The sequence below is a fragment of the Acinetobacter sp. 1130196 genome (genome assembly GCF_000588095.1).
Lineage (GTDB): Bacteria > Pseudomonadota > Gammaproteobacteria > Pseudomonadales > Moraxellaceae > Acinetobacter > Acinetobacter nosocomialis.
In genome coordinates this window covers 57,672-115,342 of the sequence record NZ_JFWX01000003.1, presented here as the reverse complement: position 1 = coordinate 115,342, position 57,671 = coordinate 57,672, and the positions used below count along the sequence as shown (strand labels likewise).

The window sequence follows — 57,671 nt, the reverse complement described above, 5'->3', positions numbered from 1 at the left end:
TGGTATTGGTTCATCTTTTTCAAGTGTGCCTGTTTTAGCAGTTATTTATGTACCTTTATGTGTACAGTTTGGTTTCTCGCCATTAGCGACAATTGCACTGATTGGTACAGCGGCGGCTTTAGGCGATGCTGGATCTCCAGCTTCCGATTCTACCTTAGGACCAACAGCTGGTTTAGGGGTCGATGGACAACATGACCATATTTGGGATACCGTCATTCCAACATTTATCCACTTTAATATTCCATTGTTAGTTTTTGGTTGGATTGCAGCCATGGTTTTATAAGTTTTTTATAATATATTAAATTAAAACCTTCTTAATAATTATCTTAAGATAAGCATTAAGAAGGTTTTTTTATGCTCTAAATAAAATATGTATTTAAAATAAATTATATTAAAATACTCGGAATTTAAAGTATATTAAAAAGGTTGGTTATATAAAATAATTCTGATTAATTAAGTTGGAATAAAAACCAATTAAAATAGTTGGTTAATATATATTTTTATTTAAAACAGTTATTTAAAAATAAATATAAAAATAATTTTATAATGGGTGTTGCATCAATTTAAAATAAATGTTTATTATAAATATAAATAAGGTTGGAGATATTAACGTGTTCAAAAAAGCTTTGATTATTGCATTAATGGGGATGTCTTCATTTACTTTTGCTGGTAATTGGCAAGTAAAATTTGGGGGTAGTGTTATTGCTCCATCTGACGATACAACAACTGCTTTAGGTGTAGTAAAAGCTGATCATGAATATGCATTTACACCATCAGTTGAATACTTTTTTGGTGAATCACCTTTTTCGGCAGAATTATTATTAGCAGCGCCGGTTAATCATGATGTTTTATTAGATGGTAAAAATGTAGCACGTATTAAACAATTACCTCCGACAATTACCGCAAAATATCATTTTAAAAACTCAACTCGTTTCACACCGTATATTGGTATCGGGGCGACAGCATTTATTCCTTGGGATGAGCAAGGTGTTGCTGACAAAGTAAAAGAAGATTTTGGTGTAGCTGGACAAGTTGGTTTTAACTTCCAACCTGCTGATGCGAAAAATTGGGGTGTATTTGTAGATGTTCGCTATGCGGATATTAGCCCAGAAGTTACTTTAACAAATGGTGCTAAATTCGACTTGGATATTAATCCGTTTGTTTACACTTTAGGTTATAGCTATAAATTTTAAGCATAATAATAAATAGAAAAAATATAATAACAAACCTAGACTCAGGCACCTCACATAGATTTTATGTGAGGTTTTTTATTTTATTGCTCTCACTAAAAAAAGCATAAAACAGACAGTTTTATACATATTCTTTTGGTCTTTATTTTTAAACTATTTTTTATATATCTTTAAAGGAATAACCTCATGAATAGAAAATTTGCCATAGGTCTAGCACTTTTTAGTGGCATTACTCTTGCTCATAATGTACAGGCTGCTAGTTTTTCCTGTGATGCTGCAAAAACTAAGACTGAGCTGAGTATTTGCAAAAATCGTTCTTTAAATGATGCTGATGTCAAAATGGCAACAACATATCAAATTGTTTTACATGCATTGCCAATGGGTGGCCGTGATAATCAAAAAGATACACAGCAGCAGTGGTTAAAAAAAAGAAATGCTTGTGCAGCTAATGTAAGTTGTATTTCTAAAGCTTATCAGCAGAGACAACAACAATTGGACTCTATCTTGCAAGATAGGGTACTAAGTCATGGTCCGTTTTAATTAAAGAAAAATTTTTTAATATTCAGGATTGAAAAATTGTAGAAGTACTCCATTCATAAAGCATTCGAGAACAAACAAACTTCAAAATTTAAGGAGTGATTTATGAGTGAACAAGCATCACAAAATTATAGTTTCCAAGCAGAAGTAGCCCAGCTTTTACATTTAGTGACGCATTCTCTCTATTCGAACCCTGAAATTTTCTTACGTGAACTTATCTCTAATGCATCTGATGCATGTGATAAGTTGCGTTTTGAAGGAATTAATCATCCTGAATATTATGAAAATGATCCGGACTTACATGTACGCATCAGCTTAAACAAAGAAGATAAAACTTTAACGATTTCTGATAACGGTATTGGATTAAGCCAACAAGAAGCAATTGATAACTTGGGTACTATTGCAAAATCAGGCACTAAAGACTTCATGTCAAAATTAACGGGCGACCAGAAAGCGGATGCTCAGTTGATTGGTCAGTTTGGTGTTGGTTTCTACTCAGGTTTTATTGTTGCCGATAAAATTACAGTTGAATCACGCCGCGCAGGTCTCGATGCTTCTGAAGGGGTGCGTTGGATCAGCGGTGGCACAGGTGAGTTTGAAGTTCAGCAAATTGATAAAGCTTCACGCGGTACTGACATTATTCTTCACTTGCGTGATGACGCGCTTGATTATTTAGAATCTTATAAAGTTAAGCAAATCGTTAATAAATACTCTGACCACATTAGCTTGCCAATTGAAATGCAAAAAGAAGTTTGGCAGGAAGAGGAGGTTGCTGAAGGTGAAGAGCCTAAAGGCGGCCAAATGGTCAAGACTGATGAATGGGAAGCGATTAACTCTGCAAGTGCTTTATGGACACGTAACAAGAGTGAAGTGACTGAAGAGCAATATGTTGAGTTCTATAAAAACTTAACTCATGACTTCGAAGCACCACTGGCTTGGGCACACAACCGTGTTGAAGGTAGCACCGAATATACCCAATTACTTTATATTCCAAGTAAAGCGCCACATGACATTTTTACACGTGAAGCAAAAGCGGGAATTAAGCTGTATGTAAAACGTGTTTTCATTATGGATGATGCGGATAATTTAATTCCAAACTATTTACGCTTTGTTCAAGGTGTCGTGGATAGCGCCGATTTACCGCTTAATGTCAGCCGTGAGTTGTTGCAAGAAAGCCGTGATGTTAAAACAATTCGTGAAGGTAACGCACGCCGTGTACTCACTTTGCTTGATGGCTTGGCTAAATCAGAAGATGAAAAAGACCAAGAAAAATTCAAGACCTTCTACACTGAGTTTGGTTCAGTGCTTAAAGAAGGCTTGGGTGAAGACTTTGGTAACCGTGAACGTATTTTAAAATTATTACGTTATGCAACTTCAACAAATGATGAAGTGGTAACTTCTTTTGCAGACTATAAAGCGCGCATGAAAGAAGGCCAAAAAGCCATTTATTACGTTACTGCTGACAGCTTAGCTGCTGCTAAAAACTCTCCACAGCTAGAGTTGTTTAAGAAAAAAGGCATTGAAGTATTGTTAATGGCAGAGCGTGTTGATGAGTGGGCAATGAACTTTGTTCATGAGTTTGACGGTACGCCATTAAAGAATGTATCTAAAGGCGCTGTTGATTTAGGTGACTTGCAAGATGCAGAAGAGAAAAAGGCACTAGAGCAAGCGGCTGAACAGTTTAAACCTGTTGTTGAGAAATTAAGTGACTCGTTGAAGGCCAAAACTAAAGAAGTCCGTGTAACAACCCGTTTGGTAGATTCTCCTGCGTGTTTAGTAACTAGTGAAGGGGAGTTGTCTCCTCAACTTATTCGTATGCTCAAACAAGCAGGACAAGCTGTACCTGAAATCAAGCCAATTTTAGAAATTAACCCTGAGCATCCTTTAGTGAAAAAACTTGAAGGTTCAGAACAATTTGATGATTTGGCAAACGTGATTTTTGATCAGGCTGTGATTGCAGAAGGTGGTTTACCAGAAGACCCTGCAGCTTATGTGAAGCGTATTAATAGCTTATTGTTGAAATAATATTTGATGTAAAAAAAGCCTCTGAACTGTCAGAGGCTTTTTTGTGGATAAAGAAAGAGTTATCCACAACTTGATGATTTTTGGCTAAAAATTAGCTTCTAAATTCATTTGAACACTAAGCTGATGTTTCGGGTCATCATCAATATGATTAAAAAAATTAAGATCATTTTGCATAAAAATCCAATCTCGCCATACGGGCTGGCGCCATGAAATATAAGGTCCCCAACTATTTACCCGCATGTCATTTTTGGTATATACACCGCCACTATAAATGCCGTAAGTCAGACTATTATCTTTTACGAACTCAAATTGTTGAAAAGTCCAATTGCCCCAGTTGAATTCTTCATTTTCACTCTTATTCACATTAAATTTGTTAGCGAACAGGGTGTTGTCTTGCATCTTTTGCGTTAAGTTTAGCGTGGTTTCAGTATAGTTTCGGCTGGTTGAGCCATAGCGAAAGACTTGTTCGGTATCTATGCTAATGTTATGTCTTAAATTCCATTTTTTCTTGGCAAGAAATTGTACATAAACATCACTTTCTGAATTTGAGCCTAAATCAAGATTATTTTCGAAAGGCATCCATGTTGAAATCGTATCCCAGCTTGCAGTAATTGGGTTACTGATCGAAATATGGGGTGTTGAAGCTTTCTTCTTTTTCTTACCCAAGGTTTTATAAGGTTGTTTGTGCTGGGTTGCACGGTTCCACAGCGTATCATTTCCAAACACGGCCATCAGGTCCTGAATGAGTGCTGCATCTGAATCATTATTATTTTCTACTTCACATGGTGAATTTGAAAAAGTTAGAGAATGACTTTTGCTTTTTATGAATAGGCTCGATGGATGTAGGGAGCGTCTCGTGGAGCGTTGATGCTTTAAGGACGTAGAGAAAAGCTGTGTATGAGGGATTAAAACCAACATACCTAAACTATAAATACAAAGTAGAGCTTTAGATTTATATTCAAATGACAAAGAAGAGAATTGATTCATTGTTCTGAAAATCAGGAATCAAAAGTTAGCTCAGTATTGTAAGGGAAAAAGCTTAAATTTTTATTTAAAAGTATTTTATTATTCATCACCTTGGAGATAACCTCCAAGGTGATCTTGCTCAATTAGAAAAGTGCTTCTAAACGTAAGAATGTGCTGACAAAATGGTTACGGTCTTCACGGTGGTCATTAAAGTAGTTGACGTCACCTTGTACAAAGAACCACTCACGTAAGAGCGGCTGACGCCATGATACAAATGGTCCCCAACTGTTTAAGCGTAAATCGTTGTCGTTGTAATAGCCACCTGTGTAAATACCATAGTTAAAACGGTTATTTGCAAAGAAACTATGTTCACGGAAAACTCGGTTTTCCCATGTTAAATCATCATCTTGATCGTCAGCATAAGTTAGGCTGAACTGATTTGATAAGATGGGTTGATTTGGACGAGCATGGGTGAGTTCCAAATTAGTACGTAAATAATTTTCACTATGAATGCCATAGCGATAAATTTCTTCAGCATAAAACTTAAAGTCATTACGGAGTTGCCAATCTCTTGATGCTTTTAAGCGAACATACACGTCGTCTCCAGAACGGATACCTAAGTCGGCATCTGTTTCAAACGGCAGTTTTTTGGAAAAATTCGACCAACGTAATGCGATTGAGCTGTTGTCATCTCGTGTTCGTTTAGTATCAAGTTTCTTATTTGAATCTTGATTTGGGTTCTGGTTAATATTGGCTGGACTATTATTAAATTCGTTATCTAAAGAGTCATCACCAAATACTACGCTTAAGCGTTTTTCTAGCGTCGGGAGTTTAATTTTACCGCGTATTCTTGGCTTAATTTCAAAGTTATCATATTCGTTCCAATAGTTATCAATCATGACTCGAATGGTAGCCGAAGCAGGCTTTTGAGGGTCGACTTCACCAAACCAGTTATCAATTTTTTCCGAAGTGTGATCGGCCCAATTTCGAATTTTCTTTTGCTTACGGTCAAACCAGGTCTGGTCTTCGGTCTGCTCGGTAGGTGGAACAATTGGTTGGTTGGACTGCTCCGGAAAAATCGTTGGAGTGGCATCAATCCACCTTGGAATTTGATCTAAAAGATTTTCATCTTTATTTTCTTCGGTTTGTACTCCAGATGACGAACCATTGACTTGTTGAGTTGAAGAAGAATTTACTTCTGCATGAGCCATGCATATAGAACCAAATCCCAATGTTACAAGTGCAAAAAGCTGTCGATACGTAATAACGTGAAATGTTTTCATATCTATCTTTATGTTTTGTTGTTATTGCCACTTTTGTTGATTTTTCTAATAAAATCAAGAGGACGACACAAAAGTTAAGTAAATTTAACTTTTCTTACATATTTGAAATAACTTAAAAAGTTTAAGCTATTAGCGAGAATTTTTAAGCAAAAAAAATCCCCCAAACTAGGGGGATTTTAGATCAAGGAAACTTCAAATTCCGATCATTAAACACATAAAAAACAGAACATTACAGCGCGAATATTCTAAGTGGCAATCATAAACGCATTTTAAGCAATTGAATAGTTCTTTTTTTAGAACGCTCTATTGCTAAAACGATGATAAAACATACGATTTGTTCACACTTTGCAATTAAGACTGTTTATTTTGTGGAATATCACATGTTTCATCATTACAAACAGCAACATCATCTTGCTCGATTTCTTCAGCATTTGCCTTGAGCTGTGCTTGTTCTAAGACTTGTAAAAACACTTCACGAGGTTGTGCGCCTGCAAGCGCAATTCTTTGATCAAATACAAAGAATGGTACGCCTGTTACATTAAGTTGCTCATGCGCAATCTTTTCGTCATGACGAACAAAGTCAGCCAATTCATTTGTATCGAGTACATATTCAACTTCGGCATTATCTAGGCCAATACGAGAAGCGATTTCTTCTACGACTTCGCGTTCGCCAATAGCTAAACCTTCAGTCATATAAGCATGAAAAAAGGCTTCTTTTGCTTCGTTACCTAAGCCTTTACTTTGAGCTAGGTGAATAATACGGTGAGCATTAAAGCTATTGCCTGAGTTGGCTTTTTGCCATTGGAAGTCGATTCCTTCAGAGGCAGCCATGGCCGCAATGTTGCGCTCCATTTCTTCCATCTCTTCATAGGTACGACCATATTTTTTCGCTAAACGCTCAGTATTTGAAGTGTCATGTGTCGCTGGTGCATTCGGATCTAACTCGAAACTATGCCAATGAATATCAAGTTCAATGCCAGCTTCAGCCGCGACATGCTCAAGGCGTTTTTTGCCGATGTAACAAAAAGGACAAACTACATCAGACCAGACATCAACACGCATGGGAGAATCTCATAAATTTTAATTACCCATCATAATAGGGATGATGTACAAGGATTTAAAGCATTGAATAGCGAATAGAGTGTTGCGTATTGTGAAATAAATGACATATAAAGAAGTAAGAGCTCTATTTCATAACTATAAAGAGCAAAACTATAAGAATGGAAATAGGAGGTGTGTATGCGCCGAATTTTGATTGCGATTGCAGGTTTGGTGGTAATTGCAGGTATTGTCTTTTTTTCCTATCAACATATTAAACAGCAACAAGCTAAAGACAGTAGCCAAATGTTCGATGTGGTGATGAATGAAAAAATGAGTGAACTTTATGAACAGGCTCAAGATTGGTCTAAACCTGTACAACTCGATATTCATGATAAACGGCTCGCAGGGCACTATAAGCAAGTCTCAGAATTTCTTTTAAGTTATTGGGTTCAAAATGTAAATGCGCGTAATGAATACTTAAGAGAATTAAAGGCTGCAAAATGGGATACTTTTTTAAATGTTGACCGTTTGGATATTGATAAAAAACAAAAATATGCTGAAACAGAAAAGATGTTAGCTGACGTTCGAAAAGCTTCAGATAAATACCAATCTGAATATGAAAAAATTCATAAAATCTTTCTCGCTAAAATACAGGAATTATCTGTTGATGCAGATACCAGACAACTTCTTGAAATGAAATTGGGAACTCAGCAAAAAGCTGATCAAGACCATACGATTTTTATGATTGAGCTGCAAATTTTAGATGACGCAGAGCAAATGTTTAAACTTCTAAAAAACTATTCGTGGCAAAAGAAAGACCATATGATTCTTTTTCATGAAAATGCTCAAGTTAAAAAATTTAACGAGCTTTACCAACATGTCTTAAAGCTTAATGCAAAAATTGAAAGTATTAAGAAAAAGAACGTGGCTGCTTTAGAAAATGAGTTAGAAGAATAATTACAGCATGAGCATCAACTACTATGTATTGGTGCTCTCAGCTTTGCCTTTTATCAAGAAAGATTGTAATAAACTTTGAGAAGTTTGTAGTTTGTTTAACTGCTCCGATACATGCATCAGCTCTGTTTGTAGCTTTTCTTGAACAATAGGGCAAAGCGTAAATACCCTTTCATCTAAATCAAAACATGGTAATAACACCTGAATGTCTTTTAGTGTCATACCTGCCTCATTTAATATTTTAATTTTATTAATATTTTCAATATCTTTTTGCGTATAACTTCGATAGTTATTGCTTGCACGATGCGGTTGTATTAGCCCTAAACTTTCATAATAACGCAGCATACGCGGACTGACTTTTGTAAGCTCGGCGACTTTAGCGAGGTTCATAAAATAGGCTTGACCTTAACAGTGGTGTCATAGTTTAGCATGTTTTTATCTTTCAAAATGGTACTTGTTCAATGATCAGAAAACTCATTTTATTGGTGTTATTCGGATGGATGTCATTTGTTGCAAATGCCAAAACACTGGAACTTCAGGAGAAGAACATGCGTCAAATATTTGTACTTCATGGTTATTCAGCTTCTATAAATGATCACTGGTTTTTGGACCTAAAACATCAAATAGAAGATGAATATACGGCTGTAACTTTAATACCATTTCCAGATTCTGAGCATCCCAATGTAGATGCTTGGCAGAAAGTTCTAGATGAACAGATTCCACAGGTTAATGAAAATACCTATTTTGTGGCACATAGTTTGGGTGTGATTACTTTGCTGCACTTTTTGCAAAGACATCATTATCAACATATTGGAGGAATGATTTTAGTATCCGGATTCTCTGGACCAATTGCAGATTCTTCACCCCTCACAGCTTATATAACAAAGAGCAAAGTCGATACCAATTACTTTAAGGGCATAAAGAAAAAGCTGGTGTATTTATCTGATAATGATGATTTGGTTCCACCAAAACTGACAGTTCAATTGGCTAAGGATATTGATGCGCCGTACATTACAGTTCCTAATGGCGGACATTTTTTAGGTCGGGAAGGTTATACGTCATTTCCTCAATTGGTCGACTCTTTAAAAGAAATGTTAGAGAATAAATAAAATCTATAAGATAAATCTCACCCTATAAATGGTTATAACTCATTTATAGGGTGGTTTTTCTATTCAGTTTTTTATTAAGAAAGTCCCTTACTATTACATTAAAAATTTTAATTATATTTACCGTTTATCTGAGCCTTACTGAATCAAAAAGCAGTTTGTTGTAGCCTATTTATAGAGACCTTTATTTGAATCTTCATCTTTTGATTGAAATAGGATGACTGATTTTTTGGAGCTAGTTATGAACTTTCTAAAACAATCAGCTTTAATCGCTGCATTTGCTTTTATGGGTTTACCAACTGTTCAGGCAGAAGAAGTAACGACTTTACCCACTATTCGCGTTATGGCTGAATCTGAGCTACGTGATGAGGTGGGCTTTGTGCCGTTTCAAGAAGATAAGAAGGTACGCCAAGCACTACAACACCATGAATATAAAATACATCACGATATACAGAATGCTTTAGTCCCAGAAGGGATGACGACCATAGATTATCAGCCCGTTATGGCGCAGCCTGATCTCTCACAACTTTCTCCATTTTTACGAGAATATATTCTAGCGGTAGCGGGCGGGATTCAGTCTTCTGACCCAACCAATGGTCTTTTTGAAATGTTAAAGCCGTTGAACATTAAACGAAGTAATGTTGATGCTTATCGCGATGGTACGATGAAAGTAAATTTAAATGATATTTTGAAATTACAGCAACAAATCCAAGATGGTTTAAAAGGCCGGTAAAATAAAAATCCCCGCATTGAGCGGGGATTTTTTATCTTGGTGTTAATTAAACACGTTCGATAATCGTTGCGATACCTTGACCAAGGCCGATACACATGGTCGCAAGACCGATTTGAGTATCTTGTTGTTCCATTACGTTTAACAACGTAGTGGTGATACGAGCACCTGAACAGCCTAGTGGGTGACCAAGAGCGATTGCACCACCATTTAAGTTCACGATGTCTTGTTTGTCATAAAGACCTAAGCCCTTAAGAACAGACAAGCCTTGTGCAGCAAATGCTTCATTTAACTCAACAGTCTGAATATCAGCAATTGATAAGCCAGCACGCTTAAGCGCTTTTTGAGTCGCTGGAACTGGGCCGTAACCCATGATTGCTGCGTCACAGCCTGCTACTGCCATAGAGCGAATTACAGCACGTGGTTTTAAACCTAATGCTTGTGCACGTTCAGCAGACATAAGCAACATTGCAGAAGCACCGTCAGAAAGAGCAGAAGAAGTTGCTGCTGTTACTGAACCACCTTTAGGGTCAAATACAGGTTTTAATGCTTTGAATGCTTCAAGGTTTGCATCTGGACGAATTACTTCGTCGATGTCGCAAAGGATTTTGAAACCATTTGCATCGTGACCTTCAACACCAACGATTTCATTTTTGAAACGACCTTCTTGTGTTGCAGCCCAAGCACGGCGGTGAGATTCAACACCGAACGCATCTTGTTCTTCACGAGTAATGCCGTTCATACGACCTAACATTTCAGCAGTTAAGCCCATCATGTTAGATGCTTTAGCATAGTGTTTAGATGCTTCTGGGTTAAGGTCGATGCCGTGCATCATACCTACATGGCCCATGTGCTCTACACCACCAATAATGAAGATGTCACCTTGGTTAGTCGCAATTTGTGCTGCGGCAGTGTGGATTGCCTGCATAGACGAACCACAAAGACGGTTTACTGTTTGACCAGCAACAGTTTTAGGCAAGTCAGCCAATAAACCGATGTTACGGCCAATGTTCATACCTTGTTCTAGAGTCTGGTTTACACAGCCCCAGATCAGGTCTTCAACTTCGTTTACATCAAACTGGTTACGGGCAACGAGCGCACGTACAAGTTCAGCAGATAAACTGTCGGCACGTACATTACGGAACATACCGTTTTTAGATTTGCCCATGGCAGAACGAACGCCATCAACAATCACAACGTCACGTGGATTTAAAGTAGCCATTCACGTCGCTCCTTAACCGTAGAATTTTTTATTGTTAGCAGCCATGTCGCGCAACATTTGCGGCGCTTCATAAGCCTTACCTAAGTGTGCGTATTTATCGCAAAGTGCAACGTATTCAGCAACACCTGTTTGGTCGATGTAACGGCATGGACCACCACGGAATGGAGGGAAACCTACACCCATGATCATTGCCATATCTGCTTCAGATGCAGTTGCTACAATCTTGTCTTCCAAGCAACGAACTGTTTCGTTACAGAAAGCAAGCATCATACGGTCAATGATTTCTTGGTTATCAAATTCGCGTTTTTCGCCAGTTACGAACGGAGCAATCACTTCATACGCTGTTGGATCAACAGTTTTTGCTTTCTTGCCTTTCTTGTCGAGTTCGTATTTGTAGAAACCTACGTCATTCTTTTGACCAAGACGCTTCGCTTCATACATTGCTTGGATTGCGCCTTTGTAGTCTGGCTTCATACGGTCAGGGAAACCTTCAGCCATTACTTCTGCACCATGCACACCTGTATCAATACCTACAACATCGATCAGGTAAGCAGGGCCCATTGGCCAACCAAACTTAGACATTACATTGTCGATTTGTTGGAAGTCTGCGCCGTCTTTTACAAGAAGGTCAAATGCACCGAAGTAAGGGAACAATACACGGTTAACCAAGAACCCTGGGCAGTCATTTACAACGATTGGTGTTTTACCCATTTTTTGAGCAAGAACGACTGTCGTTGCAATTGCTTCTTCAGAAGTCTTTTCACCACGAATAACTTCTACAAGCGGCATCATGTGAACTGGGTTGAAGAAGTGCATACCAACGAAGTTTTCAGGACGTTGTAATGCTTTTGCCAAACGTGTAATTGAAATTGTAGAAGTATTAGAAGCAATGATCGTGTTTTCACGAACATTTTTCTCAGTTTCTGCAAGTACGATTTCTTTAACTTTTGGATTTTCAGTTACCGCTTCGATCACGATGTCGACTTCTTTAAACTCTTCGTAGCTTAAAGTAGGACGAATACGTGCAAGTGTTTCACCCATTTGAGCAGGTTTCATTTTCTTGCGTTCAACTTGCTTAGTTAACAAGTTGTTCGCTTCTGACATACCTAGTGCAAGTTGTGGGTTACCAATATCTTTCATGATAATTGGAGTGCCTTTGCTTGCTGCTTGGTAAGCAATACCACCACCCATAATACCTGCACCTAGAACAGCTGCTTGGTTTACAGGGTGAGCACCTTTTTCATGTTGTTTAGATGCCTTTTTCACAACTTGGTCATTGATGAATAGACCAATCAATGCGCCAGCTTGTGGAGTAATTGCTGCTTTAGCAAAACCTTCAGCTTCAGCTTTTAATGCTTCATCACGTGCAAGGCTTGCACCAGCTTGTAATGAATCAAGTAATAGTTTTGGAGCAGGGTATTGAGCAGGATTTGCTTTAGCAAGTACCGCACCTTTTGCTGTGTTGAACGCCATCATTTGTTCAAGCGGATTCAATTTTACAGCTTCAAGTTTCTCTTGGCGTTTTGCTTTCCAGTTTAAACGACCAGAAATTGCTTGTTTAACCAAGTCAGTTGCAGCATCAAGTAATTTGTCCGCAGCGACAACCGCATCTACAGCACCATCTTTAAGCGCAGCAGCTGGTTTTTTAGGAGCAGCCATTGCCATCCATTCAACCGCATTATCGATACCAATAAGACGGCTTAAACGAACACTACCACCGAAACCTGGGTAAATGCCGAGTTTAATTTCTGGTAAACCCACTTGTGCAGCTTCTGACATCACGCGATAGTCACAAACTAAACACATTTCAAAACCGCCGCCTAAAGCCATGCCATTAATAGCAGCAACTTTTGGAATGTCTAAATCTTCAAAACTATTGAAGATTTCGTGAACAGGCATAAGCCAGTCAACAATCGCTTTTTCGCCTTGTGCGAAGTTTTCACCAAACTCGGTAATATCTGCACCTACAATAAATGTAGATTTACCAGAAGTTACGACTAAGCCTTTAATATCGTTATTAGCTTTTACAGCCGCGATAGCAGCTTTGAAATCTTCAATTGTTGCACGGTTAAATTTATTGACCGACTCACCTTGTAAGTCAAAGCGGAATTCTGCAATTCCGTCCGCAAGCATTTGGACGGTAATGGCATTGCCAGCGTGGATCATGCCTGATCTCCTTAGTTTTGGAGGATTTCTAAGTTGATGTTATGAAGCGTGTGTACAGCTCCGGTACACATTTATGCTTCGCTAATCTTACGATAACTATATCTAAAAAGAAGCCAACAAGTTGTATCAAGCCGTGACGCAAGGGTCATCAATTGTCTGTAAATAATTTTTTTTAATTTATTTATATGAAAAATATGTTTTTTTATAGGTAATAATAGCTTGATAAGTAAGGGTTGAAGGGCCCATAAGAGAATGTAGTAAACAATGAAAGGAATGATAAAAGAACAATGAAATAATAGAATTCTTTATGGGGTAAACGCATGTATATGTATGGAAGAATGATAAAGACTGTTGAATAACTCAATTTTTTGAATTGGTAATAAAAATTAAAATCTTATGTGAATTATTAGACAGAAAGGGTTGTCTATTTTTTTATCTTTCGATAAACTTTATGTTATAAAAATGTTAGATAAAGTAATATTATGTTAAAAAATAAGTTTGTAATTTTAGCCATCCTACCAATGATGTTAAGTGCGTGTGGCGGTGGTGGTTCTAGTGATAATAATTCCGTAAATAACGATCAAAGTAGCGCATCACAAGATTCTACGGCGAACGGAAGTCGTTACTATTTTATGGATTACAATGCGAATGAAACAGATGAGTTAAATATTTCCTATTTTGAAATATTCAATAAAAAATCAACAGATGGGTCTTCTAATCAAGCTTTAGGTGAGTATTTGCTCACAGAGAAAAAACTCTATCTTCCAACTGATCAAGCCATTAATGTTATGAATATTAATTCGCTAACGGATTGGACACTGGATCTTATTGGTGATGTTAAAGAGGATTGGAAACTTCAGAGAGTTAATCTTTCTGGTCAGAATATGTTTGACGCTGTTTTACCGGGTTATCGAGCAGTAGGCTTTCCAGTAAATGATGCAAGTACAACTAATGGACGTATATTTCTTAATACTTATGGACAGAATAAATTTCCTGACGGAAGTAGTTGCTATCGTTTAATTTCAAAAAAATCTAATCAAGAGTCTTTTGCATTCAATGTCGGTCAAGATTATGAAATTAACCAGAGTTTTGACGAGTTCGATGCAGACAATGCTTCGTACCTTAATTATTTAAATCAAACTAATCCATTCGGCTTTACTTATAAAGCAGTTAAAGGAACATGGCAAACAGTTCAGTGGACGACAATTTATGATACTAGTCTAGGTTTTGCTGCGAGCGATAGTGTTGCGGTGCAATATCAAGGTAAGCCATACACAGCAAGTTATACAAGTAATATTGGTTGGACTGCTGATCAAGAAGTTAAGCATTGGGAAACATACCTAAAAAATGCCAATGATCCCCAACGCATCCGTTTTGCTCAGTTAAGAATTGCACAATTGAAATCAGGCTGTTATGTCTATAATGAAACCGCTGCAAGAGCACTTGTTTCTCTAAATGCGTTAAATTGGAAACCCTATCAAAACTAATTTAAAGCCTGATTTTAAGAAATCTCAAGAATAAATATTCTTGAGATTTCTTTTTGCTAAAAATAATAGTTAATCATATGAGTCTGAATTTTCTTCGAGAGTTTGTTATTATTTCTCCGATTTTAAATTTCTTCGAAGTATTTTAAAGATGCTTAAATGCGAGTAACTATATGATTAAGTGGATCGTATTAGCGATTTTTGTAATATCTGCATTGTATATCCAACATCGCGGCAAAGTGCGTCACTCGTTTTATCGTCAATTTTTTGACCATTCAACCTTGCTCGCACCGATTAACTTTTTAATGTACATCTTTTCAAAGGTACCGAATCAGCCTTATATCGACACTCAACACTTCAAAGATTTAAAAGTGTTAGATGAAAATTGGGAAATGATTCGAGACGAAGCGAAAGCTTTATATGACCAAGGTGGGATTAAAGCATCGAGTACCTACAATGACTTAGGTTTTAACTCATTCTTTAAAACAGGATGGAAACGTTTTTACCTCAAGTGGTATGAATCAAGTCATCCTTCAGCTGCTGAGCTTTGCCCAAAAACAACGGCTTTACTCAAAACATTACCGACCATTAAAGCGGCAATGTTTACCGAACTTGCTCCTGATAGCCGTTTGGTTAGACACCGTGACCCCTATGCAGGCTCACTTCGTTATCACTTGGGTTTAATTACACCAAATGATGATCGCTGTTTTATTGATGTAGATGGTGAAAGATACTCTTGGCGAGATGGCCAAAGTGTTGTATTTGATGAAACGTATATTCACTATGCTGAAAATAAGACTGATCAAAACCGTATTATTTTCTTCGCGGACGTTGAGCGTCCGATGAAAGTGAAATGGATGGAACGTTTCAACCATTGGTTTGGCCGTAATGTAATGACTGCGGCAAGTTCACCGAATGAAACAGGTGACCAAACAGGGGGCTTAAATAAAGCCTTTGGTTATGTTTACCAAATTCGTATTAAAGCTAAAGCTTTAAAAGCTAAAAACCGTAAGTTGTATTACTTCTTGAAGTGGTTCCTCATGCTTGGAATTTTCTTCCTGATTTTTGTACGACCATATGTATTTTAATTAAAGCGCCCGAAATAAAAATTCTGCGTGATTGAATTAAGCCACACTTTCGAGTGTGGTTTTTTTGTGGAAAGTTTCTGAGAGGCCTCTGTGCCACAACAGACTTTAATTTTTTGCGCTGATTTAAAGTAATCAACCATTGCGACACAGAGATAAAGAGCTAAGCCAATGCTTAGCCCAGACTACTTTTGTCACATCGCTGCATGGTGCTTAAAAAAGTAGGGACAAAGTCCTGTGGGAGAACAGGACTTTGCAAACTGACATGTTCTAGGCGTTGCATCATTTTCGGGGAATAAGCTTTTTCAAGTTGCTGGTAAATACAGTCACAACTGGTTTTGCTGTGCTCACCCGATAGGCAAATTTTTTCAAACTCCTGCTGAGTGTGTAAATTGCAACCCGAACTACCCAAGCTACCTAGAACTAAACTAAAAGTTAAAATAGATTTATAAGTTTTCATATTATTCTCATAATGATTTATATCTATGAGTAGAATAAAAATATAATGGGTTTAAATGGTTAAAATAAATTTTAGTTAATAATTAATCCTCCTAAAAACAGGAAAATAAAATGATTAAAATTTTTAAAATAAAAGTAATTTATAGATATAAAAATAAGGCATAAAACCAAATTTTAAATAAATAAAATAATTAAATTGGAGAGAAAACAAGTTTGAATAATGGCATGGCCAACTCCTTAAAAAATGGAGTCCTACCACCAGATTACCGCGAATTAATTAGGGTGGTAGAACGGAAAGGGGTTGACAGACTGGGATCCATAGAACCAGCACGCACGGGGCGTCCCCCAACCGTCCTACCGCAAAGAAGGGGGACGCAAGGGTCCAGCGAATTATAGCAGAACTATAATCCGTGGTGGATCAACGGTCTGTCAAAACCGACTGGCAATGTAGGCCAGCAACGAGATAATAATAGTTAAAATGAAAAGCGTCAATTATTAAAAGGGATTTTTATTTAAAATAAATGTGATTTATTTTTATTAAATTTTTTTATTTTAAATATTATTTTGGGAAATGTTTATAATATTTAAAATTTCTAATTAATCTGAAGTTTTATATAAGTGTTTGGTCGGTTGAAATGAATTTGATTGATTGGTTGTAGCTAAGTATTTTGCTTTTATAAGAGGATATCTTTGCCTCAATATTTATAGAAAGATTAAAGGGCCAGAAAAGGTATTTTTTTATAAAATAAAAACGATAAATTCATTTTGTGACTCATTTCACAGTGCTGGCAATTTGTTACAACTATTAAAAGCCAACGCATAATTTTGATTCTACAATTGCTCCGTTTTTTCGAAGACTGATTAGCGGAAGTAGGTTTCAAAATGGCTCATGCTCATCACGTAGCTCATGCACATGTTCACCATATTAAATTGAGAAAAGAAGAAAGTTCTCAGGGTGACTTAAAAACGAAAGTGATGTTAAACAAAGCTTCTGCTGAGACTAAAAAGCATGGCCGAACGACTTCTAAAAGACATAAAGTAGAAGATCAAAACATTGATCTACATAAGTTCTCAAGCAAACTTGAAAGCATGTCAGCAAAGCACAGCAAAGAGAAATGTGCCAAGAATATCCGTATTGCTCTACAAGCAGCAGGTGCAGATGTTTCCAAGCATCCAGTAGCTGCATCTGACTGGGGACATACCTTAGAAAAGAACGGCTATAAGAAAATCAAACCGGCATTTAACCGTCCTCAAGAAGGGGATATCTATATTATTGAACGCACCAGTGGACATACCTACGGACACATTGCTGGCTATACGGGTAATGGTTGGTTCTCAGATTTTCGTCAAAAAACCTATGCGGTATATAAAGAAAAAGACGTGAAATATAGTTACTATCGCCTCGATTCTTAAGGAAGCACGACACATATTGTCGGGCTAATTCATGATGTGTTTTCAAATTTAGGTTCTGCCACAGTAAAGCACTTGAAAAGTAAAGGTGAAAACATCACATTAGGTATTCAATATTAAGCCATGTATGCCAATAGTGAATCAAAACGCTCGTCCCCATATTGAAAAAATTTTAGCTAACCTGACCCAACTTCCAGGCGTTTATAAGATGCTAGGGAAAGAGGGAGAGTTGTTATATGTGGGTAAAGCTAAAAACCTAAAAAATCGGGTATCGAGTTATTTTGTCAAAACTATTGAGCATCCGAAAACTCAGGCTTTAGTTGCACGAATTTATGATATTGAAACGCTCGTTACGCGTTCAGAAACTGAAGCGCTGCTTTTAGAACAAAACTTAATTAAGCAACATCGTCCGCCTTATAACATTATGCTGCGTGACGATAAGTCATACGTTTATATCTTTGTATCGGCAGATAAACCTTATCCGCGAATTGCCAGTGGACGTGGCAAAGGTAAGCACCAAATCGGGAAGTTCTTTGGCCCGTATCCAAGTGCTTATAGTGCCCGAGATACCTTACTGGTTTTACAAAAGCTTTTTAATGTGCGCCAATGTGAAAATACTTACTTCTCACAGCGCAAGCGTCCATGTTTGCAATATCAAATCAAACGTTGCTCGGCCCCATGTGTAGGCTTAGTCTCACCAGAAGATTACAAAGAAGACGTCAATAACAGTATTCGCTTCTTACAAGGTGATACCAAAGAATTAAATCAAGAACTGATTGCGAAAATGGAGCAGGCAGCGGCAGATCTTGAATTTGAAAAAGCTGTTTTTTATCGAGACCGTTTGTCTTTGCTCCGTGAAGTACAAGCACAGCAAGCTGTTTTCAAAGTGAAAGGTGAGGCGGATATTTTAGCCATTGCCTATCAGGCTGGAGTGACATGTGTGCAGATTATGCATGTGCGTAATGGTCGTATGTTAGGCGGCAAAAGTTATTTCCCTGACATGTTGGGCGATGACCTTGGTCAAATGCTAAGTGACTTCATGGCAAACTTTTACTTTCAGGTTGCCGATGAAGTACCAAGCGAACTGATTGTGAATACTGCCTTACCTGACCGTAAAGAGTTGGAAGAAGCTTTAGCACAGCAGTTTGGAAAGAAAGTACAGATTAAGAGCAATGTGCGAGAAACACGTGCCGAATGGTTAGAACTTGCCGAAATGAATGTTCAACATGCGATTAAAGGGCAGTTGAGTAATCATTTAGAACTTAATGAGCGTTTCCACCAACTTGAGCAGGTGGTTGGCCGTCCGATCGATCGTATTGAGTGTTTTGATATTAGCCATACCATGGGTGAAGCGCCTATTGCATCGTGTGTGGTGTTTGACCAAGGCGGTGCACGTAAACGCGATTATCGACAATTTGCCATTCAAGATATTACCGCAGGCGATGATTACGCTGCGATGCGACAAGCTTTAACACGTCGTTATAAAAAGGCAATGTTGCCGGATTTACTTTTAATTGATGGTGGTAAAGGCCAGCTCCATATGGCTATGGAAGTTATGCAAGATCTTGGACTTGATGCTTTTATGATTGGTGTTTCAAAAGGTGAGGGACGTAAACCGGGCCTTGAAACGCTTCATTTTACTGATGGCACAAAAATCCAGTTACCTGAAGATAACAAGGCACTACATTTGATTCAACAGGTACGTGATGAAGCTCATCGCTTTGCCATTACCAAACACCGCGCTAAACGCGACAAACGCCGTAGTACTTCAGTTTTAGAGGCCATTCCGGGCTTAGGACCTAAACGCCGTCGAGATTTATTAACACATTTTGGTGGGATTCAAGGGGTGTTAAAAGCATCGGAAAAAGAATTGACGGTAGTGCCGGGCTTGGGTGAAGTGATGGCAAGAACGATTTATAAAATTTTGCATGAGTAGTCATGTCTTACTTATGTGAGTGACAAAAGCGCTCGTAAATTAATAGCTGAATGATCATTCACATGTTGGTCAAAATGATGAAAGATATTTCTTAATCACGCGCATGATTTAGGGATAGGAATGTCGTTATTACAACTATTTGAAGATGTAAAACAAAATGAATGGATTGATATACCCGCAGGATGGTTACAGGGCCGCACCGTTTTTGGGGGGCTTGTTGCAGGGTTATTAATGCAAAAGGCATGTTCCTATATTCAAGATTCAAATAAAAGGCTGTTAAGTTGTAGTGTTACTTTTGTAGGACCTGTACAACAAGGCGCTGCCCGATTGACTATTGAAGTTTTAAGAGAAGGAAAGTCAGTCACTACGCTTGAAGCGCGGTTATGGCAAGATGATGCAGTACAAACCATTTTGGTTGCAAGTTTTGGCGTGTCTCGTGTGTCGAGTATTGAGGTAAAACAAGAACCCATAGCACCTGCTTATGTACAACCAGAAAATTTAACCGTCATTCCTTTTGCGAAACATATGCCGGAATGCTTTCAGCATTTTGAAGTCTGTTGGGCTGAGGGTAATTATCCGGTAACGGCAAGTGGGCATCCTGACTTTGGTGGTTGGTCAAGGTTCTCACCAGAACAACATGAAAATCGTCAAATGACATTACCTGATTTGATTGTACTTATGGATATTTGGCCGCCGGGTGTATTGCCAATGTTTAAGCAAGTTGCGCCAGCAAGCTCTTTAACATGGCACATTACTTATGTTCATCCAGTTCAGCATCAGTTGTGCGACTGGTTTAAATATAAAGTCACGACTGAATATGCAGCTGAGGGTTATTCCACAGAATATGCATATCTTTGGGATCAAAATGATCATTTAATTGCAATCTTGCGGCAAACTGTTACGGTATTTACCTAAGTAATCTACTTTCTCGATTCACATATTTCGTATAAAGTGGCTGTTACAGATAGATACAATATTGAAGTATGTGTCGTTGTCTGTTAAAAGATGCGTGAAGACTAAATTGGCGGTGTTTATGACCACAGGGCGAATCCTGAATATCCCAAATATCCTAACTTTGGCGCGTATCGCGCTTATTCCTGTATTTTTGGTGATTGCATATTGGCCGCCTGCAATAGGTATTGGTGAGCACGTAGGAAGTATGACGCGTCATATTATCTTGACGGCTATTTTTGTGTTGGCTGCCGTAACTGACTGGTTTGATGGCTACCTAGCACGAACTTTGAACCAGACTTCAGCATTTGGCCGATTCTTAGACCCAGTTGCAGACAAACTTATGGTGGCAGCTGCACTTATTGTTTTAGTGCAGTGGAAACCGACAATTGCGATGGCTTTTGCTGCAATTGTTATTATTTCACGAGAAATTACTGTTTCTGCTTTACGTGAATGGATGGCAGAGCTCGGTGCACGAACCAGTGTAGCAGTGTCAACTGTAGGTAAATATAAGACCGCATTTCAAATGATTGCGATTAGTGTATTTCTACTGAATTGGCAGCCTTTAGAAATGCTGGCTTATGCTTTGTTATATACCGCTGTGATTCTCACTTTATGGTCAATGTTTATTTATTTAAAAGCAGCGTGGCCATATCTAAAACAACCCTAATGTCAGGTTGAATGATTAAGCCTTTCTATAACGAAAGGCTTTTTTTATTTTTGAAGAGTGCAAGAATCGGGTCGTCATAAGACTTTGGCTACTTTAAAGTAAGATTAAGTGCTAAGGAGGTGACAGATGCAAATGCTTTCTTCTCGGCAATTTGCTGTGATTGCCACAATTATTGAATATTTATATGAACATCTAGACCAGCAACCAAGCTTAGAAGATGTCGCTACATATATGGATTTAAGTCCAAGTTATATCCAGCGGCAGTTTCAGGAATGGGTAGGTATTAGCCCTAAAAAGTTTGTGCAATATATGAGCTTGCAGCAGGCAAAATATTATTTAATGCAGCAACGTAGCTTATTAGATACTGCTTTAAATACTGGACTATCGGGTACGGGTCGTTTACATGATTTGTTTATTCAGCTTGAGGGGATGACCCCAGGTGAATATAAGCAGCAAGGTGATGGGGTTGAACTGAATTATTCAGTTGAAACAAGCCCATTTGGTGATTTATTAGTAGTAAGTAGTGATAAAGGGATTTGTTCTGTTCGCTTTGTTGATAGTCGTGAAAATATTGAAGACATCATTAAACAATACTTTCCGAAAGCTCAACTAAGAAATCACTCTCCGATTTGGCATCAGCAAATTGCACAGTGGTTTAGACAAGATTTTTCAGAACACTTACAGCAGAAATTACCGCTTAATCTTGCAGGAACACCATTTCAGCTTCAAGTGTGGGAAGCATTACTTACTATTCCCGAAGGACAGCTACGTACTTACCAAGATATTGCTGAGCAAATTGGAAAACCTAAAGCAGTCAGAGCAGTCGCTACAGCAATTGGACAAAATCCGATTGCGTATTTAATTCCGTGTCATCGAGTCATTCGTGCAACAGGAATGGTCGGTGAGTACCATTGGCAAAAAGGGCGTAAACTGGCATTGTTAGCTTGGGAAATGGCTAAGCAGCAAGGGGAGATTGCATGACACTAGATTTATTTTCTCCGGAGCCTTGTTCAAACTTATTGCCTTATGAAGGTGAGGTTCAGGATTATGGATGTATTTTAAGTACGGAAGAAGCCGAACAATATTTTCATTATTTGTACCAACATTTGGCATGGCGACATGATGAAGCGAAGCTATATGGCAAGCACTTTATTACACCCCGCAAGGTTGCTTGGTATGGAGATGAGCATTATCGATATAAATATTCTGGTGTCTTTCGTGATTCTTTACCGTGGGACAGAGCACTTGCCAAGCTAAAGCAGCAAGTCGAGCAGATTCTTTCAGAAAAATTTAACTCTTGCTTGGCAAATCTTTATGAAGACGGAACGCAAGGTATGGCTTGGCATAGTGATTCGGATGTGTCTTTAGCTAGAACTACTACAATTGCTTCTTTAAGTTTTGGAGCAACGCGGAAATTCTCTTTTAGACATATTCAAACCAAGGAAAAAGTTGAGATGTGGTTACAACCGGGTCAACTTATTGTGATGCGTGGTGAGACTCAACAATATTGGCAACACCGTTTAAATCGTTCTACAAAGATTTTACAACCGCGTATTAATCTGACATTCCGTCAGTTCAAATTTTCATAAGTTTTATTCTAAAAAATGGGCAAGAAAAAAGCCCATGATGGCAGCATGAGCTTATTCCTCTGAGGGAGAGCCTTCTATTGATGAGCTGCTGATGAAAAGAATCATCAATAGGTGCTAAAATCATAATATGAGAATATTTAGATATTTTCAATGCTTCAAAGTGTAAGAAAACTTTAAATTATCAAAAATATTATTTTAGATCTCGCCTTTTTCGGAAAGTTCCATAAAGCGCTGTTCTATTAATGCAGCATTTTCTTGCAAAATTTCAATGAGTTTTTCAATATTTAAAAAATCAAAGCGATTTTTTGATGCGACTAGTGTTAAAGCTAATGGAACTTCTTTACTTGAAAAACGAACGGGTACAGCAAGCCCTGAAACATTAGGATCAATCTCACCTTGTGAGAAATAGAAGCCTTGTTTCTTTATTTTACGCATGCGTTGGATAAAGCTTGGTTCATCCAGAGCAAAACCTGACTGTGATAACTCATGTTGAAAACGTTGATAATAGTCATGCATGCGCTGTTTACTTAAATGTGACACCATTGTTTTTGGTGATGCTCCAACATAGATCGGACGTGGACAACCTCGGCCATATGAAAGTAGCTCTGTATCTTTAAAAATCTCATGATGAATATCAATGCAGTAGTCATCATTTAAATAGGTGAGTAAACAGCAAAGTTCAGTGCGTTCAACAATGTTACGCATAAACGGCGTACTGATTTGAACTAATGGATCGGTTGTTCTGGATACATAGTCAAGAACTGCTATTTTTGAGCCTAAAGTGTAATCGCCAGAAGTACCATTAATACGTTTTAATAAGTCGGCTGATACGAGTTCTTTCAGATAACGATAGCTGGTCGGTTTAGACAAGCCAAGTTCTTCGCAAATAATATCGACATTAATCACTGGTCGTGAAACTGAAAATAAATCCAGTACGGTTAAAATTTTGCCAAAACTTGAAATTGCCATGATGTCTTATTCGTATCCTTAATAAACGGGTCACACTTGAGTTCTTATAACAGAAAAATTGAAGCTTTGTCTCAATTCCAAGATAACTACCTGATTTAAATATTTTACGCTCAGAATCAGGAAAGTTCTCTTGATTCACACATCATATATGATTAACTAAAAACATATCAAATTATCAAATAAAGATATTTTAGTTGACTAAATCACTTTATTTTGAAAAAATTGTGCAGCAAAATATCTAATCGAGAAATTGGTTTACTCTGCCGACTTTTTCGATGTCTCTCCTTTCCTAAGCTTGGTCGTATAAATAGCGGCCAAACTGAAATCATCTCGGTACATCATGCAGAGATGTAGGAAAAATCATTGTATTGAAGGATGCTCTCATTAACTCATTTGTCTATAAGGCAAATGACAAAGTCGTGTTGTCTTTTTAAAAGGCAAATGGACACTGATGAGCATGCTCATCAGTTCAAATCTGTATTTGAGATGAGTTCATGTTATTAAAGCAAATACTGGCTTTCCGCCCGAGTAAGCTGGATCTAATTTTTGCAATAAAGACATTTATTGCCGGCATGTTGGCATTATTTGTTTCGTTTGAATTAGACCTGATTAATCCAATGTGGTCGATCGGTACCGTCCTGATTATCGCCAACCCTTATTCGGGTATGGTGTCGTCTAAGTGTGTCTATCGTGTTTTAGGCACGGTGGGTGGTGCCATTGTTGCGTTAACAATAACACCTCACCTGATTAATACGCCGTGGATATTTACGGTTGTGTTGTCACTATGGGTGGGCTTTGCGCTTTATGTATCCTTACTCGACCGGACACCTCGCAGTTATGCATTTATGTTGGCGGGTTATTCAACTGCAATGATTGCGTACAACGCGATTACTTATATTGATCAGTACAATATTTTTGATATTGCTTTGGCGCGTGTACTTGAGATTTCCATTGGTGTGATTTCAAGTGCAGTGGTTTCAGCGACTATTTTGCCTATGCATATTGGTTCAGCCATTAAGCAGCGTGTAACTAAGACACTCAAAGATACAGAAAACCTATTTGCTAATTTGTTAAATGCAGATCAGCAGCAAAACAATACACAGCTTTTGGCTGCGATTACTCGTGATACCACCGATATTCATGCTCTGGCAGTTCACTTGAGCTATGAAAAAGGTGAGTTACATGGCATGACCAAACCTTTGCAAGAAATGCTCCATCAAATGTCGATGGTAGTTGCAAACTTAGTTGCTTTGTCCGAGCGAATTAAACAACTGCAAGAACTCAATTTTATTGAAAGTCATTCAGACAAATTAAAGCAGCTTTCAGGTCATGTTATTCATTTTCTTGAACAAAAAGACCAGATGACTGATGAAAATGTTTTGCAGTTACCTGACGAATTTGAAAATGATTTCTTGAACTTAAATGACTCGGCTTCTGAACATCAGCAAGTTTTATTGGCTGCCATGAAAATGGATGTCCGCCACTTTATTAGTAATGTTTTAGCTGTAAAAGTTTTATGGCAACGCATCAAGCAAGGTAATAAAGAGATTCCAGATAACATTACCCCAATGACGACTAAATATCCAAGTTTGCACCGAGATCATGGTGTGGCAGTCAGAGGCGGTATTAGTGCGGTACTCATTACATTTATTGTGACTGGTGTGTGGATTCTCTCTGGTTGGAAAGCTGGATTTATGATGGCACAGATTGGTGCAGTAACTGCTTGTATTTTAACGGCCTTAGATAACCCTGTTCCTGTCTTGCGTATTTTTATATGGGGCAGTGTGGCTTCGGCTGTTTTAGTGTTTATTTATGCTTTTGGTGTTTTTCCTCATGTCACTACATTTTGGGAACTTGGGCTCGTTTTGTTGCCGATGTTCTTATTTGCGGTTTCTATGATGGCGAATCAAGCACTTATGCCAGTGGGAATGGTGCTGGGTATTAACACCATGATGGGTCTGAACTTGCATAATGCTTACAGTATGGATGCAGTGTCTTACCTAGACAGCTCATTTGGTATGGTTATGGGCGTATTGGTGTCTCTCATTGTGATAGATGTTGTACGTGCCATGTCACCCGATACCAGTGCAAACCGTATTTTAGCTTTACATTATCGCGCGATGCGTCAAGCGATTTATATACCTTATGGCATTGAATTCAAAGTTCATTTGCGTGCGATGTTAGACCGTGTTGGTGTTTTAAATACCAAAATGGTTCAGTCAGAAGAGATTAAAAAATCGATTCATCAAGCATTGGTTGAATCAAGTGCGATTGTTGATTTAAGCCGACTTCAAGAGTTAGCAAATCAATTTCAGCCATCTTCAGAACTAGCTCATCACATTGGCCATTTGCAACAAGATTTAGATGAGCTGTTTAGAGCCAAAGAAAATGAAAAAGATGAAAGTGATGTATTGGTACAGCACATTCATCAGACCTTGTTTGAACTTAAACAACTTGCTTCACATATTGAAGATATGACTTTGCGTCAAAGATTATTTATTTCGCTAAATAATATTGCTTATAGCATGTGTCATGTTTCATCAAACCAAATGAATGCAGATCGTACGCTTACAGGAGCCACAGCGCATGGGTGAGTTTAATGTCTATGGTATTTACCTGCCCGCTTTGCTCGTCCAAGCCTTATTTGCATATATATGTTTCCGCTTGTTAAGTCCTTTAACTAACAAATGGATTGCACAAGGCTGGATTGCACTACCCAGCATTTTCAATTTGTGTTTTTACCTTTTACTACTTTTGGTGATACACCAAATTTTTGTTGGGTTAGGTGCTTAAAGATGATTGCCAGATTAAAGATTGAGTTAGGTGAGTAAAATGAATCAATTGGAGTTGAAAAAAGTCATCCGTCCAGTGATTTTGATTGTCGCATTAATGATTGCGGTCTATACCATTGTGCATTTATGGAACTACTATAATGCAGCGCCGTGGACACGTGATGGCCGAGTTCGTGGTGACGTTATTCAAGTCTCCTCAGATGTAGCAGGACTTGTAACGGAAGTATTGGTTCAAGATAACCAGACTGTCAAAAAAGGTCAGGTGCTTTTTAAAATTGATGTCTCTCGCCGAGCTTTAGATGTAGAGCAAGCAAAGTCTGATTTGGCAAAAGCAAAAGCGGCATATGCTCAGGCACAAGCAGGTTTAGCACAAGCCAAAGCAAACTTGATTAAGTCGAGCACTAACATTAAGTTAGCCGAGAAAAACGCAAACCGTTATTCAAACTTAATGGATGGCGCGATTTCTAAACAAGAACAAGATCAGGTCTTTGCAACTCGCGATCAATCACATGCGGAACATGAGCAACTCCAAGCAGCTATTCAACAAGCTGAAGCCACTATTAAACAGCAACAAGCATTGGTTGAAGCAGCAACAAGTAACTTACATTTAGCAGAACTCAATATGCACCGTGCCGCTGTTGTTGCACCGGCAGATGGAACACTCTCTAACTTTGATTTGCGCCCTGGTAACTATGTCCAAGTTGGTCAAGCGGTGGCAGCATTGCTGGATCGTAAACAACTTTATGTGGTGGGATATTTTGAAGAAACAAAATTAGACCGCATTCATATTGGCGATCAAGCAAGTGTGCAATTAATGGGTGACAGTCAGAAAATTAAAGGCCATGTGCAAGGTATTGCATCGGGTATTGAAGATCGTGAGCGTTCAAGTAGTTCTAAACTGCTTGCAAACGTAAACCCGACGTTTAGCTGGGTTCGTTTAGCACAGCGTGTACCTGTAAAAATTGTGTTAGATGAAGCACCAAAAAACGAGCTGGCTTTTGTTTCTGGTCGTACTGCTACAGTACATATTATTGAAAAATAAAAAATTGAAGTTTTTAAACCCAATAAAAAAGCATGTGTAAAACATGCTTTTTTATTTTTTATGGTGTTAAACCAACTGGATTGCGATACCAGCTTTGAATCAGCAAAGCTGCGGCAAAACTATCTGCTGATAATTTCTTTGCACGGCCTTGTTCTTGATAAAAACCAAGTTCTTCTCTTGCTTCACGGGTGGTGAGTCGTTCATCGACCATCCATGTTTCAATATTGGTTTGATGGCGTAAACGGCGTGCAAACTTACGTGCACGTGTAGAAAGCTCTGATTCGCTATCATCCATATTTAATGGAAGACCGACAATGAACAAATCAGGTTGCCATTCTTTAACAATTTTTAACAGTTGGTCCCAGTTGGGAATCCCATCTTTCATCACAAATAATGGCAATGGATTAGCACTTTCAATTGCAGATTGGCCGATCGCCATTCCCATTTTTTGAGTACCAAAGTCAAAAGCCATAATTGATTTTGATTGTGTTGCAGTCATTAAGCATGTCCGATTTCAGAAGCCAGCCATGTACGATCTACACCAATTTTTTTATAGGCTGCATCCCAACGGTCATCGTACGGCAAGTTAAAAATCAGATCCATGTCGGCATCACAAATGAGCCAGTCACCACGAGCAATTTCATCTTCTAGCTGGTTTTTACCCCAACTCGCATAACCGAGGGCGATTTGGTAGCGACCAACACCTTCGTTATGTGCAATTGCATCGAGAATATCTTTACTGGTGGTAATACAGACATTTTCACCGACAGCAATAGAGGAGTGCCATGTTGGTTGACCAGTATGAAGGACAAAGCCTGCTTCAGGGCGTAAAGGTCCACCTTGTAAAACCTCATGCGGATTTACATTGTCTGCATCAATGTCTAAATCATTGAGTAGTTCTTTAATTTGGATACCAGCAGGGCGATTGATAATAATACCTTGAGCACCTTCTTCGTCATGGCGAGCAAGATAAATTACAGTATTTGCAAAAAAGTCATCTGCCATTTCTGGCGGGGCAATCAGACAACGGTGAGTCATGTATTGTTTGGTCACCTAAGCGGTTCTCCCTCAAAAAATGTCGCTATAGGGTCTCTCGACCCTTTTTATGTATATAGGTTCTTTTTATCAACATACAAGAGTTAATCGGATTTCGCCAATCTTTTTCTCTCATTTTCTTTATTAATTTGAAGAAGCCTGAAATTTAAGTTGGCGTAATTGTTTAGCATGCTGCAAGGTCGTTTCATTAATTTCAACTCCACCTGACATACGTGCTAGTTCAGAAATAATCTGATTTTCATCGAGTTGTACGATGGTGCTGCTTGCCGGATCTGTTTGCTGTTTTTTAACTAACAAATGTTGATCAGATTGTGCAGCGACCTGCGCTTGGTGAGTAATACATAGCAGTTGGACATGCTGAGCCAAATCGGCAAGTAATCGTCCAACCACTTCGGCCGTACCACCACTAATCCCGACATCAATCTCGTCAAATACCAAAACTTCTGCTTCGGTCTTTTCAGCATTCATCACTTGCATGACGAGTGCAATACGTGAAAGCTCACCACCCGATGCCACACGCGCCAATGGTTGTGGTGGTATGCCTTTGTTGGCAGTAAATAAAAGTTGAATAAAGCTTAAGCCTTCTGCACTTGGTTGCTCTAATGGCTCAAATTTAAACTCAAAGTGTGCTTCAGGTAGTGCCAAAGGCTTAACCTGCTCGGTTAACTGTTTGGCAAGTGGGATAGCTGCTTCACGACGAATATTGTCTAAATGCTGGGCTTTGTCTAAGAACTCTTGATGTGACTTTTCTACTTGTTCTGCCAGAGTCTCTGGGTCTTCAAGTTGATGCAACTGTTCAAGCTCATTTTGCCATGTTTCGTACTCTTCTTTCAGCGTCTCTGGCTGAGTACGGTATTTACGTGCCAGACGATGGAAAACTTCCAATTTGGAATTCAGTTCTTCCATCCGTTCAGGGTCAAAGCTCTGACGGTCAATAAATTGACGTAAATTTGATGTTGCATCATCAATTTCACTTTGAGCATTAAGTAAAGAATTATAAATTTCAGAAAGCTGTTCACTACGTCCAGCATGAGATTCTAGTCGGCGAATGATCGATGACATTTCTTGAGTAATGTTTGGTTCAGCTTCATCAAGCGCATTCAAGCTATAGCTACAATCTTGCATGATATGTTCATGATGACTGAGACGGTCAAACTCTTGCTCGATTTCTTTGTAATCGGTCTGAATGACTTCCTCAAGTTCTTCGATTTGCAGCTCTAAGGTCGCAATACGTTGTAGACGAGTTGCTTGAGCATCTAAGGCTGCTTGGTGTAAACGAATCGTGCGTTGCCATGTGCTATAAGCTTCGCGGACATCATTCGCTTCAGCATAAAAATTGTTATAACGGTCTAACCAATGCTTTGGATAAGGTGGTTCAAGAAGCTGTTGCTGGCTGTGCTGGCTATATAATTGAACCAATAGGCGCCCCAATTCTTTAAGCTCAGAGAGGCTACTTGGGCGGCCATTCACCCATGCTTTACTACGGCCAGTTGCGAAAATAACACGACGTAAATGAATTTCCCCAGAATCATCATCTAGCTCATGGTCTTGTAACCATTTTGCCTCAGGGCTATTGTTCTGATAAGTGAAAACTGCGGTTACATCCGCTTTGTCCGAACCATAGCGGACATAATTTGTATCTGTACGTTCCCCTAAGCAGGCAGAGAGTGCATCCAGTAATAATGATTTTCCGGCACCTGTCTCACCTGTTAGAACATTAAATCCTTGTTCTATATCAATAGCTAAATGATCAGCTAATGCAAAATTGATTAAAGTTAAATGTGTGAGCATAAACGCATCCAACGCGCCAAATTATGGGTTAAAGATAGAGAAGTTTTGAATTTGCTACAAGTGATCTATTATTCTAAATGAAATTATAGAACAGCAAGATTGCGGAACTTTACAATGAAAAAAACATTAAGCTTACCGAAAGCACCAATAGGGATGATGAACCGCCATAAAAAAACAAATCCTGCTGAAATGAATAAAATTTTAAGTCAGCATTTTAATGCATTTAAACAGGCTGCTGCACAAGGTGATTATGCCAAAGCTTATCAGCATGTAAAAAAAGCGGTAAATCTAGTGCCACAGCATCCTGGAGCACTATCTGATTTAGCTTATACTGAGCTGCGGTTACGCCGTTATGACGATGCATATCAACATTATATGCAAGCTATTAAAGCAAGTGGTTCCAACGTTAATACAAATTTATATGATGGCTTAACCGAAGTTTGTCATCATTTAAATAAAAAAGAAGAAAAAATCAAATTTGGGCGTTTAGCCATTTCAACAAAAAAAGAACTCACAAAGAATGAGCCTGCTTTAAATATACCCCCGCATAAACCTGTACCATTTAGTCCCAATCCGCAAGAAAACATTATTGCTTTTTCTTTATTTGGAGCAAATCCGCGTTACTGTGAAACTTCAATTTTAAATACTAAGTTAGCACAAGAAATTTATCCGGAATGGACGTGTCGGTTCTATATAGATGATACCGTTCCTGAACTTGTACAAAAACGTTTACAAGCAAATGGTGCCCAAGTAGTACATGTCAGCTCCACTCAAAAACAGTTATCTGGTTTATTTTGGCGCTTTTTAGTCATGGATGATCCACTAGTTAAACGATTTTTGATACGGGATGCTGACTCTATCGTGTCTTATCGTGAAAAAGCTGCTGTCGATGCTTGGCTCAAGAGTGATCAATGGTTTCATTTAATGAGAGATAGCTATTCTCACACTGAATTAATTTTGGCGGGAATGTGGGGTGGTTGCTCAGGTATTTTTCATAATATTGAAGCACATGTCAGAGATTATGTCGCCACTGGAAATTATCCGGACAATCGGGTCATAGATCAGCATTATCTTCGTTATCGTGTTTGGCCGACTTTAAAACAAAGTGTGCTTGTGCATGACAGCCAGCAATTTGATGAAAATGGCGTCGATTTTCCGGCTTATGAGTCAGCTTCAATGCAAAATGACCCAGACAATTTTCATGTTGGCATGGATAATGGTTCACCAGTGGTTACAACTGCTGTGACACACCCAACTGCAGAGAAAGTTTATTGGGTTGTATTCGATGAAAATCACGATGAAGTTTGCAGATATGATGCAATAGTGTCGAAGAGTCGAAATATTGAAGTAAATTTACCCCACGCTTTTGCTAAAAAAATTCAGTTACAGCAGTGGAAATTACAAGTCTATCCGTATGAAAACTGATTGATTAGTTATTTAGGCACAATTAAACTACATTCATCATAATTTATATAAATGCGGCATTATCTGGAGAGTGTGCATGAGTTCAACCCAATTTGATCATGTAACGGTCATCAAAAAATCAAATGTTTATTTTGGTGGAGCATGTATCAGCCATACCGTGCAATTTGAAGATGGAACGAAAAAAACATTAGGTGTTATTTTGCCGACTGAGCAGCCTTTAACATTTGAAACACATGTTCCTGAGCGTATGGAAATTATTTCAGGTGAATGTCGCGTTAAAATTGCAGATAGCAATGAAAGTGAATTGTTCCGCGCTGGTCAATCATTTTATGTACCAGGCAATAGCGTTTTTAAAATCGAGACTGATGAAGTACTCGATTATGTTTGCCATTTAGAAGGCTAAGAAATTCCTGTTTAAATCGGGTACACTATGCCCAAAGAAATCCTGTGAAGTTGGCTTTGCAGGATTTTTATTTTTTGCTCAAACGTTGTTAGAGGTCATGCATGGCAAAACCGGAATATTATTATGGCGTTCACTCAGTGGAGTCATTGTTAGAACTTGAGCCGGAGCGCGTGCTGACCTTGTTTACATTGAAGGGGCGCGATGATCAACGTTTACAAAAGATTTTGCAATTGGCTGAGCCTTTTGGAATTAGCGTACAAAAAGCAAGCCGTGAAAGCCTTGAGAAGCTTGCAGGCTTACCATTCCACCAAGGTGTAGTTGCGGCAGTACGTCCGCATCCGACGTTAAATGAAAAAGATCTCGATCAGATTTTGGCTGAAACTCCAGATGCCTTATTGCTGGCATTAGATCAGGTGACAGACCCGCATAACTTAGGGGCTTGTATTCGTACAGCCGCTGCAATGGGTGTTCAAGCAGTCATTGTTCCTCGTGATCGCTCAGCAAGCTTAACTCCAACTGCTCGCAAAGTCGCAGCGGGTGGGGCCGAAAAAGTTAAATTTATTCAAGTAACAAACTTAGCGCGTACTTTAGCGCATCTTAAAGAGACAACTCACGTACGTGTGATTGGTACAATGCTTGATGAAAGTGCTTTGCCTATTCAAAAATGTGATTTCTCTGGCCCAGTTGTCATTGTTATGGGTGCAGAAGACACAGGTTTACGTCCAATTACTCAGGCACAGTGTGATCATAAAGTTTATATCCCGATGTCTGGGAATTTACAGAGCCTAAATGTGAGTGTGGCAACAGGTATGGCACTTTATGAGGCTTGCCGTCAGCGTTCTGAGGTATAATTTAGCTGCCTTTCTCGTTTTAAAGCAGTCTAAATATGTCTCCCCGTAAGCAAGGTTATTTTTTTGTATTGGTGACCATGTGCATTTGGGGCGGGTTTACGCTTTTTGCCCGTTTAAATGCACAATGGCACATTAGTGCTTGGGATATTGCTGCACTGCGCTTCGCTATTGCTTTCCTCATTTTGATGCCTATCTTAATTTATAAAAAAGATCTCGCTTTTTTATGGAGTAAGCATGCGGTTATTTTGGCGCTCATTGGTGGAGTCATCTATTGTCTCACCGTCTATACTGCGTTTCTTTATGCGCCAGCTGCACATGCCGCAATATTTTTAAATGGTTGTATCCCCATCTGTACAGCTATAGCTGCCTATATTCTATTTAGACAACCATTTGATAAACATACATGGGTGAGTCTGGCAATTATGATCACTGCCTTGGGCCTCATGAGTGCATTAATGCTACAAAGTAGTACCTCTGCTTTTGGAATTGGCGATTTACTTCTGTTTATCAGTGCAATTTGGTGGGGGATTTTTACTGTACTACTTAAACAGTGGAAACTCTCTGCCTGGCACTCTATGGCAAGCGTCGCGATTTGGTCTGCAATTATTTATTTGCCGATTTACCTATTATTCTTACCTAAACATTTTATGGATGTAGATCCTGTACATTTGGCTGTACAAGGCATTTTTCATGGCGTATTTGTCGTTATTATTGCAACGTTGACTTATGTTGCTGCTATTCAACGTCTTGGTGCTTTTAAAACGGGAAGTATTGTAACTTTGGCGCCGTTTATTGCAGCTATTTTAGCTGTACCTTTACTTGGTGAATCATTAAGCCCATCAATTGTTGTGGGCTTGGTAGGTATGGGGGTAGGCGCTTTACAGCCTTGGCGCTGGTTTAGACAAGATAGCCTGACACAAAAGATTAAACAGCAAAATACACAAAATTAGTTTGCACGCTTCAAATAGCTTTGATGTAAAGGCTCTAATTGCTGATATAAATGTTCGAGTAATCCATCGTTAAACACTATGTCATTGGCAAGCTCACGTTTTCGTTCGCGTGGCATTTGTGCAGCAATGATTTTCTGGATTTGTTCTTGGTTTTGCCCATCGCGCTGGCTTGCACGCTGAATTTGAGTTTGTTCACTCGCATCAATTAGTAGCGTGTGATTGACCAGTTCATGTTGATTTGTTTCAAACAATAATGGCGAAACTAAAATTACATAAGGACTTTTAGGATTTTGTAGCTGTTGAATAATAGATTGACGGATTGCAGGATGGGTAATTTGCTCAAGTGTATGACGCGCTTGTGGATTTTGAAAAATATATTCACGTAAGGCACGACGGTCTAAACTGCCATCGGGTTGAAGCACCCAGTCTCCAAAAGTTTGCTGAATTTTTTGAAGGGCAGGTTGGCCCTTTTCAACCACTTCGCGAGCAACAATATCGGCATCGACGACTTGGATTCCTTGGGATTCAAACCACTGTGTTGCAGCTGATTTACCACTGCCTATACCACCTGTGATTCCCAGAATAAAAGCCATCTTAACCTCCCAAATAAATTTTCATAATCTGATCACCCCATAAAAAGGCAACCCAACCTGCAATGGCAATATATGGCCCAAACGCAAAAGGCTGATTGTCATTTCTTAATTTTAATAAAATGATGCCAATGATTGCGCCAAGTAACGATGACAATAACACAATTAACGGCAGCATCAATGGCCCCATCCATGCACCTAATGCTGCAAGTAATTTAAAGTCGCCGTAGCCCATACCTTCTTTGCCAGTAATTACTTTAAATAAGTAATAGACAATCCAAAGACATAGAAAACCAATGAGGTAACCCCAAATGGCCGAGTTGGGTGAGGTGTAGATATTAAAGGTGTTAATGCCTAAACCAAGCGCAGCTAAAGGTAGGGTAAAGCGATCAGGCAATAATTGTGTATCGAAATCAATAAAGGTAAGTGCTATCAATATCCATGTGAGGACGAGTCCAAAAAGCATTTGTATGGTTGGACCAAACACCATAACCACCACCAATGAACATAGCATGGTAAGTAGTTCGATGGCTGGATAGCGAATGCTAATCGGGTGCTGGCAATGACCACATTTTCCTCTTAACACTAGCCAGCTTATGAGTGGGATATTTTGATACCAACGGATGGGTTGATGGCATGCAGGGCATGATGAAGCAGGCTTACTTAAAGTTAGCTTCTCATGATCAATAATGGGTTGCTCAGGATTGAGTAACATTTGGCATTCTTGCTGCCAATCTTGCTCCATCATTCTTGGTGTGCGGTAAATCACTACATTAAGAAAGCTACCGATACATAGGCTCACGAGTGCAACAGCAATATAAAGTGCAGTTAAGTTTTGAATAAAATACGCAATGATGTCTTGCATTATACAACTGAGCCCATTTGGAAAATTGGAAGATACATAGCAATTACCAGACCACCTACGAGTACCCCTAAAATTGCCATAATTAAAGGTTCCATCATAGAAGTTAAACCATCAACGGCATTATCCACTTCATTTTCATAGTAAGTGGCAACTTTATCGAGCATGCTGTCTAGTGCACCCGATTCTTCACCAATTGCAACCATTTGTATAGCCATAGATGGAAAACGATTAGATACTCGCATAGCAAATTGAAGTTGTTGACCGGTTGCCACATCTTCACGAATTTTCATCACAGCTTGCTCATAAATGACATTATTTGTTGCGCCTGCAGTCGACTCTAGTGCATCAATAAGCGGAACACCTGCGGCAAATGTTGTAGCAAGTGTGCGGCTATAACGGGCAATAATTGCTTTATAAACCAGATCTCCGAAAATAGGTAACTTAAGCGCCAGTTTATCTAAGCCATCACGAAACTTTTTACTACGTTTTTTTGCTTCTAAAAACGCAGCAATAAATACACCAATTGCAATAATCATAATGAACCAGTATTCCTGCATCCATTTCGACATATTCACGACCATTTGTGTAAATGCTGGTAATTCTGCGCCGAAAGAAGCAAATAAATCTTGGAAAACGGGGACTACTTTAACCATCAAAATAATAGTCACCACAATGGCTACCACAATAACTGTTGCAGGGTATTTCATTGCTTTCTTAATTTTTTGCTTGAGCAACTCACTTTTTTCTTTATAAATTGCAACGCGATCCAACATCGTTTCGAGTGCACCTGATTGTTCACCAGATTCAACAAGTGAACAAAACAAGTTATCAAAATGTTGAGGGTACTTTTTTAAAGCTGAGGCAAAGGTACTACCACCTTCAACTTCACTTTTAATACCGAGGACAACCTCTCGCATGGCAGGGTTTTCTAAACCTTCTGCTACAATTTCAAAGCCTTGTACTAGAGGTACACCAGCTTTCATCATAGTCGCAAGTTGTCGGGTAAAAATCGTAATATCGAGTGTAGTTACTTTTTTCTTAAATAACCCTTCAAGAATATTTTTACGTTTTTCACGTATAGTTCGAACAGTCACCCCTTGTTTGCGTAAGGTTACTTTGGCTAAAGCCATATTTTTAGCCGGAAGTTCTCCTTTAATTTTTACGCCCTTACGGTCAACCCCTTCATAAGCAAAAGTCGGCATCATTTGTGCCTTTTTGACAGCCATTAGATTATCCTTATTTTAAATAGTGTCTTATTCACTGGTTACACGGTTAACTTCTTGTAAAGAGGTCACCCCTTGCATCACCTTTTTTAAACCTGAACGACGTAGATTATTAAACCCCAATTTTTCAGAAGCAGCCGCGATTTCTAAAGCGTTGCCATCTTCCATAATAATCTTGGAAATTTCAGGTGTAACTTTCATTACCTCATAAATACCGACACGGCCTTTATAGCCTTCACGACATTCAGGACAGCCCACGGGTTGAAAAACCCGAAAATCTGGATGTGCTAAATCTTGTTCGGTAAAGCCCATTTCTAATAAGCTTTGTTTAGGAATATCAGCAGGTATTTTACATTGAGAACAAAGACGACGTGCTAAACGCTGTGCAATCACTAGATTTACTGATGTTGCAATATTAAAAGAAGGAACCCCCATATTGCGTAGACGGGTCAATGTTTCCGGAGCACTATTGGTATGTAGTGTTGACATCACCATGTGGCCGGTTTGAGCAGCCTTAATCGCAATTTCTGCTGTTTCCAAGTCACGAATCTCACCGACCATAATAATGTCAGGGTCTTGACGTAAAAAAGACTTAAGAGCAGCTGCAAACGTTAAACCCACTTTAGGATTGACGTTAACCTGATTAATACCTTCTAAGTTAATTTCCACTGGATCTTCGGCAGTAGAAATATTGGAACTTTCAGTATTTAAAATATTTAAGCCTGTATATAGAGATACAGTTTTACCGGAACCTGTTGGTCCAGTAATCAAAAGCATACCTTGTGGTTTATCTAAAGCTTCCATAAATAAAGCTTTTTGTTCTTCTTCGTAGCCTAATGCATCAATGCCTAGCATTGCGCTTGATGGGTCAAGAATACGTAGAACTAACTTTTCACCAAACAAGGTAGGGAGCGAGTTCACACGGAAATCAATTGCTTTGGTTTTTGACAGCTTAAGTTTGATACGACCATCTTGTGGGACACGTTTTTCAGAAATGTCCATTTGAGACATTACTTTTAAGCGTGATGCCAAACGGTTTGCAAGTTGTAAAGGCGGATTAGCAATTTGACGTAACACACCATCGACACGATAACGTACCCGATATGACTTTTCATAAGGCTCAAAATGTAAATCTGACGCGCCCATACGAATGGCATCAATAAGCAACTTATTAATATATTTAACAATAGGAGCTACATCACCTTGAGGTGTTTCTTCTTCATCTTCTTGAGTGGTAGGACCATCAAGGCTGACGTCAAGATCAAACTCTTCATCATTAAAGTCAAAGCTGCTTTCTTCTGCAAAATGCTGGCCTAAAACTTTTTCCAGCTTATGATGCTCGACAATAACAGGTTCAACCAGCAATTTACTGTTAAAACGGATTGCATCGATTGCTTCAATATTGCTTGGGTTGCTGGTCGCGACATATAGAATTTGTCCTCTTTGAATGAGCGGCAAAATTCGATGTTTTAAAATCAGTTTTTGATCGACCAGATCTTTAGGAATCTGAGATGTGTCATAAACATCTAGATCAAAATATGGTTCAGCAAACTCCGCAGAAATGGTTTCAGCCAATAAAGAAGGGGAGAGATGTACCTCTTCAATTAAATATGCGACTGTATCCTGCTTGGCTCTCTTTGCTGCATCTAATGCATTTTGCATGGTCGCTGCCGACACATGCTTTTCTTCGACTAAACGCCGAAAAAACCCCGTAAATTTTGGAGATGTATGTAATACTGACATCTGCCTGCCTATGCTAATGTGTTTATAATTGGTATATGAAAAATTATACTTTTGTTATGTAAAATTACTACCTTATAAAGTGTTGCTCTTGTCTTACTCGAGCTATTAAAGCTTGAACTAGTCGAAGTTTTTAAAGATTAATTTTTAGAATGTTTAACTTCGAATGGCTATAAAGTTTTTCTTAATTTCAAAGAGAAGAAAAGATATAAGTAATCCCATTAAAGAGAAGTATCTGAAATTTGTATAAATGCGTGTAGAATGTGCTGCATTTTTGATGAAAGGTGAGCAGTATGTCGGGTTCGACGATTACGCCTTGGGTAGTTGGCAACTGGAAAATGAATCCAATGCGTGCTAACGCCAACCAACTTATAGAAGAATTTAAACAATTATTGCAACAAAACCAAATTGCAGATGAAAGCTGCCATGTGGGCGTTGCCCCTGTTTCTATTGCACTTACAACAGTACAGGCGCAATTGCAGGATGCTGCAAGAACGGTATATACAGTTGCGCAAGATGTATCGCGTATTGCAGGTACAGGTGCTTATACTGGCGAAGTTAGTGCAGAATTATTAAAAGATAGCCAAATTAATTTCGTATTGGTCGGACACTCTGAACGCCGTGATATTTTTGGCGATAACGTTGAAATTTTGAAGGCGAAACTCCAAAATGCATTAAATGCGGGCTTGACTGTCATTTATTGTGTGGGCGAAAGTCTTGAACAGCGTGAGCAAGGCCATGCAGAGCAAGTTGTTTTACAACAAATTTGTGATATTGCACCTGTAGTGACTGCTGAACAGTGGCAAAACCAAGTTGTAATTGCTTATGAGCCGATTTGGGCAATTGGTACTGGTAAAACAGCTTCACCACAAGATGCGCAAGCAATGCACGCTAAAATTCGTGAAGGCTTATGCCAGCTTACTTCAGCGGGTTCAAGTATTGCTATTTTATATGGTGGTAGTGTAAAAGCTGAAAATGCTGTTGAATTAGCTGCATGTCCAGATATTAATGGTGCGTTGGTGGGTGGTGCTTCATTAAATGCAGCATCTTTTTATCAAATTGTACAAGCCTTCGCGCAAAGCAAATAACGAGGATAGGGTATGCACTCTTTTGTACTTGTTGTACATATTATTTTAGCTGTACTGATGATTGCATTGATTTTAGTGCAACATGGTAAAGGCGCAGATGCTGGTGCTTCTTTTGGTGGTGGCGGTGCAGCAACTGTATTTGGTGCATCTGGTTCGGGTAACTTCCTTACTCGCCTGACTGCTGTTTTAACTGCATTGTTTTTTGTAACGAGTTTGACTCTTGCTGTTTTTGCAAAAAAACAGACTACAGAGGCATATAGTTTGAAAACTGTACAAACAACAGCACCAGCTCAAACAACATCGCCTGAAACTTCACCAAATGCACCAAAAACGGGTCAATAATTCGAAATAGGGCTTTCCTTTTGCAGTTGGAAGGACTAGAATGCGTCCCACAAGCTGCGGTGGTGGTGGAATTGGTAGACACGCTACCTTGAGGTGGTAGTGCCTTCGGGCGTGGGGGTTCAAGTCCCCCCTTCCGCACCAACTTTGAACCAGAAAGTTGAGTGCAAGCAGTTTATTGATGCGGGATGGAGCAGTCTGGTAGCTCGTCGGGCTCATAACCCGAAGGTCGTTGGTTCAAATCCAGCTCCCGCTACCAATTTGATTAAGGTGCAACTTAATCAAGCGAATATTGTAAAGTTTACATTGACTTTTTTCGATATTTGTATATAATTTTTGCACGTTGATGCGGGATGGAGCAGTCTGGTAGCTCGTCGGGCTCATAACCCGAAGGTCGTTGGTTCAAATCCAGCTCCCGCTACCAATTTGATTAAGGTGCAACTTAATCAAGCGAATATTGTAAAGTTTACATTGACTTTTTTCGATATTTGTATATAATTTTTGCACGTTGATGCGGGATGGAGCAGTCTGGTAGCTCGTCGGGCTCATAACCCGAAGGTCGTTGGTTCAAATCCAGCTCCCGCTACCAAGTTTCTTAAAAGAGGCTCACAGACAGGTGGGCCTTTTTGCACAGTGGACTATTGTTTTCTGTGCTACATAGGGGCGATTAACGCCCTTTTTTATTGGTTATCGTATCGCTATCGTGTAGTGTCGACATCAATTGGTCAAATAGTCATGCTTCACTATAGTAGGTCTGTGTCGGTTAAAACAACCGATTGAATCGCACGAGAATGACGAGAGTAAATGAAATTATCAAATAAATCCCAAGCATTGTATGACATGATTGCTCCAGCAGTGCAGGCATGTGGTGTTGACCTGTGGGGAATCGAATTCCTTCCACAAGGTAAACGTTCATTATTGCGTATTTATATCGATAGACCGGTTGATGAAAACGCTGAACCAGTGATTAATGAAGATGGTGAAGTAGAACAAGGTCGTGGTATTGGCGTACAAGATTGTGTACGTGTTACACAACAAGTCGGCGCGATGTTGGATGTTCATGATCCGATTTCAGGTGAATATTCTTTAGAAGTTTCTTCACCAGGTTGGGATCGCCCTTTTTTTCAACTCGAACAGTTGCAAAGCTATATTGGACAACAAGTTGCTTTGCGTTTAATTGCAGCAGTAGAAAATCGCCGTAAATTTCAAGCAAAACTCCTTGCTGTAGACCTTGAAAATGAAGAGATTAAGGTTGAAGTTGAAGGAAAGCATGTGCTTGATATCGACAGCAACAATATCGATAAAGCAAACTTGATCTATCAAGATTAAATTTATTTAAATTATATAAGAAATCGGTAGGTGACTTATGGGCCGCGAAATTCTTACCGTTGTAGAAACGGTTAGTAATGAAAAAGGTGTTAGTCGTGAAGCGATCTTCGAGGCTTTAGAACAAGCTCTAGTTGCTGCAACGAAGAAAAGATTTTACGAAGGTACGCATGCTGAAGAAGCTCAGCTTCGTGTAGAGATTGATCGTAAAACTGGTGATTACCGTACATTCCGTCAATGGACTGTAGTGGCGGATGAAGATCACGAAATGCCAGCTTGCCAAGATGCGATCTCTGATGTTGATCCATCGAAATGGTCAATTGGTGATGTGCGTGAACTTGAAGTTGAATCTATCGAGTTTGGCCGTATTGCTGCGCAAATTGCAAAACAGGTTATCGTACAAAAAATCCGTGAAGCTGAGCGTGCTTTAGTTGCTGATGCATACGAATCTAAAGTGGGTGAGTTAATCTACGGTGAAGTGAAAAAACAAACCAAAGATGGTTTCATCATTGATTTAGGCGACAACGCAGAAGCTTATCTTGCTCGCGAAGAAATGATTCCTAAAGAAATTCTTCGTCCAAAGCAACGTGTAAACGCTATCTTATATAATGTTAACCGTGAAGGCCGCGGCGCTCAGTTATTGTTATCACGCGCTAAGCCTGAAATGTTAATCGCTTTAATGAAAAAAGAAATTCCTGAAATTTCTGAAGAGATTATCGAAATTAAAGCAGCGGCACGCCAACCAGGTGTCCGTGCTAAAATTGCAGTTAAAACAAATGATCACCGTATCGACCCTGTAGGTGCATGTATTGGTATGCGTGGTACGCGTATTCAAGCTGTACAGCAGGAGTTAAACGGTGAACGTATTGATGTAGTGGTTTGGTCTGATGATCCAGCTCAATACATTGCTAGCGCATTAGAACCAGCTGATGTTTCAGGCATTGTGCTTGATGAAGATGCAAGAAGTGCCGATATTATTTTTGCAACCAGCGATCAATTAGCTCGTGCGATTGGCTCACAAGGTCAAAACGTTCGCTTAGCTTCTGATTTAACTGGCTACAAACTCGACATGATGCTTGAAGAAGAGTATCGTGCTCGTCAGCAAAATGAAGCTCAACAATATCTCGACATGTTTGTATCACGTTTAGATATTGAAGAAGATTTAGCAATGGCATTGGTAGAAATGGGCTTCACTTCTTTAGAAGAGATTGCTTATGTTCCTGCTGAAACTTTTGACGAAATTGAGCTTGATGCTGAATTGGTTGAGTTATTGCAAAGTCGTGCAAAAGAAGCAGCCCTTACTGATGCTTTGAAACAGCAAGAAAATATTCAAGAACCGAGCGCAGACCTTCTCACAATGGAAGGCATGACTTCTGAGATCGCTTACTCGCTTGCCGCTCGCGGTATTATTACCGTTGATGATTTGGCAGATCAGGCTACTGACGATATCTCTGATATTGAAGGTCTTGATCATGAAAAAGCAGGTCAATTGATCATGAAAGCTCGCGAATCATGGTTTAACTAGGAGATGAAATATGACGGACAAGTCGATTAAAGAGTTAGCTCTCAGTGTAGGACGTCCTGTTGAGAAGCTCCTAGAACAGGCTCCCGAAGCAGGGTTGCCTCCACCTAAAGCAGACGACAATATTACCACTGAACAACAGGATACTTTAGTCAATCATTTGAAAAAAGTGCATGGTCAGGAAAGTGGTAACACAGGAAAAATTGCGTTGAAACGTAAAACAACCAGTACCGCTAAAGTTGCAAGTACTTCAGGTAAAGCAAAAACAATTAACGTAGAAGTACGTAAAAAACAGGTTTTTGCTAAACCAAACCCAGAACAAATTGCAGCAGAAGCTAAAGCGCGTGCAGAAGCAGAAGCTAAAGCACGTGCAGATCAACAAGCGCGTGAAACTGCAGAGCAAAAAGCGCGTCTTCAAACAGAGCAAAAAGCAAAAGCAACTTTAGATGCAATGCGTGCTGCTCATCAACAAGATAGCGCTGCACAGTCAGCTCCTAAAGCTGCCGTTGTAGTGAAAAAACGTGGTGGTGGTACAGTAAAACCTGCACCAAAACCAGCAGAAACATTAGAGCAAAAGAAAGCGCGTGAAGCTCAAACAGCTCAGTTAAAAGCAACTGAAGAAGCTGCACGTCGTAAAGCGGCTGAAGAAGCTCAGCAACGTACGCTTGAACAAATGCGCAAAATGGCATCTAAGTACTCAAATGACGATGCTACTACCACAATTCGTGTAATTGATGATTCTCCACTTGCTTCAGGTCTTGTTGGCCAAGCGTATGAAGATTCATTTAAGCAAGAAGACCGTGAAATTAAACGCGGTGGCGCAACTACTAACCCGCGTGCGGGTAAGAAAGGTGGTCGTCGTGGTCAAGAAGAGCAAAGCTTCGTTAACCATAACAAACGTGGTTTAAAATCAAGCCAAGCAAACAAGCATGGATTTGAAAAGCCAGTTAAAAAGCAAGTCTATGACGTAGAAATCGGTTCAAGTATTGTTGTTGCCGATCTTGCTCAAAAGATGGCGATTAAAGTACGTGAAGTTATCAAAACACTTATGAAAATGGGTGAGTTGGTTAATCAAGATCAAGCTATTGACCAAGATACAGCGGCACTTGTTGTAGAAGAAATGGGACACAACCCTGTTCTAGTTTCTGATACACAGGCGGAAGATAACTTGCTTGAAGCGGCTGAAGAAGCGCGTGGTGAGCAAACAACTCGTCCACCAGTTGTTACGATTATGGGTCACGTTGACCATGGTAAAACATCATTGCTTGACCGTATCCGTCGTTCGAAAGTTGCGGCTGGGGAAGCAGGGGGTATTACCCAGCACATTGGTGCGTATCACGTTGAAACAGACAAAGGGATTATTACATTCCTTGATACACCGGGACATGCTGCGTTTACTTCAATGCGTGCACGTGGTGCTAAAGCAACAGATATCGTGGTATTGGTTGTTGCGGCAGATGACGGTGTAATGCCACAAACTGCAGAAGCAATTGACCATGCACGTGCAGCAGGGACTCCAATTATTGTTGCAATCAACAAAATGGATAAAGAATCTGCTGATCCAGACCGTGTGTTAAATGAATTAACAACGAAACAAATCGTTCCAGAAGAATGGGGTGGTGATGTTCCGATTGCTAAAGTTTCAGCACATACTGGACAAGGTATTGATGAACTTCTTGATTTAATTCTTATTCAATCAGAATTGATGGAATTAAAAGCATCTGCTGAAGGTGCTGCGCAAGGTGTTGTTATTGAAGCGCGTGTTGATAAAGGCCGTGGTGCAGTAACTTCTATTCTTGTTCAAAACGGTACATTAAACATTGGTGACCTTGTTCTTGCAGGTTCATCTTATGGTCGTGTCCGTGCAATGTCTGATGAAAACGGTAAGCCAATTAAATCAGCAGGACCATCTATTCCGGTAGAAATTCTGGGTCTTCCAGATGCTCCAATGGCAGGGGACGAAGTTCTTGTTGTAAATGACGAGAAAAAAGCACGTGAAGTTGCCGATGCTCGTGCTGACCGTGAACGTCAAAAACGTATTGAGCGTCAAAGTGCAATGCGTCTTGAAAATATCATGTCGTCAATGGGCAAAAAAGATGTTCCTACAGTGAACGTTGTTTTAAGAACTGACGTACGTGGTACTTTAGAAGCATTGAATGCAGCTTTATATGAACTCTCTACTGATGAAGTAAAAGTTCGTGTAATTAGTTCTGGTGTTGGTGCGATTACTGAATCTGATGTAATTCTTGCTGAATCTTCAGAAGCAGTATTGTTAGGCTTCAATGTTCGTGCTGATACAGCTGCGCGTCAGAGAAGTGACCAAGACGGTATCGATATTCGTTACTACAGCATCATCTATGAATTGATTGATGATGTGAAAGATGCCATGAGCGGTAAACTTGCTCCTGAACACCGTGAAACAATCTTGGGTGTTGCTGAAGTACGTGAAGTATTCCACTCAAGTAAGTTTGGTGCAGCAGCAGGCTGTATGGTACTTGAAGGTACATTACACCGTAATAAACCGATTCGCGTATTACGTGATGACGTGGTTGTGTTCCAAGGTGAACTTGAATCATTACGTCGTTATAAAGATGTAGTTGATGAAGTTCGTGCTGGTATGGAATGTGGTCTTGCGGTTAAAGGTTATAAAGACATCAAAGTACAAGATAAGATCGAAGTATATGATGTTCAATTGATTAAACGGAGTCTTTAATGGCGGGTAGCCAACGCTTAAAGCGAATGGCGGATTCAGTACAGCGTGAGCTGTCTGATCTAATCCGTCAGGAGTTAAAAGATCCGCGTCTGGGTGGTCTAGTGACCATCTCAGCCGTGAAAGTCAGTGCGGATATGGGATACGCTGAAGTTTACGTTACTGTTATGGGGCGTGAGCTAGGTGATGAGCAGAGTGAAGCAGCAAATAAAGAAACTTTAGATGTATTAAATAAAGCTTCTGGTTTCTTGCGTCATGAACTCAGTCGTCGTATCAAAACACGTATTACGCCTCGCTTACGTTTCCATTACGATAAGACGAATGCATATGGTAATTATATGTTTGGTCTTATTGAAAAAGCGGTACAAGATTTACCGGAACGTAAGTCAGATGACGAAGAGTAATTTATACTCAAAATAAAAAAGCCACCTTTGGGTGGCTTTTTTATTTGTTCACATTTTTATTCCTGAGGAGGCTCCATCGGAGGTTTGTTTTGTGAAAAGCGTTGTCCGATTTTATAGCGATCCCATGGTAATGGACGTTCGATTGCTTCAGGAACTTCACCACTTAATGAGCGTAAACGCAGATGTAGTGCTGCTTGTGCAATTAAATTGGCTGAAACAGGTGCTGTAATGAAAGCTAACAGAGTGATGAGAAGTTCGGCAAAGCCAAAACGACCTTGAAAAGCAAAAAAGATCATTGAAGCAATTAAAAAGCTACCTAGTCCTAATGTACTCGATTTGGTAGGCGCATGTAGTCGCATAAATAAATCGGGTAGGCGTACCATGCCGATTGAACCAACTAACATAAAGAACGAACCAAAAACTAGAAAGATCGAAACAATAATTTCCATTGTAATTTGCATTTTGACCTCCCTCTAATCGATTACATGACCGGTTGTAAAATAACGAGCCAAAGCAGCTGTCGATACAAACCCTAGCATGGCAACTAATAATGCCCCTTCAAATAAAGAGGTGGTTGTCCAATAAATACCTAATACAACAATGAGACAAGTTGCATTTAGAAAAAGGGTATCAAGTGCTAAAAGGCGATCTACAATTGATGGTCCCATCACCATGCGAAACAGACAGAGCAACATAGAGATCGTGATGGCAATCAAGCTAATGCCAAGTGCATAAGGTAGGATGGTCATGTGTTGTCCTCCGATTTGCTTTTCACATCAAAAATTTCCATGAGTGGAGCCTCATAGCGTTGTTTGATGTCTTGCACATCACTTTCAGTATTTTCTGTACTGAGCGAGTGTACCAAAATGTCACCACGCTCTTGATCAATACCAGCAGAGACCGTACCTGGTGTTGTGGTAATAATCATTGCGAGTAAAGAATTTACTTGTTCATGTTCTGTTTCTAATGGAACACGGTACCATTTGGGATGTAATTTTTTAGGTGACCCTAATACCAGTTTAGCAACGCGAAAATTGGAAACAATAATATCCCACAGTACAACAAAGCATAGTTTTACTGCTGGTTGCCAATGAATGTGCGGTGTTCTAGTAATAAAAGGTCGAACCAATCGAGGAATCACAAGCCCCAAAATTACAGCCATAAGCAGGTCACTTGCATCAAGACTATGCGAGAGCATTAACCAAAAAACGATAATTAAAAAAGAAACAAATGGATGCGGGAACCAGCGGTCAAGCAATTTAGATAGCTGCATTGTTATGGCTCCATAGGTTTCAGTTGACTTTCATCAGCAATGGTTGGTGTTTGCAATTTTTCTTGCTGCTGAATTTGGCGGTGTTTGTATTCGGAAATATGTACACCGTTGTATGTGTCTTTAGAAATAATGTCAGGTATCAGATAGGCATTATGATCTTCAACTTCTCCACCATATTTTGTTTCTGGTAAATAAGTTGAATCATAAGGCTGCACACTAATGATTTCGCCATTTTGATCAGTTTTAAGAATAGATTGCTGATATAAGGCGTGATTTTGAATTTGCTGAGCAGTGCTTGTGGTGTAGTGCAACACAGGTGAAGCAAATACGACATAAGCCACTAAACCTGCAAGCAAAATATAAATCACTGAATCATTACGTGGTGGTGCACGTTCAGGTAAAGCCCGATAAATAATATAAGCAGGATTGATCGGATCTTCTTCTGGTGCTGAGGCACGCCAGAATAAAATAAATCCGACACGTGTTAACGCAATAATGCTTAATAGACTGACCACAAGCACAATACCAATTACCCAGCCTTGATATGCTGTTTCAACAGTTGCTTGTAAAATAAACACCTTTCCAAAGAAGCCACTAAAAGGTGGTAAACCAGCGAGCATCATGGCAATTAAGAAATAAGTCAGCATGGCTGCTTTTTCTTGCTTAATTCTTGGTGCGATTTTTAAGTGATCTTTGAAATCACCGCGTTGCGAAGTCATCCAACCACAGAACAAGTAAAATGCAGCACCGATCAGTGTACTGTGGACTAAATAGAATAGTGCCCCTGACCAAGCTTGCGTATTTGACATAGCAATTGCAGTCAATAATGTACCAATCGAAGACAGCACCATAAAACCAACAAAACGTCTAAGGCGATCTGCACCGATTGCTCCAACCACACCGTATAGAGACGTAATTAAGCCAATTGGAAGAAGCCAACTTTTAAAGATTTCTTGGCTAAGTACATCATTAAATACAGTCCCATTTACACGCAAAATGGCATAGATGCCCACTTTAGTCATAATGGTAAAGATCGCTGCGACAGGTGTACTTGCAACGGCATAAGTTTTTGGTATCCAAAAACCCACTGGTAGCATGGCTGCTTTAATACCAAACACGACAAATAACAGTAGGGCACCAGCGACTGCTAATTTATGTTGATCTGCATCTAAAGTTGGTAAAAGGCGTGAAACGTCAGTCATATTTAGACTGCCTACACTGCCATAAATCATACCAAGGCCAATTAAGAATAGGGCAGAGGCTAAGAGATTGATAATGACATAGTGTACGCCAAGCTGAAAACGTGGTTTGCCTTGTCCATGCAACAGCAAAACATAGGACGCCATAAGCAAGATTTCAAAGAAAACGAACAGGTTGAATAAGTCACCTGTAAGAAATGCTCCGCATAGGCCCATTAAAAGAAAATGGAATATAGCGTGGAAATAGCGACCTCTCGTATCCCAATTCTCACTTGCATACCATAAAACCGGGACTGCTAAGGCATAGGTTAAAACCAGCATAAATGCTGAAAGTCGATCAAGTACCAGCACAATACCAAATGGTGCTGACCACTCGCTCAACTGGTAAACAGTAATTTGGCCTGTATTAGCAACAATCAGATAACTAACAGCAGTGACTAAACCTGCGATTGCTGAGAGCAAGCTAATGCCACGTCGCCAACGTTGACGCCAGTCTTCTTTTAATGCACCAGCGCCAGGATTGCCTAGAAGCAGTAAAATAAAACCAGTAAATGCCGGGATGAGGATGCTGAAAATTGGTGTATTTGCTTGCCAAAAAGATAAAAAATCAAACATCACGGCTCATCCTCACGTGGGTCGTATGTTGGAGAAATATCTTCTTTTGCATCAACGTGGTCACTACCTGATTCATAACGGCTGCGTAAAGCCAGTTGCACAATAAACGCTGTGGTTGCGAAACCGATAACGATCGCAGTTAAAACAAGCGCTTGTGGAAGCGGATCTGTAATATTGGTGGTCTCCGTTAGGATAGCTGGCGAGCTGACTTGCAGACGGCCCATCGCAAACAAAAATAAGTTAACCGCATAACCTAGTACGGCTAAACCCAACACAACAGGAAAGGTACGCGCACGCAAAATAAGATAGATGCCTGTAGCAACAAGTAGCCCAATGGCAGAGGCCAGTAAGAATTCTAAACTGATCATGATGATTTCTCCCCATGAGGTACAGGACCAGACATACTCGAGTGGCGAGAGTCTCCTAATACAGAAATGAGTAGCATAGTGGCACCTACCACCGTGATATACACACCCAAATCAAAGCTTGCTGCTGAAGCCAGATGTAGTTTTCCTAAAATTGGTAACTCAACATAGACATGAGCACTAGTTAAGAATGGACGTGCCCAGAACCATGCGGCAATACCAGTTAAGCCCGCAATTGTTAAACCAGAACCAATCCAGATTTCATAAAGACGACCAGATTGTGCTTTTAACATTTGTTCTGCTTGATCTTGACCTAAAGCAATGTATTGAATAATGAGTGCCATTGAGGTAATTAAACCTGCAATGAAGCCACCGCCAGGGTAGTTATGTCCGCGCATAAAGATATAGACACTTACCACTAACGCTAAAGGTAAAACCCAAGAGGCCGTAATACGGAACATAAGCGGAGATGGGTTAAAGCGGTAGGTCAGGCCTTGGGTCATGGTAGTACCGTGTACGCGCATGCCATCCATAAGACATAGCGCACCAATCGCAGCAATGCCTAATACGGTAATTTCACCAAAGGTATCGAAACCACGGAAGTCCACCAAAATAACATTCACGATGTTAGAACCACCGCCAAGTGGTAAAGATTGCTGAGCAAAGAACCATGAAATCGAATTATGGTCACGCGTTAAAATGAGCCACGTAATCCAGCCGATACCTAAGCCACCAATGATTGCTAAAAATGCATCTCTTAAACGTCTTGAGCGAGTAGATTCATAAGGTGTCAGCTGTGGTAGTAAAGACAAACTCATTAACAAAAGAACAGTCGTAACCACATCTACCGTAATTTGAGTAAGTGCTAAGTCAGGTGCAGACATGGTAACAAACACCATGGTTACCACGAGACCAATTGCACCGCTAATGAGTACAGCTTTGATGCGTTCATGGTGAAACCAGAGCATCATCCAGCAACCTGAGAATAAGGTTAGCCAAAGCACAACTGCAATCCATGGGGCATGAGTCAGCTCACGTGTACCTGTGGTAAGCCCTTGATTGAGCAAAGGCAGAGTAACCATGACGATGCTAAAAGCAATGATTAAAAACAGGTAACTTTGCAAAGAACCATTTTCGGTTTTTTGTTTGATTTTTCGGCTCGTTAATAATAAATGCTTTAAGAATAAATCAAATAAAATACGGCCTTGTAAGCGACCAAGTCTTGGGTCAAGGTCGATCTTACGAATCATGCCATCTTTTGCTAGGGCAAAATAGAAAAGCGTACCTCCAGCCAAGGCAATAATACTCATGACTAATGGCGCATTGAATCCATGCCAAATTGCAAGATGAGTTCCTGCAAAATCAGGCTGCATAAGACTTGCGCGTGTCACACTGTTAACTAAAGGCTCGACCAGTAGGGCAGGGAAAATACCGACCAAAATACATAGTGCCGCGAGCAATATAGCTGGTGCTCTCATGCCGATAGGTGGCTCGTGGGCATTTTTATTTGGAACTTGTTTACCCAATGGGCCATCAAAAAATACGCCGTGAACTAACCGAATTGAATAACTCACTGCAAAAATACCGGCAAGGGTCGCAATAATACTGGCAAAAATAACAGCCGATCCTGAAAGGTTCGCTAACAGTTCGGTAAAGAACATTTCTTTAGAAATAAAGCCATTGGTAAGAGGAACACCTGCCATTGAGGCTGCAGTGATCATAGTGAGCGTTGCGGTAAACGGTAGTAGCTGCCAAACACCACTTAATTTTCTAAGATCACGTGTACCTGTTTCATGGTCAATAATCCCTGCAATCATAAACAGGGCAGCTTTAAAGGTTGCGTGGTTAATAATATGAAAAATTGCAGCGGCAACCGCTAAAGGTGAACCAATACCTAACAAGCAGACAATAAGACCTAAATGACTAATAGTGGAATAGGCTAATAATCCTTTTAAATCTTCTTTGAAGATAGCAAAGCATGCCGCCATACAAAGCGTGAATAGGCCGACAAACGTGACAATGTTGTGATAAAGCGCCGCACCAATAAAGATAGGTGCAAGACGTGCTAATAAGAAAATACCTGCCTTAACCATGGTGGCAGAGTGCAAATAGGCTGACACCGGAGTGGGTGCTGCCATTGCATTGGGTAACCAAAAATGAAAAGGGAACTGAGCACTTTTAGTAAAAGCACCGAGTAAAATAAGCAAAAGCATCGGAACAAAAAGATGATGACTTTGAATGAGGTCTTTCATTCCGACAATATCATTAATTTCATAAGTACCGGTGATTTGTCCTAATAAGACAAATCCACCTAGCATGGCGAGTCCACCCATTCCTGTAATGGTAAGTGCCATGCGCGAGCCACGTTGAGCAGCTTCGTAATGACTCCAGTAACCCACTAATAAGAAAGATGAGATACTGGTAAGTTCCCAAAACACTAATAAAATAATTAAATTGTTTGAAAGGGAAATACCCAGCATTGCTGCCATAAACAGCATGAGTAATAAATATAATTTACTTAATGAATTTTTAGGGCCTAAATAATAATAGGCATAAATATAAATGAGTGTACCGATACCGGTAATAAGAAGAGAAAATAATAAACCAAGGGCATCAAGTCTAAAGCTCAGATTAATTCCTAATTGCGGTAACCAATCCCAACTTTGTTGAATGCTTGCACCACCAAGCACAGTTTTAGCCTGAGTCAGTAATAAACCAAAACTGGTTAAACTGACTCCGATCGCCCCTAAAGCCGTTACTCCACGTGAAAACCGTTGAAGCAATGAAACAAGGGTGGTGCCTAATATTAACGGTAATAAGATAATTATCGGTAGCACACTCGTATCCATATATAATTTAGACCGAAGCCTAAAGGTGAAATTTTCATTTCAGAATAGATAGGAATTCAAAGAGATTTCCAAAGCTTATATTCTGAAAACCCGACCAAATTAGAAAAATAAAGCGAGAAACAAGTTGTATTGCGCAACTTGAATAATAAAAACGCAAAATGAAATTTATTGTACACTAAAAAATCATTAAAAATCTGATGTTATTACATGTGGTAACAACATCTAGTGATTTTTCAGCTCAAAAAACAGATTTCATCGTATATTTAGCGAATCCGGTTTTTATTATAAAAATTGAGCTATATGGATAATAACGTCTACAGAGATGAGGTTTCTTCCGAAGTATCTCCTGCATGAATCATACGTAATAATTCATTTTTTTGTTGTTCATTTAAGTTTTGAATTTGTTGGTACAAATTGTCGATCTGGGCTGTTGTAGGTTCAGTATCAGGTGGCAAAGTATCTATATGTGGTGCTAAAGCTTCATCTCGATGCAAGAGGGTATAAAGGTGTTCGAGCTGCTGCTGAGTCGTATTTAAATCAAGTTGACCTACTTTGCCATGTTCTAATTTAAAACATTGATAAGCAGTCGCATGCTCAAGTAATTCTTCACGGCTCCCAGTCACTATAATTTGTAAACGCGGAAATGCTTGATGAAGTCGATTTAAAATTTCTGAACAATGTTGAGCATCTAGTTGTGAATCGATCTGGTCAATTAATAAAATTCCTTCGCCTTCAAGGCAAGGATCTAAGCTGAGTGGGTTGAGCAAACAAAGTCTGCGTACAACATCCCCTACGAGTGCGATCCATGTTTTTGTGGTATTGGAAAGTTGTTGAAATGCTAAAGCTTCACCTTTGTAATGTACCATGAGTTGAAGCCGTGGATGATATTGTAGGTAAAGGTCTTCAAGTTCTGGAAATATAATCTTTAACGCTGATTTAAGCGCATATAGATTTGGTGAAGGAAGCTGTTTAGGTTGCCCTGCCAATTCGATTTGAAGCTGATGTAAAAGTTCTTCCTGATTTTGTGGATTAGATTGTTTTGAAATAATTCGTTGTACAACCTGCGCTGCTTGCGCATTTTCAATATCGCTAATTTCACGTAACCATTCAAAAAAGCGAGTAAAAGTTGTAAACGGGATTAAACTAATTTCATAAGCAGAAATAGACTGAGTAATACCTGGAAGGTTTTTATTGAGTAAATTTATATCGTTAACAAATCGTTCAGATGGGTAATAGGCAAGTAGAGGAAGCCCTTGAAGCGGGTCTTTTCTGGTGACTTGATGATAAAGCGTAACAGTTTGATCGAGCTGCTGAGTTTCAACTTGACTAATACCCACACCAGTTGCATTTAAGGTCTTAAATAGTTTCCAACTACAAACGGATGTGTCGGTTTGCTGTGCAGATGTAGTTTCAGGTAATTGCCCGAACTCTGAAGGAATATGGATACTCACTTCTATTTTAGATTGTAAACGAGAATGAGTAATGTCTTGATCGGGCATGACAACACCCGGAGTGCGGACATCTTTAAGACGCGCAGGAAACCACGTTAAAGCATGATAAATATGCTTAAGTAGCATACTTTTACCGGTTGCCTGCTCACCTAAAATTAAAGTAATCGGTTGCTTATCATATTGAAACTGGATCTTTAGGTCATGAAACAGAGCAACATGTTTAAATTGGATGGATTGAAGTCTCATAGGCTCACCTAATTATGAGCGCTTCAACCAACCGACTTACGAAGACTTAAAGGCGCCCTTACTTTTAATTGTTGTATCAGATCATAAAGATGATGGATGTTTAGACTTACTTTAGCACGAGTACAGGCCACGTAAAGTAATCTTAATTCCTCATCTGTAATCTTGTGTTCTAAGCCATTAATTTTAAATTGATAATCATCTTCAATATGGACACGATTCCACTCTAGTCCTTTTGCTTTATGGGCAGTCGAGATGACATAGTCAGCTTGCTCAAGTGGGGTAATCTTTGCAAGTGCTTTTTTCAGTGGGTCGGTACCGTGATCATCCACCAGTTTAACCAATGGTTTAATATCACTTCCCTCATTGGTTTCACAGTATTCATGAACATCATGCCATGAGTTAAACCATGCTAACTCGGGGACGTCAGTAACTCGTTTTCCTTGCTTCAAGAGGCTTGCAGCATCTACAAAACGGTTTAGCTTTTGATGGTCAGCTTGCAAACTCACTTTATCGCCGTGAACTAAGCCTGCCAATAACAGCTCCATTGCGCGAGCATTAGTACGACATAAAATCGCATCACGCATTTTGGTATGAGGCTTATTGACTACGCTTGATTTTTGGTTCGGATTACCAAGTAAAGGAACTGTCTCATTTAAGCCACCTAATAACGCATTGGCAACATCGGCAATTGCCTCTCCAAAACGAAAAGAAGTGGTGAGGCGAGACTCAGGCAAAGGCAGTTGTTGCATGGCATTTACTGCACCACGCCACGCGTAGATTTGCTGATGAGCATCACCTACATAAATAACCTGCGTACTTTTTTGACGTAGCAAAATACCCAACATTAAAGGGTCAGCATCTTGGGCTTCATCAAATAAGACATAATCTGCCGGAATGTTAGGTTCAGACAATGCCCAAAGCTTGAGATAAATATCATGACCAATTCCCGCTTGATGGTTTGGGTCGATGGACTCAAGCCAGCGGCGTTCAACAGCAGGGTAAAGGTGGGTCTGTAGCTCAGTAATATCGTCTGGATGTAACCAGTTTGGCGCCTGAATATGTCGAGGCGCTGGATATTGAGAACTGGTCGAACAGAAATAGCTCACCGCATTGGCAACAAGACTCGCTAATCGACTTGGCATTAAGACGTATTTTTCATAACGTCCACCCATCATGCGTCGTAAGGTAATCGGTTCTAGTCGATATTCTTTGGCAATAAAACTTGGACTTAAGCGAGGTAAGCGTAATTTATCAGTCACACCACGTGGCACACTACGAAACGCGAGTGAGTGAAAAGTACGGCAATCTACATTGCGATGAAATTTGTTCTGAGCTTCGCCTGCAATGGCTTTGTTAAATGCCAAATACATTCCACGCCGTTCAGGCATGGCATCACTAATCATTTGTAAGGTAGTAGTTTTACCTGTACCCGCATAGGCAATCACTTTAAATGATTGCCCAAGACGTGCGTTATCTATGGCAATTGCTTGCTCATAGGTGGCTTTAGGTTTTTCGATATTCGACACTGAGTGATTTTAAACCTTATTGCGGTTAGCTTTTTCAACTAAACCAGATAAACCCTGACGACGAGCTAATTCGTCAATAATAAGCTGTGGATTAAGATCGAAATAACCCAACATGACAATGCTATGGAACCACAAATCGGCAGTTTCATAAATCAAGTCATTTAAATTGCTTTCTGTATTTTGAGCAGCGTAGTCTTTTGCAGCAATAATAGTTTCTACGCTTTCTTCGCCAACTTTTTCTAAGATTTTATTAATGCCTTTTTTGTAGAGGCTTGCAACATATGAAGTGTCTGCTTCTGCTTGCTTACGCTCTTGCATCAATTGCCCTAAGTGAGCGAGTACATCCACTTGTTCAGTGGTGTGAGCGTGATCGTGGCTTTCAGTTTTAGCTTTGTCACCATAAATTGCGGTAGGGTCTTTTAATTGTGCATCGACAATTTCCCAGCCCTGTGGAGTAAGTTTACGGTAGAAACAAGACTCACGACCTGTATGGCATGCTATACCGCCGTGTTGCTCAACTTGTAATACGATTACATCACCATCGCAGTCCAAACGAATTTCATAAACTGTTTGAAAATGGCCTGATTCTTCACCCTTGTGCCAGAGTTTTTGGCGAGAGCGAGAGAAGTATACAGCCTGATTTTTTTCTGCTGTGAGCGCAAGTGCTTCACGGTTCATCCACGCTACCATCAAAATACGTCCGGTTTGATGATGTTGAGCAATGGCAGGGATAAGACCTTGTTCGTTAAATTTTACTTCATCGAGCCATTGCGTGTTATTCATGAGGAATCACCAAAGAAATATGAACTATAAATTGATTTCTGTCAGATGCTAAAAAATAGCTTGTATAGTGTACGGCATCAACGCCACTTTGCGGAAAAATTCTTTGTTCTTTTTGTCTTTGTCAACGTAATGAATAGCTTGCACTTCTTACTTATGAAGAGCCTATTTAGGTGGCTGAGTCGTTATAATATTTGAAATCTCAATCAAATTTTGATCTGGATCGCGAATATAAACTGAAAGGATAGGGTGCATTGCACCAGTACGTTCAACGGGGCCTTCTTCAATTTGAATATTTAACTGATTAAGGTGTGCAACCACTTCTGAAATGGGAGTATCTGAAATAAAACACAGGTCGGCAGATCCGGGAGTTGGCTGTAATGCCTTAGGTTCAAACTCGTTACCTTGCTGGTGTAAATTTATTTTTTGATTTCCAAACTGTAGAGCCTTTCTATCACCTTTAAAGGTAATGACTTTAAACCCCAGCGCGGTTTGATAGAAATTACATGTATTCTCAATACTGGCAACAGTTAAAACAAGATGATCAAGATGGCTGATTTTCATATGCTATTCACTATGATTTGGATGGGTTAATAGTCAGACAAGGATTCATTTTTTAAATGAAACGCACTGCTTTCTTTAGGTAATTGAGCTATTTGGTCATATTCAAAATGTTGGAATGGCCCTGTCTTTAAACCTGAAATTGTGATGGCCATTTCTTTTCGAAAATAAGGAATTTGATACATCCAAGGGAAAACTAGATCTCTTAAACTTCCCGCCCACCAATGGTCAGATTGATATAGTGGCGTTAACAGGCGACTAAGAAATTGATAAAACTGGGTGGATGAACGGCGAAGCTGGTGATAATGCTGCCAGAGCAGGGACCAATTAATATTTTGGTTCTTTTGAGCTTGCCGCAATGATTGAGAAAAAGCCCAAGCATCTAATAATGCCATATTTGCGCCTTGTCCTAACTGAGGACTCATTGCATGAGCTGCATCTCCAATTACCCCAATTCGACCTTGACCAAATTGAGTCATGACGACATCACGGTAGTTGGCAGATAACCATTTGGGCTGAGTTTGACTGTTATACAAAATTTCTTTGAGCCATTCTGCAACATTGGGCCAACGCTCAGAGACTTGCTTTAACCAAGCTTGTTTAGCTTGTTCATCTTGCAAAAAGTTTTGTAATTGTGGAGTAGGTAAGCTCCAAAAAATGCTTGAAAGGCGCTGTTGAGGTTCGGTTGGAATCGCTCCTGTAGGAAGAATTCCCATCATAATTTTCGAGCGATCATAAAATTGATGCAGAATTTCAGAATCGAGAACTTGGCACTCAGGTACGATACTCCATGCCGCACCCCAAGGGTAGGCTTGGTCGACTTTTACCCATGCTTTAGGGCGTAATTGACTACGAGCACCATTGGCAATGAGTAGGCCATCAAAACAAGCATCAAACTTTTGGTTTTGATGACTGC

The 57,671-nt window shown here is 39.5% G+C and carries 54 protein-coding genes and 4 tRNA genes (2 of these 58 cut by a window edge); 32 read left to right on the top strand and 26 right to left on the bottom strand.

All coding sequences use genetic code 11. The features are described 5' to 3' along the window. From J671_RS07915 to htpG, 4 genes are all read left to right on the top strand, one after another. Positions 1–283, top strand: the final stretch of a protein-coding gene (locus J671_RS07915; protein WP_031981912.1) for a Na+/H+ antiporter family protein. The gene continues 1,142 nt to the left of window position 1, outside the view; 283 of the gene's 1,425 nt are visible here — the last part of the coding sequence; its start codon lies off the left edge, out of view; its stop codon occupies positions 281–283. A 328-nt stretch (positions 284–611) separates the two neighbouring features. Then, positions 612–1,193: an OmpW/AlkL family protein gene (locus J671_RS07910; protein WP_002156917.1), complete on the top strand. Its 582-nt coding sequence runs from the start codon at positions 612–614 to the stop codon at positions 1,191–1,193. Between the two features lie 183 nt (positions 1,194–1,376). Beyond that, complete coding sequence (locus J671_RS07905) at positions 1,377–1,730, top strand: lysozyme inhibitor LprI family protein (protein WP_004883592.1); 354 nt, start codon at positions 1,377–1,379, stop codon at positions 1,728–1,730. Between the two features lie 102 nt (positions 1,731–1,832). Beyond that, positions 1,833–3,752, top strand: coding sequence for a molecular chaperone HtpG (gene htpG / locus J671_RS07900; RefSeq protein ID WP_004710874.1), 1,920 nt, complete (start codon positions 1,833–1,835; stop codon positions 3,750–3,752). Between the two features lie 84 nt (positions 3,753–3,836). Here htpG and J671_RS07895 read toward each other — a convergent pair whose 3' ends face one another. From J671_RS07895 to J671_RS07885, 3 genes are all read right to left on the bottom strand, one after another. Beyond that, positions 3,837–4,739, bottom strand: coding sequence for a hypothetical protein (locus tag J671_RS07895; protein WP_004883589.1), 903 nt, complete (start codon positions 4,737–4,739; stop codon positions 3,837–3,839). 122 nt (positions 4,740–4,861) lie between these two features. Further along, complete coding sequence (locus J671_RS07890) at positions 4,862–6,001, bottom strand: hypothetical protein (RefSeq protein WP_004710872.1); 1,140 nt, start codon at positions 5,999–6,001, stop codon at positions 4,862–4,864. A gap of 351 nt (positions 6,002–6,352) precedes the next feature. After that, on the bottom strand, positions 6,353–7,063 hold the full coding sequence (locus tag J671_RS07885) for a DsbA family oxidoreductase (RefSeq protein ID WP_031981911.1): 711 nt from the start codon (positions 7,061–7,063) through the stop codon (positions 6,353–6,355). Positions 7,064–7,240: 177 nt separating this feature from the next. Here J671_RS07885 and J671_RS07880 point away from each other — a divergent pair, with 177 nt between their 5' ends. Further along, positions 7,241–7,999, top strand: coding sequence for a hypothetical protein (locus tag J671_RS07880; RefSeq protein WP_002156981.1), 759 nt, complete (start codon positions 7,241–7,243; stop codon positions 7,997–7,999). 21 nt (positions 8,000–8,020) lie between these two features. Here J671_RS07880 and J671_RS07875 read toward each other — a convergent pair whose 3' ends face one another. Beyond that, positions 8,021–8,386 (bottom strand): MerR family transcriptional regulator, encoded by a 366-nt coding sequence (locus J671_RS07875; RefSeq protein WP_031981909.1) that lies wholly within the window; start codon positions 8,384–8,386, stop codon positions 8,021–8,023. A 71-nt stretch (positions 8,387–8,457) separates the two neighbouring features. Between J671_RS07875 and J671_RS07870 the strand changes: the two genes are divergently transcribed. Both J671_RS07870 and J671_RS07865 read left to right on the top strand, forming a co-directional pair. Continuing rightward, a complete protein-coding gene (locus J671_RS07870) occupies positions 8,458–9,105 on the top strand; it encodes an RBBP9/YdeN family alpha/beta hydrolase (RefSeq protein ID WP_068791255.1) in 648 nt (215 codons plus the stop codon). 238 nt (positions 9,106–9,343) lie between these two features. Next, positions 9,344–9,835, top strand: a complete 492-nt coding sequence (locus J671_RS07865; RefSeq protein ID WP_031981906.1) for a hypothetical protein — start codon at positions 9,344–9,346, stop codon at positions 9,833–9,835. A gap of 46 nt (positions 9,836–9,881) precedes the next feature. On the opposite strand, the gene fadA is transcribed toward J671_RS07865, so the two are convergent. Together fadA and fadB are read right to left on the bottom strand one after the other, a co-directional pair. Beyond that, positions 9,882–11,054 (bottom strand): acetyl-CoA C-acyltransferase FadA, encoded by a 1,173-nt coding sequence (fadA, locus tag J671_RS07860; RefSeq protein ID WP_002157046.1) that lies wholly within the window; start codon positions 11,052–11,054, stop codon positions 9,882–9,884. Between the two features lie 12 nt (positions 11,055–11,066). Continuing rightward, positions 11,067–13,220 carry a fatty acid oxidation complex subunit alpha FadB gene (fadB, locus tag J671_RS07855; RefSeq protein ID WP_031981904.1) on the bottom strand — a complete coding sequence of 718 codons (2,154 nt, stop codon included), beginning with the start codon at positions 13,218–13,220 and terminating at the stop codon, positions 11,067–11,069. Between the two features lie 482 nt (positions 13,221–13,702). Between fadB and J671_RS07850 the strand changes: the two genes are divergently transcribed. Both J671_RS07850 and lpxO read left to right on the top strand, forming a co-directional pair. After that, positions 13,703–14,707, top strand: a complete 1,005-nt coding sequence (locus J671_RS07850; protein WP_031955868.1) for a hypothetical protein — start codon at positions 13,703–13,705, stop codon at positions 14,705–14,707. Between the two features lie 170 nt (positions 14,708–14,877). Continuing rightward, positions 14,878–15,792 (top strand): lipid A hydroxylase LpxO, encoded by a 915-nt coding sequence (gene lpxO / locus J671_RS07845; RefSeq protein ID WP_004699120.1) that lies wholly within the window; start codon positions 14,878–14,880, stop codon positions 15,790–15,792. Between the two features lie 172 nt (positions 15,793–15,964). Here the strand turns inward: lpxO and J671_RS07840 are convergent, their stop codons facing one another. Further along, on the bottom strand, positions 15,965–16,249 hold the full coding sequence (locus J671_RS07840) for a hypothetical protein (RefSeq protein WP_031981901.1): 285 nt from the start codon (positions 16,247–16,249) through the stop codon (positions 15,965–15,967). Positions 16,250–17,130: 881 nt separating this feature from the next. Between J671_RS07840 and J671_RS07835 the strand changes: the two genes are divergently transcribed. From J671_RS07835 to J671_RS07810, 6 genes are all read left to right on the top strand, one after another. Continuing rightward, positions 17,131–17,661: a CHAP domain-containing protein gene (locus J671_RS07835; protein WP_004883575.1), complete on the top strand. Its 531-nt coding sequence runs from the start codon at positions 17,131–17,133 to the stop codon at positions 17,659–17,661. A gap of 133 nt (positions 17,662–17,794) precedes the next feature. Next, entirely contained in the window at positions 17,795–19,594 is a 1,800-nt protein-coding gene (gene uvrC / locus J671_RS07830) for an excinuclease ABC subunit UvrC (protein ID WP_031944813.1), read from the top strand. Positions 19,595–19,714: 120 nt separating this feature from the next. Further along, positions 19,715–20,509 carry a thioesterase family protein gene (locus J671_RS07825; protein ID WP_031981899.1) on the top strand — a complete coding sequence of 265 codons (795 nt, stop codon included), beginning with the start codon at positions 19,715–19,717 and terminating at the stop codon, positions 20,507–20,509. A 118-nt stretch (positions 20,510–20,627) separates the two neighbouring features. Further along, positions 20,628–21,215 (top strand): CDP-diacylglycerol--glycerol-3-phosphate 3-phosphatidyltransferase, encoded by a 588-nt coding sequence (gene pgsA / locus J671_RS07820; RefSeq protein WP_002156973.1) that lies wholly within the window; start codon positions 20,628–20,630, stop codon positions 21,213–21,215. A gap of 126 nt (positions 21,216–21,341) precedes the next feature. Further along, positions 21,342–22,196, top strand: coding sequence for a methylated-DNA--[protein]-cysteine S-methyltransferase (locus tag J671_RS07815; protein WP_031981897.1), 855 nt, complete (start codon positions 21,342–21,344; stop codon positions 22,194–22,196). After that, positions 22,193–22,804 (top strand): alpha-ketoglutarate-dependent dioxygenase AlkB family protein, encoded by a 612-nt coding sequence (locus J671_RS07810; protein ID WP_004883567.1) that lies wholly within the window; start codon positions 22,193–22,195, stop codon positions 22,802–22,804. Before J671_RS07815 ends, J671_RS07810 begins: the two co-directional genes overlap by 4 nt. Positions 22,805–22,999: 195 nt before the next feature. Here the strand turns inward: J671_RS07810 and J671_RS07805 are convergent, their stop codons facing one another. Then, positions 23,000–23,773 (bottom strand): IclR family transcriptional regulator, encoded by a 774-nt coding sequence (locus tag J671_RS07805; protein ID WP_002157015.1) that lies wholly within the window; start codon positions 23,771–23,773, stop codon positions 23,000–23,002. A gap of 494 nt (positions 23,774–24,267) precedes the next feature. Between J671_RS07805 and J671_RS07800 the strand changes: the two genes are divergently transcribed. Genes J671_RS07800 through J671_RS07790 form a run of 3 tightly spaced genes read left to right on the top strand, consistent with a single transcriptional unit; the run spans position 24,268 to position 27,607 of the window. Further along, positions 24,268–26,367: an FUSC family protein gene (locus tag J671_RS07800; RefSeq protein ID WP_031981896.1), complete on the top strand. Its 2,100-nt coding sequence runs from the start codon at positions 24,268–24,270 to the stop codon at positions 26,365–26,367. Beyond that, on the top strand, positions 26,360–26,566 hold the full coding sequence (locus J671_RS07795) for a DUF1656 domain-containing protein (protein ID WP_002157017.1): 207 nt from the start codon (positions 26,360–26,362) through the stop codon (positions 26,564–26,566). The genes J671_RS07800 and J671_RS07795 overlap by 8 nt, the downstream gene beginning before the upstream one ends. Before the next feature lie 39 nt (positions 26,567–26,605). After that, entirely contained in the window at positions 26,606–27,607 is a 1,002-nt protein-coding gene (locus J671_RS07790) for an HlyD family secretion protein (protein WP_002156989.1), read from the top strand. A gap of 58 nt (positions 27,608–27,665) precedes the next feature. Here J671_RS07790 and ruvX read toward each other — a convergent pair whose 3' ends face one another. From ruvX to recN, 3 genes are all read right to left on the bottom strand, one after another. Then, positions 27,666–28,106: a Holliday junction resolvase RuvX gene (gene ruvX, locus J671_RS07785; protein WP_000127528.1), complete on the bottom strand. Its 441-nt coding sequence runs from the start codon at positions 28,104–28,106 to the stop codon at positions 27,666–27,668. After that, positions 28,106–28,660, bottom strand: a complete 555-nt coding sequence (locus tag J671_RS07780) for a YqgE/AlgH family protein (RefSeq protein WP_001979301.1) — start codon at positions 28,658–28,660, stop codon at positions 28,106–28,108. Before J671_RS07780 ends, ruvX begins: the two co-directional genes overlap by 1 nt. Positions 28,661–28,786: 126 nt before the next feature. Next, positions 28,787–30,454 carry a DNA repair protein RecN gene (gene recN / locus J671_RS07775; RefSeq protein WP_031981893.1) on the bottom strand — a complete coding sequence of 556 codons (1,668 nt, stop codon included), beginning with the start codon at positions 30,452–30,454 and terminating at the stop codon, positions 28,787–28,789. Positions 30,455–30,568: 114 nt separating this feature from the next. On the opposite strand from recN, the gene J671_RS07770 reads away from it, so the two are divergent. The 4 genes from J671_RS07770 to J671_RS07755 all read left to right on the top strand — a co-directional run bounded on the left by J671_RS07770 (position 30,569) and on the right by J671_RS07755 (position 34,083). Next, positions 30,569–31,879 (top strand): tetratricopeptide repeat protein, encoded by a 1,311-nt coding sequence (locus tag J671_RS07770; RefSeq protein WP_031981890.1) that lies wholly within the window; start codon positions 30,569–30,571, stop codon positions 31,877–31,879. 76 nt (positions 31,880–31,955) lie between these two features. Next, positions 31,956–32,282 carry a pyrimidine/purine nucleoside phosphorylase gene (locus J671_RS07765; protein WP_000099685.1) on the top strand — a complete coding sequence of 109 codons (327 nt, stop codon included), beginning with the start codon at positions 31,956–31,958 and terminating at the stop codon, positions 32,280–32,282. 101 nt (positions 32,283–32,383) lie between these two features. Continuing rightward, complete coding sequence (gene rlmB, locus J671_RS07760; RefSeq protein ID WP_002156969.1) at positions 32,384–33,133, top strand: 23S rRNA (guanosine(2251)-2'-O)-methyltransferase RlmB; 750 nt, start codon at positions 32,384–32,386, stop codon at positions 33,131–33,133. Between the two features lie 35 nt (positions 33,134–33,168). After that, positions 33,169–34,083 (top strand): DMT family transporter, encoded by a 915-nt coding sequence (locus tag J671_RS07755; protein ID WP_006580951.1) that lies wholly within the window; start codon positions 33,169–33,171, stop codon positions 34,081–34,083. On the opposite strand, the gene coaE is transcribed toward J671_RS07755, so the two are convergent. From coaE to pilB, 4 genes are read right to left on the bottom strand one after another with little or no spacing between them, the layout of a single operon-like run. Continuing rightward, positions 34,080–34,676: a dephospho-CoA kinase gene (gene coaE, locus J671_RS07750; protein WP_000874125.1), complete on the bottom strand. Its 597-nt coding sequence runs from the start codon at positions 34,674–34,676 to the stop codon at positions 34,080–34,082. The genes J671_RS07755 and coaE overlap by 4 nt on opposite strands. 1 nt (position 34,677) lies before the next feature. Further along, a complete protein-coding gene (locus J671_RS26265; protein WP_004710834.1) occupies positions 34,678–35,538 on the bottom strand; it encodes a prepilin peptidase in 861 nt (286 codons plus the stop codon). After that, positions 35,538–36,764: a type II secretion system F family protein gene (locus J671_RS07740; RefSeq protein WP_004710832.1), complete on the bottom strand. Its 1,227-nt coding sequence runs from the start codon at positions 36,762–36,764 to the stop codon at positions 35,538–35,540. Before J671_RS07740 ends, J671_RS26265 begins: the two co-directional genes overlap by 1 nt. A 27-nt stretch (positions 36,765–36,791) precedes the next feature. Beyond that, entirely contained in the window at positions 36,792–38,504 is a 1,713-nt protein-coding gene (pilB, locus tag J671_RS07735; RefSeq protein WP_031981888.1) for a type IV-A pilus assembly ATPase PilB, read from the bottom strand. A 290-nt stretch (positions 38,505–38,794) separates the two neighbouring features. On the opposite strand from pilB, the gene tpiA reads away from it, so the two are divergent. The 10 genes from tpiA (at position 38,795) to J671_RS07685 (ending at position 45,890) form a co-directional block, all read left to right on the top strand. Continuing rightward, positions 38,795–39,589: a triose-phosphate isomerase gene (gene tpiA, locus J671_RS07730; RefSeq protein WP_031981887.1), complete on the top strand. Its 795-nt coding sequence runs from the start codon at positions 38,795–38,797 to the stop codon at positions 39,587–39,589. Positions 39,590–39,601: 12 nt separating this feature from the next. Then, complete coding sequence (gene secG, locus J671_RS07725; RefSeq protein ID WP_002156913.1) at positions 39,602–39,931, top strand: preprotein translocase subunit SecG; 330 nt, start codon at positions 39,602–39,604, stop codon at positions 39,929–39,931. Positions 39,932–39,987: 56 nt separating this feature from the next. Then, positions 39,988–40,072, top strand: a tRNA-Leu gene (locus tag J671_RS07720). A gap of 38 nt (positions 40,073–40,110) precedes the next feature. Next, a tRNA-Met gene (locus tag J671_RS07715) sits at positions 40,111–40,187 on the top strand. 88 nt (positions 40,188–40,275) lie between these two features. Further along, positions 40,276–40,352, top strand: a tRNA-Met gene (locus J671_RS07710). 88 nt (positions 40,353–40,440) lie between these two features. Beyond that, positions 40,441–40,517: transfer RNA gene (locus tag J671_RS07705), tRNA-Met, on the top strand. Positions 40,518–40,732: 215 nt separating this feature from the next. Then, a complete protein-coding gene (gene rimP, locus J671_RS07700) occupies positions 40,733–41,257 on the top strand; it encodes a ribosome maturation factor RimP (protein WP_002157009.1) in 525 nt (174 codons plus the stop codon). A 37-nt stretch (positions 41,258–41,294) separates the two neighbouring features. After that, positions 41,295–42,779 (top strand): transcription termination factor NusA, encoded by a 1,485-nt coding sequence (gene nusA, locus J671_RS07695; protein ID WP_002156952.1) that lies wholly within the window; start codon positions 41,295–41,297, stop codon positions 42,777–42,779. Between the two features lie 10 nt (positions 42,780–42,789). After that, positions 42,790–45,489: a translation initiation factor IF-2 gene (gene infB, locus J671_RS07690; RefSeq protein ID WP_031981886.1), complete on the top strand. Its 2,700-nt coding sequence runs from the start codon at positions 42,790–42,792 to the stop codon at positions 45,487–45,489. Then, positions 45,489–45,890 (top strand): ribosome-binding factor A, encoded by a 402-nt coding sequence (locus tag J671_RS07685; RefSeq protein WP_002157043.1) that lies wholly within the window; start codon positions 45,489–45,491, stop codon positions 45,888–45,890. Before infB ends, J671_RS07685 begins: the two co-directional genes overlap by 1 nt. 56 nt (positions 45,891–45,946) lie before the next feature. Here J671_RS07685 and J671_RS07680 read toward each other — a convergent pair whose 3' ends face one another. From J671_RS07680 to J671_RS07630, 11 genes are all read right to left on the bottom strand, one after another. Beyond that, the gene (locus J671_RS07680) at positions 45,947–46,351 is read right to left on the bottom strand and encodes a Na+/H+ antiporter subunit G (protein ID WP_002157026.1); all 405 of its coding nucleotides are present in this window, start codon (positions 46,349–46,351) and stop codon (positions 45,947–45,949) included. 12 nt (positions 46,352–46,363) lie between these two features. Then, positions 46,364–46,639 carry a monovalent cation/H+ antiporter subunit F gene (locus J671_RS07675; RefSeq protein ID WP_002053531.1) on the bottom strand — a complete coding sequence of 92 codons (276 nt, stop codon included), beginning with the start codon at positions 46,637–46,639 and terminating at the stop codon, positions 46,364–46,366. Then, positions 46,636–47,163, bottom strand: coding sequence for a Na+/H+ antiporter subunit E (locus tag J671_RS07670; protein ID WP_002156972.1), 528 nt, complete (start codon positions 47,161–47,163; stop codon positions 46,636–46,638). The genes J671_RS07675 and J671_RS07670 overlap by 4 nt, the downstream gene beginning before the upstream one ends. 2 nt (positions 47,164–47,165) lie before the next feature. Further along, complete coding sequence (locus tag J671_RS07665) at positions 47,166–48,977, bottom strand: monovalent cation/H+ antiporter subunit D (RefSeq protein ID WP_031981884.1); 1,812 nt, start codon at positions 48,975–48,977, stop codon at positions 47,166–47,168. Continuing rightward, the gene (locus tag J671_RS07660; RefSeq protein WP_000624229.1) at positions 48,977–49,345 is read right to left on the bottom strand and encodes a Na+/H+ antiporter subunit C; all 369 of its coding nucleotides are present in this window, start codon (positions 49,343–49,345) and stop codon (positions 48,977–48,979) included. The genes J671_RS07665 and J671_RS07660 overlap by 1 nt, the downstream gene beginning before the upstream one ends. Then, positions 49,342–52,191 (bottom strand): monovalent cation/H+ antiporter subunit A, encoded by a 2,850-nt coding sequence (locus tag J671_RS07655; protein WP_031981882.1) that lies wholly within the window; start codon positions 52,189–52,191, stop codon positions 49,342–49,344. The genes J671_RS07660 and J671_RS07655 overlap by 4 nt, the downstream gene beginning before the upstream one ends. Positions 52,192–52,505: 314 nt before the next feature. Beyond that, positions 52,506–53,888, bottom strand: coding sequence for an AAA family ATPase (locus tag J671_RS07650; RefSeq protein WP_006580954.1), 1,383 nt, complete (start codon positions 53,886–53,888; stop codon positions 52,506–52,508). A 23-nt stretch (positions 53,889–53,911) separates the two neighbouring features. Next, the gene (locus tag J671_RS07645; RefSeq protein WP_002156955.1) at positions 53,912–55,414 is read right to left on the bottom strand and encodes a UvrD-helicase domain-containing protein; all 1,503 of its coding nucleotides are present in this window, start codon (positions 55,412–55,414) and stop codon (positions 53,912–53,914) included. Between the two features lie 9 nt (positions 55,415–55,423). Further along, positions 55,424–56,197 (bottom strand): bifunctional phosphoribosyl-AMP cyclohydrolase/phosphoribosyl-ATP diphosphatase HisIE, encoded by a 774-nt coding sequence (gene hisIE, locus J671_RS07640; RefSeq protein WP_004710809.1) that lies wholly within the window; start codon positions 56,195–56,197, stop codon positions 55,424–55,426. Between the two features lie 162 nt (positions 56,198–56,359). After that, positions 56,360–56,758, bottom strand: a complete 399-nt coding sequence (locus tag J671_RS07635) for a VOC family protein (RefSeq protein WP_031981881.1) — start codon at positions 56,756–56,758, stop codon at positions 56,360–56,362. Positions 56,759–56,784: 26 nt separating this feature from the next. After that, on the bottom strand, positions 56,785–57,671 hold the 3' portion of the coding sequence (locus tag J671_RS07630) for an FAD-dependent oxidoreductase (protein WP_031981880.1). 427 nt of this gene lie beyond the right edge of the window; the window shows 887 of its 1,314 coding nt (coding positions 428–1,314); the start codon falls outside the window, past its right edge; the stop codon is at positions 56,785–56,787.

Excerpts from the sequence above, each read along its gene's own strand:
- J671_RS07655 (WP_031981882.1), bottom strand. The coding sequence starts at position 52,191 with ATGGATACGAGTGTGCTACCGATAATTATCTTATTACCGTTAATATTA.
- J671_RS07765 (WP_000099685.1), top strand. The coding sequence starts at position 31,956 with ATGAGTTCAACCCAATTTGATCATGTAACGGTCATCAAAAAATCAAAT.
- J671_RS07680 (WP_002157026.1), bottom strand. The coding sequence starts at position 46,351 with ATGCAAATTACAATGGAAATTATTGTTTCGATCTTTCTAGTTTTTGGT.
- pgsA (WP_002156973.1), top strand. The coding sequence starts at position 20,628 with ATGACCACAGGGCGAATCCTGAATATCCCAAATATCCTAACTTTGGCG.
- J671_RS07865 (WP_031981906.1), top strand. The coding sequence starts at position 9,344 with ATGAACTTTCTAAAACAATCAGCTTTAATCGCTGCATTTGCTTTTATG.
- J671_RS07755 (WP_006580951.1), top strand. The coding sequence starts at position 33,169 with ATGTCTCCCCGTAAGCAAGGTTATTTTTTTGTATTGGTGACCATGTGC.
- J671_RS07810 (WP_004883567.1), top strand. The coding sequence starts at position 22,193 with ATGACACTAGATTTATTTTCTCCGGAGCCTTGTTCAAACTTATTGCCT.
- J671_RS07870 (WP_068791255.1), top strand. The coding sequence starts at position 8,458 with ATGATCAGAAAACTCATTTTATTGGTGTTATTCGGATGGATGTCATTT.
- J671_RS07905 (WP_004883592.1), top strand. The coding sequence starts at position 1,377 with ATGAATAGAAAATTTGCCATAGGTCTAGCACTTTTTAGTGGCATTACT.
- J671_RS07685 (WP_002157043.1), top strand. The coding sequence starts at position 45,489 with ATGGCGGGTAGCCAACGCTTAAAGCGAATGGCGGATTCAGTACAGCGT.
- tpiA (WP_031981887.1), top strand. The coding sequence starts at position 38,795 with ATGTCGGGTTCGACGATTACGCCTTGGGTAGTTGGCAACTGGAAAATG.
- J671_RS07665 (WP_031981884.1), bottom strand. The coding sequence starts at position 48,977 with ATGTTTGATTTTTTATCTTTTTGGCAAGCAAATACACCAATTTTCAGC.
- J671_RS26265 (WP_004710834.1), bottom strand. The coding sequence starts at position 35,538 with ATGCAAGACATCATTGCGTATTTTATTCAAAACTTAACTGCACTTTAT.
- ruvX (WP_000127528.1), bottom strand. The coding sequence starts at position 28,106 with ATGACTGCAACACAATCAAAATCAATTATGGCTTTTGACTTTGGTACT.
- J671_RS07795 (WP_002157017.1), top strand. The coding sequence starts at position 26,360 with ATGGGTGAGTTTAATGTCTATGGTATTTACCTGCCCGCTTTGCTCGTC.
- J671_RS07895 (WP_004883589.1), bottom strand. The coding sequence starts at position 4,739 with ATGAATCAATTCTCTTCTTTGTCATTTGAATATAAATCTAAAGCTCTA.
- rlmB (WP_002156969.1), top strand. The coding sequence starts at position 32,384 with ATGGCAAAACCGGAATATTATTATGGCGTTCACTCAGTGGAGTCATTG.
- nusA (WP_002156952.1), top strand. The coding sequence starts at position 41,295 with ATGGGCCGCGAAATTCTTACCGTTGTAGAAACGGTTAGTAATGAAAAA.
- J671_RS07835 (WP_004883575.1), top strand. The coding sequence starts at position 17,131 with ATGGCTCATGCTCATCACGTAGCTCATGCACATGTTCACCATATTAAA.
- J671_RS07875 (WP_031981909.1), bottom strand. The coding sequence starts at position 8,386 with ATGAACCTCGCTAAAGTCGCCGAGCTTACAAAAGTCAGTCCGCGTATG.
- J671_RS07805 (WP_002157015.1), bottom strand. The coding sequence starts at position 23,773 with ATGGCAATTTCAAGTTTTGGCAAAATTTTAACCGTACTGGATTTATTT.
- J671_RS07825 (WP_031981899.1), top strand. The coding sequence starts at position 19,715 with ATGTCGTTATTACAACTATTTGAAGATGTAAAACAAAATGAATGGATT.
- secG (WP_002156913.1), top strand. The coding sequence starts at position 39,602 with ATGCACTCTTTTGTACTTGTTGTACATATTATTTTAGCTGTACTGATG.
- J671_RS07890 (WP_004710872.1), bottom strand. The coding sequence starts at position 6,001 with ATGAAAACATTTCACGTTATTACGTATCGACAGCTTTTTGCACTTGTA.
- J671_RS07650 (WP_006580954.1), bottom strand. The coding sequence starts at position 53,888 with ATGAGACTTCAATCCATCCAATTTAAACATGTTGCTCTGTTTCATGAC.
- J671_RS07790 (WP_002156989.1), top strand. The coding sequence starts at position 26,606 with ATGAATCAATTGGAGTTGAAAAAAGTCATCCGTCCAGTGATTTTGATT.
- hisIE (WP_004710809.1), bottom strand. The coding sequence starts at position 56,197 with ATGAATAACACGCAATGGCTCGATGAAGTAAAATTTAACGAACAAGGT.
- J671_RS07670 (WP_002156972.1), bottom strand. The coding sequence starts at position 47,163 with ATGCAGCTATCTAAATTGCTTGACCGCTGGTTCCCGCATCCATTTGTT.
- fadB (WP_031981904.1), bottom strand. The coding sequence starts at position 13,220 with ATGATCCACGCTGGCAATGCCATTACCGTCCAAATGCTTGCGGACGGA.
- J671_RS07850 (WP_031955868.1), top strand. The coding sequence starts at position 13,703 with ATGTTAAAAAATAAGTTTGTAATTTTAGCCATCCTACCAATGATGTTA.
- infB (WP_031981886.1), top strand. The coding sequence starts at position 42,790 with ATGACGGACAAGTCGATTAAAGAGTTAGCTCTCAGTGTAGGACGTCCT.
- pilB (WP_031981888.1), bottom strand. The coding sequence starts at position 38,504 with ATGTCAGTATTACATACATCTCCAAAATTTACGGGGTTTTTTCGGCGT.
- lpxO (WP_004699120.1), top strand. The coding sequence starts at position 14,878 with ATGATTAAGTGGATCGTATTAGCGATTTTTGTAATATCTGCATTGTAT.
- J671_RS07885 (WP_031981911.1), bottom strand. The coding sequence starts at position 7,063 with ATGCGTGTTGATGTCTGGTCTGATGTAGTTTGTCCTTTTTGTTACATC.
- htpG (WP_004710874.1), top strand. The coding sequence starts at position 1,833 with ATGAGTGAACAAGCATCACAAAATTATAGTTTCCAAGCAGAAGTAGCC.
- fadA (WP_002157046.1), bottom strand. The coding sequence starts at position 11,054 with ATGGCTACTTTAAATCCACGTGACGTTGTGATTGTTGATGGCGTTCGT.
- recN (WP_031981893.1), bottom strand. The coding sequence starts at position 30,454 with ATGCTCACACATTTAACTTTAATCAATTTTGCATTAGCTGATCATTTA.
- coaE (WP_000874125.1), bottom strand. The coding sequence starts at position 34,676 with ATGGCTTTTATTCTGGGAATCACAGGTGGTATAGGCAGTGGTAAATCA.
- J671_RS07675 (WP_002053531.1), bottom strand. The coding sequence starts at position 46,639 with ATGACCATCCTACCTTATGCACTTGGCATTAGCTTGATTGCCATCACG.
- J671_RS07740 (WP_004710832.1), bottom strand. The coding sequence starts at position 36,764 with ATGGCTGTCAAAAAGGCACAAATGATGCCGACTTTTGCTTATGAAGGG.
- J671_RS07840 (WP_031981901.1), bottom strand. The coding sequence starts at position 16,249 with ATGAAAACTTATAAATCTATTTTAACTTTTAGTTTAGTTCTAGGTAGC.
- rimP (WP_002157009.1), top strand. The coding sequence starts at position 40,733 with ATGAAATTATCAAATAAATCCCAAGCATTGTATGACATGATTGCTCCA.
- J671_RS07880 (WP_002156981.1), top strand. The coding sequence starts at position 7,241 with ATGCGCCGAATTTTGATTGCGATTGCAGGTTTGGTGGTAATTGCAGGT.
- J671_RS07660 (WP_000624229.1), bottom strand. The coding sequence starts at position 49,345 with ATGATCAGTTTAGAATTCTTACTGGCCTCTGCCATTGGGCTACTTGTT.
- J671_RS07815 (WP_031981897.1), top strand. The coding sequence starts at position 21,342 with ATGCAAATGCTTTCTTCTCGGCAATTTGCTGTGATTGCCACAATTATT.
- J671_RS07635 (WP_031981881.1), bottom strand. The coding sequence starts at position 56,758 with ATGAAAATCAGCCATCTTGATCATCTTGTTTTAACTGTTGCCAGTATT.
- J671_RS07770 (WP_031981890.1), top strand. The coding sequence starts at position 30,569 with ATGAAAAAAACATTAAGCTTACCGAAAGCACCAATAGGGATGATGAAC.
- J671_RS07800 (WP_031981896.1), top strand. The coding sequence starts at position 24,268 with ATGTTATTAAAGCAAATACTGGCTTTCCGCCCGAGTAAGCTGGATCTA.